This is a genomic window from Microbacterium sp. (assembly GCF_031180975.1).
GTDB lineage: Bacteria > Actinomycetota > Actinomycetes > Actinomycetales > Microbacteriaceae > Microbacterium.
Window position 1 is genome coordinate 57,672 of the sequence record NZ_JAPSLI010000007.1, and the last position, 57,671, is coordinate 115,342.

General features: G+C 70.9%; 47 protein-coding genes (1 of these 47 only partly in view). 20 read left to right on the forward strand and 27 right to left on the reverse strand.

Translation table 11 applies throughout. The features are described 5' to 3' along the window. From RIF65_RS10900 to RIF65_RS10940, 9 genes are all read right to left on the reverse strand, one after another. On the reverse strand, window positions 1-422 hold the 5' portion of the coding sequence (locus RIF65_RS10900) for an ABC transporter ATP-binding protein (RefSeq protein WP_309065564.1). The gene continues 364 nt to the left of window position 1, outside the view; the window shows 422 of its 786 coding nt (coding positions 1-422); the start codon lies at window positions 420-422; the stop codon falls past the left edge of the window. Window positions 423-468: 46 nt separating this feature from the next. After that, complete coding sequence (locus tag RIF65_RS10905) at window positions 469-1,509, reverse strand: ABC transporter substrate-binding protein (protein WP_309065565.1); 1,041 nt, start codon at window positions 1,507-1,509, stop codon at window positions 469-471. Between the two features lie 27 nt (window positions 1,510-1,536). Next, window positions 1,537-2,388, reverse strand: coding sequence for an ABC transporter permease (locus RIF65_RS10910; protein WP_309065566.1), 852 nt, complete (start codon window positions 2,386-2,388; stop codon window positions 1,537-1,539). Between the two features lie 155 nt (window positions 2,389-2,543). Continuing rightward, window positions 2,544-3,647: a glycerate kinase gene (locus RIF65_RS10915; RefSeq protein ID WP_309065567.1), complete on the reverse strand. Its 1,104-nt coding sequence runs from the start codon at window positions 3,645-3,647 to the stop codon at window positions 2,544-2,546. Then, window positions 3,644-4,675, reverse strand: a complete 1,032-nt coding sequence (locus RIF65_RS10920) for a LacI family DNA-binding transcriptional regulator (protein WP_309065568.1) — start codon at window positions 4,673-4,675, stop codon at window positions 3,644-3,646. The genes RIF65_RS10915 and RIF65_RS10920 overlap by 4 nt, the downstream gene beginning before the upstream one ends. Before the next feature lie 108 nt (window positions 4,676-4,783). Next, on the reverse strand, window positions 4,784-5,548 hold the full coding sequence (locus RIF65_RS10925; RefSeq protein ID WP_309065569.1) for a sugar phosphate isomerase/epimerase family protein: 765 nt from the start codon (window positions 5,546-5,548) through the stop codon (window positions 4,784-4,786). A gap of 132 nt (window positions 5,549-5,680) precedes the next feature. After that, a complete protein-coding gene (locus RIF65_RS10930; protein WP_309065570.1) occupies window positions 5,681-6,547 on the reverse strand; it encodes a sugar phosphate isomerase/epimerase family protein in 867 nt (288 codons plus the stop codon). Beyond that, window positions 6,544-7,749: a dihydrodipicolinate synthase family protein gene (locus RIF65_RS10935; RefSeq protein ID WP_309065571.1), complete on the reverse strand. Its 1,206-nt coding sequence runs from the start codon at window positions 7,747-7,749 to the stop codon at window positions 6,544-6,546. Before RIF65_RS10935 ends, RIF65_RS10930 begins: the two co-directional genes overlap by 4 nt. Before the next feature lie 4 nt (window positions 7,750-7,753). Next, entirely contained in the window at window positions 7,754-8,917 is a 1,164-nt protein-coding gene (locus RIF65_RS10940) for a Gfo/Idh/MocA family protein (protein WP_309065572.1), read from the reverse strand. Between the two features lie 224 nt (window positions 8,918-9,141). Here RIF65_RS10940 and RIF65_RS10945 point away from each other — a divergent pair, with 224 nt between their 5' ends. After that, complete coding sequence (locus RIF65_RS10945; protein ID WP_309065573.1) at window positions 9,142-12,240, forward strand: NPCBM/NEW2 domain-containing protein; 3,099 nt, start codon at window positions 9,142-9,144, stop codon at window positions 12,238-12,240. A gap of 110 nt (window positions 12,241-12,350) precedes the next feature. Then, window positions 12,351-13,418, forward strand: a complete 1,068-nt coding sequence (locus RIF65_RS10950) for a LacI family DNA-binding transcriptional regulator (RefSeq protein WP_309065574.1) — start codon at window positions 12,351-12,353, stop codon at window positions 13,416-13,418. A 33-nt stretch (window positions 13,419-13,451) separates the two neighbouring features. On the opposite strand, the gene RIF65_RS10955 is transcribed toward RIF65_RS10950, so the two are convergent. Both RIF65_RS10955 and RIF65_RS10960 read right to left on the reverse strand, forming a co-directional pair. Beyond that, complete coding sequence (locus tag RIF65_RS10955; RefSeq protein ID WP_309065575.1) at window positions 13,452-14,561, reverse strand: substrate-binding domain-containing protein; 1,110 nt, start codon at window positions 14,559-14,561, stop codon at window positions 13,452-13,454. Further along, entirely contained in the window at window positions 14,558-16,396 is a 1,839-nt protein-coding gene (locus tag RIF65_RS10960) for a heparinase II/III family protein (protein WP_309065576.1), read from the reverse strand. The genes RIF65_RS10955 and RIF65_RS10960 overlap by 4 nt, the downstream gene beginning before the upstream one ends. Window positions 16,397-16,566: 170 nt before the next feature. Here RIF65_RS10960 and RIF65_RS10965 point away from each other — a divergent pair, with 170 nt between their 5' ends. From RIF65_RS10965 to RIF65_RS10990, 6 genes are all read left to right on the forward strand, one after another. Further along, the gene (locus RIF65_RS10965) at window positions 16,567-17,595 is read left to right on the forward strand and encodes a hydroxyacid dehydrogenase (RefSeq protein ID WP_309065577.1); all 1,029 of its coding nucleotides are present in this window, start codon (window positions 16,567-16,569) and stop codon (window positions 17,593-17,595) included. Next, a complete protein-coding gene (locus RIF65_RS10970) occupies window positions 17,592-19,604 on the forward strand; it encodes a DUF2264 domain-containing protein (protein ID WP_309065578.1) in 2,013 nt (670 codons plus the stop codon). Before RIF65_RS10965 ends, RIF65_RS10970 begins: the two co-directional genes overlap by 4 nt. A gap of 26 nt (window positions 19,605-19,630) precedes the next feature. Then, the gene (locus RIF65_RS10975) at window positions 19,631-20,905 is read left to right on the forward strand and encodes an ABC transporter substrate-binding protein (RefSeq protein ID WP_309065579.1); all 1,275 of its coding nucleotides are present in this window, start codon (window positions 19,631-19,633) and stop codon (window positions 20,903-20,905) included. Window positions 20,906-21,033: 128 nt separating this feature from the next. Beyond that, window positions 21,034-21,942: a carbohydrate ABC transporter permease gene (locus tag RIF65_RS10980; protein WP_309065580.1), complete on the forward strand. Its 909-nt coding sequence runs from the start codon at window positions 21,034-21,036 to the stop codon at window positions 21,940-21,942. Then, window positions 21,942-22,862, forward strand: coding sequence for a carbohydrate ABC transporter permease (locus tag RIF65_RS10985; protein ID WP_375142162.1), 921 nt, complete (start codon window positions 21,942-21,944; stop codon window positions 22,860-22,862). The genes RIF65_RS10980 and RIF65_RS10985 overlap by 1 nt, the downstream gene beginning before the upstream one ends. 4 nt (window positions 22,863-22,866) lie before the next feature. Then, window positions 22,867-23,568: a hypothetical protein gene (locus RIF65_RS10990; protein ID WP_309065581.1), complete on the forward strand. Its 702-nt coding sequence runs from the start codon at window positions 22,867-22,869 to the stop codon at window positions 23,566-23,568. 9 nt (window positions 23,569-23,577) lie between these two features. Here the strand turns inward: RIF65_RS10990 and RIF65_RS10995 are convergent, their stop codons facing one another. From RIF65_RS10995 to RIF65_RS11005, 3 genes are all read right to left on the reverse strand, one after another. Then, window positions 23,578-24,561, reverse strand: coding sequence for a cation diffusion facilitator family transporter (locus RIF65_RS10995; protein ID WP_309065582.1), 984 nt, complete (start codon window positions 24,559-24,561; stop codon window positions 23,578-23,580). After that, window positions 24,561-25,067 (reverse strand): transporter substrate-binding domain-containing protein, encoded by a 507-nt coding sequence (locus RIF65_RS11000; RefSeq protein ID WP_309065583.1) that lies wholly within the window; start codon window positions 25,065-25,067, stop codon window positions 24,561-24,563. The genes RIF65_RS10995 and RIF65_RS11000 overlap by 1 nt, the downstream gene beginning before the upstream one ends. A gap of 155 nt (window positions 25,068-25,222) precedes the next feature. Beyond that, a complete protein-coding gene (locus tag RIF65_RS11005) occupies window positions 25,223-26,203 on the reverse strand; it encodes a LacI family DNA-binding transcriptional regulator (protein ID WP_309065584.1) in 981 nt (326 codons plus the stop codon). A gap of 89 nt (window positions 26,204-26,292) precedes the next feature. Here RIF65_RS11005 and galT point away from each other — a divergent pair, with 89 nt between their 5' ends. From galT to RIF65_RS11025, 4 genes are all read left to right on the forward strand, one after another. Beyond that, window positions 26,293-27,483, forward strand: coding sequence for a galactose-1-phosphate uridylyltransferase (gene galT, locus RIF65_RS11010; RefSeq protein ID WP_309065663.1), 1,191 nt, complete (start codon window positions 26,293-26,295; stop codon window positions 27,481-27,483). Between the two features lie 118 nt (window positions 27,484-27,601). Continuing rightward, the gene (galK, locus tag RIF65_RS11015; protein ID WP_309065585.1) at window positions 27,602-28,780 is read left to right on the forward strand and encodes a galactokinase; all 1,179 of its coding nucleotides are present in this window, start codon (window positions 27,602-27,604) and stop codon (window positions 28,778-28,780) included. A 40-nt stretch (window positions 28,781-28,820) separates the two neighbouring features. Then, window positions 28,821-29,798 (forward strand): UDP-glucose 4-epimerase GalE, encoded by a 978-nt coding sequence (galE, locus tag RIF65_RS11020; protein ID WP_309065586.1) that lies wholly within the window; start codon window positions 28,821-28,823, stop codon window positions 29,796-29,798. A gap of 242 nt (window positions 29,799-30,040) precedes the next feature. Continuing rightward, complete coding sequence (locus RIF65_RS11025) at window positions 30,041-30,580, forward strand: GNAT family N-acetyltransferase (protein ID WP_309065587.1); 540 nt, start codon at window positions 30,041-30,043, stop codon at window positions 30,578-30,580. Here the strand turns inward: RIF65_RS11025 and RIF65_RS11030 are convergent, their stop codons facing one another. Further along, window positions 30,581-32,014, reverse strand: coding sequence for a gamma-aminobutyraldehyde dehydrogenase (locus RIF65_RS11030; RefSeq protein WP_309065588.1), 1,434 nt, complete (start codon window positions 32,012-32,014; stop codon window positions 30,581-30,583). 100 nt (window positions 32,015-32,114) lie between these two features. On the opposite strand from RIF65_RS11030, the gene RIF65_RS11035 reads away from it, so the two are divergent. Genes RIF65_RS11035 through RIF65_RS11055 form a run of 5 tightly spaced genes read left to right on the forward strand, consistent with a single transcriptional unit; the run spans window position 32,115 to window position 38,339 of the window. After that, window positions 32,115-32,579, forward strand: coding sequence for an Lrp/AsnC family transcriptional regulator (locus tag RIF65_RS11035; protein WP_309065589.1), 465 nt, complete (start codon window positions 32,115-32,117; stop codon window positions 32,577-32,579). A gap of 36 nt (window positions 32,580-32,615) precedes the next feature. Further along, the gene (locus tag RIF65_RS11040) at window positions 32,616-34,016 is read left to right on the forward strand and encodes an NAD(P)/FAD-dependent oxidoreductase (RefSeq protein ID WP_309065590.1); all 1,401 of its coding nucleotides are present in this window, start codon (window positions 32,616-32,618) and stop codon (window positions 34,014-34,016) included. Window positions 34,017-34,038: 22 nt separating this feature from the next. Further along, on the forward strand, window positions 34,039-35,526 hold the full coding sequence (locus RIF65_RS11045) for a CoA-acylating methylmalonate-semialdehyde dehydrogenase (RefSeq protein WP_309065591.1): 1,488 nt from the start codon (window positions 34,039-34,041) through the stop codon (window positions 35,524-35,526). Between the two features lie 21 nt (window positions 35,527-35,547). After that, entirely contained in the window at window positions 35,548-36,957 is a 1,410-nt protein-coding gene (locus RIF65_RS11050; RefSeq protein ID WP_309065592.1) for an aspartate aminotransferase family protein, read from the forward strand. Further along, window positions 36,954-38,339: an aspartate aminotransferase family protein gene (locus RIF65_RS11055; protein WP_309065593.1), complete on the forward strand. Its 1,386-nt coding sequence runs from the start codon at window positions 36,954-36,956 to the stop codon at window positions 38,337-38,339. The genes RIF65_RS11050 and RIF65_RS11055 overlap by 4 nt, the downstream gene beginning before the upstream one ends. Before the next feature lie 366 nt (window positions 38,340-38,705). Here RIF65_RS11055 and RIF65_RS11060 read toward each other — a convergent pair whose 3' ends face one another. The 5 genes from RIF65_RS11060 to RIF65_RS11080 all read right to left on the reverse strand — a co-directional run bounded on the left by RIF65_RS11060 (window position 38,706) and on the right by RIF65_RS11080 (window position 44,580). Next, on the reverse strand, window positions 38,706-40,373 hold the full coding sequence (locus RIF65_RS11060; RefSeq protein ID WP_309065594.1) for an amidohydrolase: 1,668 nt from the start codon (window positions 40,371-40,373) through the stop codon (window positions 38,706-38,708). A gap of 1 nt (window position 40,374) precedes the next feature. After that, on the reverse strand, window positions 40,375-41,235 hold the full coding sequence (locus tag RIF65_RS11065) for an ABC transporter permease (RefSeq protein WP_309065595.1): 861 nt from the start codon (window positions 41,233-41,235) through the stop codon (window positions 40,375-40,377). Continuing rightward, window positions 41,232-42,155: an ABC transporter permease gene (locus RIF65_RS11070; RefSeq protein WP_309065596.1), complete on the reverse strand. Its 924-nt coding sequence runs from the start codon at window positions 42,153-42,155 to the stop codon at window positions 41,232-41,234. Before RIF65_RS11070 ends, RIF65_RS11065 begins: the two co-directional genes overlap by 4 nt. Beyond that, the gene (locus tag RIF65_RS11075; RefSeq protein WP_309065597.1) at window positions 42,148-43,329 is read right to left on the reverse strand and encodes a polyamine ABC transporter substrate-binding protein; all 1,182 of its coding nucleotides are present in this window, start codon (window positions 43,327-43,329) and stop codon (window positions 42,148-42,150) included. Before RIF65_RS11075 ends, RIF65_RS11070 begins: the two co-directional genes overlap by 8 nt. A gap of 99 nt (window positions 43,330-43,428) precedes the next feature. Beyond that, window positions 43,429-44,580, reverse strand: a complete 1,152-nt coding sequence (locus RIF65_RS11080; protein WP_309065598.1) for an ABC transporter ATP-binding protein — start codon at window positions 44,578-44,580, stop codon at window positions 43,429-43,431. Window positions 44,581-44,789: 209 nt separating this feature from the next. On the opposite strand from RIF65_RS11080, the gene RIF65_RS11085 reads away from it, so the two are divergent. Together RIF65_RS11085 and RIF65_RS11090 are read left to right on the forward strand one after the other, a co-directional pair. Further along, window positions 44,790-46,235: a carboxylesterase/lipase family protein gene (locus RIF65_RS11085; RefSeq protein ID WP_309065599.1), complete on the forward strand. Its 1,446-nt coding sequence runs from the start codon at window positions 44,790-44,792 to the stop codon at window positions 46,233-46,235. A gap of 143 nt (window positions 46,236-46,378) precedes the next feature. Next, window positions 46,379-46,744, forward strand: coding sequence for a DoxX family protein (locus RIF65_RS11090; protein ID WP_309065600.1), 366 nt, complete (start codon window positions 46,379-46,381; stop codon window positions 46,742-46,744). Window positions 46,745-46,785: 41 nt separating this feature from the next. Here the strand turns inward: RIF65_RS11090 and RIF65_RS11095 are convergent, their stop codons facing one another. Continuing rightward, window positions 46,786-50,268 (reverse strand): bifunctional proline dehydrogenase/L-glutamate gamma-semialdehyde dehydrogenase, encoded by a 3,483-nt coding sequence (locus RIF65_RS11095; protein ID WP_309065601.1) that lies wholly within the window; start codon window positions 50,266-50,268, stop codon window positions 46,786-46,788. A 255-nt stretch (window positions 50,269-50,523) separates the two neighbouring features. On the opposite strand from RIF65_RS11095, the gene RIF65_RS11100 reads away from it, so the two are divergent. Beyond that, window positions 50,524-51,417 carry a LysR family transcriptional regulator gene (locus RIF65_RS11100; protein WP_309065602.1) on the forward strand — a complete coding sequence of 298 codons (894 nt, stop codon included), beginning with the start codon at window positions 50,524-50,526 and terminating at the stop codon, window positions 51,415-51,417. A 58-nt stretch (window positions 51,418-51,475) separates the two neighbouring features. On the opposite strand, the gene aztD is transcribed toward RIF65_RS11100, so the two are convergent. The 6 genes from aztD to RIF65_RS11130 all read right to left on the reverse strand — a co-directional run bounded on the left by aztD (window position 51,476) and on the right by RIF65_RS11130 (window position 57,501). Further along, complete coding sequence (aztD, locus tag RIF65_RS11105) at window positions 51,476-52,669, reverse strand: zinc metallochaperone AztD (protein WP_309065603.1); 1,194 nt, start codon at window positions 52,667-52,669, stop codon at window positions 51,476-51,478. 53 nt (window positions 52,670-52,722) lie between these two features. Continuing rightward, window positions 52,723-53,922 (reverse strand): hypothetical protein, encoded by a 1,200-nt coding sequence (locus RIF65_RS11110; protein WP_309065604.1) that lies wholly within the window; start codon window positions 53,920-53,922, stop codon window positions 52,723-52,725. Between the two features lie 128 nt (window positions 53,923-54,050). Continuing rightward, window positions 54,051-55,025, reverse strand: a complete 975-nt coding sequence (locus tag RIF65_RS11115) for a DNA-methyltransferase (protein ID WP_309065605.1) — start codon at window positions 55,023-55,025, stop codon at window positions 54,051-54,053. Next, window positions 55,022-56,071: a lipoate--protein ligase family protein gene (locus RIF65_RS11120; RefSeq protein ID WP_309065606.1), complete on the reverse strand. Its 1,050-nt coding sequence runs from the start codon at window positions 56,069-56,071 to the stop codon at window positions 55,022-55,024. Before RIF65_RS11120 ends, RIF65_RS11115 begins: the two co-directional genes overlap by 4 nt. A gap of 20 nt (window positions 56,072-56,091) precedes the next feature. Next, window positions 56,092-56,949: an alpha/beta hydrolase gene (locus RIF65_RS11125; RefSeq protein ID WP_309065607.1), complete on the reverse strand. Its 858-nt coding sequence runs from the start codon at window positions 56,947-56,949 to the stop codon at window positions 56,092-56,094. 138 nt (window positions 56,950-57,087) lie between these two features. Beyond that, window positions 57,088-57,501 (reverse strand): PRC-barrel domain-containing protein, encoded by a 414-nt coding sequence (locus RIF65_RS11130; protein WP_309065608.1) that lies wholly within the window; start codon window positions 57,499-57,501, stop codon window positions 57,088-57,090. Window positions 57,502-57,671 lie beyond the last annotated feature (170 nt).

Below are 57,671 nucleotides of genomic sequence, written 5' to 3' on the forward strand. Positions count from 1 at the left end.
AGCTCGTGCGGCAGGGCCTTCTCGAAGCCGGTCAGGCCGGTCATCTCGATGAGTTCGTCCGCCCTGCGCTGCGCCTGCTTCATGTCCAGACCGCGCATCTCGGCCTGCAGCAGGATGTTCCCGCGCACACTGCGCCACTCCAGCAGCGCCGCACGCTGGAACACGTAGCCGATGTCCTGCCGGGGGCCGGTGACGTCCTCGCCGTTCAGGCGGATCCGTCCCCCGCTGGGAAGGGTGAGCCCGGCGACCGCCTTCAGCAGCGTCGACTTGCCGCAGCCCGACGGACCGGCGATCGTGATGAACTCGCCCTGCTGCACGTCGAGGTCGACGCCCTCGAGCGCGGTCACACGGCCGCGCTTGGAAGCGAAGGTGATCGAGACGTCGGCGATCTCGAGGGCCGCCGTCGTGGTCTGCGTCGTCATGTGCGTGGCCTCCTGTTGCTGCTGCACCGGCATCCGCTCTTTCCCGTCACTCGCCGGGTGCGAACGAGGCGTCGAAGTACGTGTCGATGTCGCCGTCACCGGAGATCAGGCCCGCTTCGGCGAGCACCTCGAGCGTGGCCTGCCAGTCCTCCTCGGCGTTGGTGCCCGGCGCCTCCCCCTCTGTGGCGGGGGTGCTGAGGAGCTTGACCGTCTCCTGCCACTGGTTCAGCAGCACGTCCTTGGCCGGCATCTGCGGGTCCTTGCCCTCCATCGACGCGACCGCGGCCTCGGGGTCCTCCTGGGCGGCGGCGAACGCCTCCGACGTGGCGGCGACGAGTTCCTTCACCAGCTCGGCGTCGTCCTTGATGGTGTCGTTGTGTGCGATCAGCCCGTTGCTGAAGAAGTTCAGACCGGCATCCGAATAGCGCAGGTAGCTGACGTCCTTGCCGCTCTTCGCGGCGATGTTCGGGCCCTGGTCGTGGGCGAAGCCGATCAGGCCGTCCACCTGGTCCGACAGCATGGCGGCGACCTTGCCCGCGGCGTCGAGGTTCTGCTGCTTGACGTCGGACTCCTCCAGTCCGACCGCCTCAAGGTACATCGGGAACGTGGTGGTCGGCGCGTCACCGGCGGACACCGCGATGGTCTTGCCCTTGAGGTCCTTGGGGTCCTCGATGCCGGAGTCCGAGAACACCTGCACCGCCGACGGCGTGGTCTGCAGGAAGACGCCGACGCTCTTGATGGCGACGCCCTTGTCGATGTTCGCCAGCACGGCGGGGGTGTCGGCCCAGCCGAAGTCGACCTGCTTCTGCCCCACGGCCTGCGCGGTCTTGGTCGAGCCCTGACCGGCCTTGATCGTCAGGTTGATGCCGTGCTCCTCGAAGATCCCCTGCTCGACGCCGTAGTAGAACGGGGCGTGCTCGCCGTACGGGTACCAGTTGAGCATGAGCGTCACGTCGGTGAGCTCACCGGAACCTCCACCTGAGCCGCCCGCCTCTCCGCCCGGGGACGAGCCGCCACAGCCGACGAGGGCGAGGGCGGAGGCGGTGACGACGGCGATGGTGCCGAGGACGGATGCTGACTTCTTCATCAGTTCTCCCAGTGTGTTCGGTACGCGTCAGAGACGCACTGTGGCGGCGGCGACGTCGCGCTTGGACGCGTGCCAGGGGATCAGAAATCGTTCCGCGATCTGGATGATCGCGAACAGGAGCACACCCATCAGCGACATGATGATGAGCGCCGCGAAGAGCATGGCGGTGTCGAGGTTGCCGTTGGCCTGCAGGATCACGTAGCCCAGGCCCTCGTTCGCGCCGACGAACTCGCCGACGACGGCGCCGGTGACCGCGAGGGTGGCGGCGACCTTCAGGCCGGAGAGCAGCTCCGGCAGCGCCGCGGGCAGGCGCACCTTCAGGAACGTCTTGAAGCGGCCGGCGCCCATCGTGGAGGTGAGCTGCAGGATCTCCGGGTCGACCGACCGCAAGCCCGCGAGGCCTGAGATCACGACCGGGAAGAAGGCCATCAGCACCGCGACCAGGATCTTCGGCGAGGTGCCGAAGCCGAGCCAGACGATGAACAGCGGGGCGATCGCAATCTTCGGGATCACCTGCGCGAAAAGGATGACCGGATACAGCGTCTGCTCCAGGCCGCGCGAGTACACCATGATCACCGCGACGAAGAGGCCGACGACCACGGCGATGACGAATCCGACGATCGTCTCGTAGGTGGTCACCCAGGTGTGCTGGGCGAGGTACGCCGCGTTGTTCGCGAACGCCGCCCAGGTGTCGCCCGGCGACGGGATGATGTACGGCTGCACCCACTTGAGGGCGGTCACCACCCACCACACGATCACGAGGGCGATCACGAAGACGACCGGATGCCAGTTGCGCGCCCACCAGCGACCCAGGGCGTTCTGCTCCGCGCCGCGGTTCTGCGCGACCGCGAGCGTCATGGTGGCGTTCGGTGCGGACATCAGGCTCCTTGACATCTTCGTCGTGGCATCGATTTCGGGAAAGCGTATTCCCGTCGGTACAGCGAGTGTATGTCGCGCGTCGCGAGGTGTCAATTCGCGGACACGGCGACGGGCGGCCGAGCCACCGGAGGCGGCTTCACGCGTCGCGCGGGTGTTCAGCGGCCGCGGGCGAGCAGCTCGCCGGCGGCGCGCAGCCACCGACCCGGGTCCGTGAGGGACGCCTCGGCCGAACCAGCCAAGTCGGTGAGCGAGGCGGATGCCGCGAACAGCGACGTGTCCGCATCGGGCGCGATGCGCCCCGCGACGAGCAGCGCACGCGCCCCGGCGTTCCCGGCAAGGCCTGCGACGAACGAGGGGACCTTGCCGTCGCCGGACTGCCCGTCGTACGACCCCTCCCCGGTGATGACGATGTCCGCCTCCGCGACGGCGCCCGGCAGGTGGATGAGCCGGGCGACCTCGCCCGCGCCGGGGAGCAGCCGTGCTCCCCATGCGAGCAGCGCTCCCCCGACGCCCCCGGCGGCACCGGCGCCCGGCGTCGCCGCGTCGAGGCCGAGCAGGGCGGCGAGGCGTTCGAGGGCGGCGTCCACCGTGGCCCGGTCCTGGCCGTCGACGAGCCCCTTCTGCGGACCGAACACCGCGGCGGCGCCGCGGGGGCCGGTGAGGGGGTTGGTCACGTCGGTGAGCACGAGGGTCTCCGGCGCGCGGCGCACCGCCGACAGGTCGATCGAGTGGATCCGGCCGAGCCCCCGCGCTCCGCGCGGCACCTGCTCGCCGTTCTCGTCCAGGAACCGTGCGCCCAGCGCGCGCAGCATCCCGGTGCCGCCGTCCGTCGAGGCGCTGGAGCCGATCCCCAGCACCAGCCGCGACACGCCATGATCCATGGCCGCCGCGATGGCCTGGCCGAACCCGGTGGAGTCCGCGTCGAACGGACGCAGATCGTGCAGCAGCTCGATCCCCGAGGTGGAGGCGAGGTCGACCACCGCGGTGCCGTACGGCGCCTCATCGGATGCCGGAAGCAGCAGCCAGTCGGCATCCACGGCGTTGCCCGCCGGGCCCTCGACGCGCACCGGCATCCGCCTCGCACCTGGTACCGCCGCCTCGAACGCGGCGACCGTCCCCTCGCCGCCGTCCGCCATCGGGCGCAGCACGAGGTCGGCGGCGAGGTCGACCGCGGCCCAGCCGTCGGCGATGGCCTGCGCTGCGGCGGCAGCGCCGATCGAGCCCTTGAAGCTGTCGGGGGCGATGACGACCCGGGTCATGGCGCCTCCTTCCGTGGGGGCGTGCTGGCGCGCACCAGCACTTCGAGGGGGGCCTCGGATTGCGTCCACTCCCCGTCGACGGCGGCACGGAACGCCTGGTATCCGAGGTCGCTGAGCGGCACCCGCACCGTGGTGAGCTGCGGCGTGACGTCACGACTCACCGGCACGTCGTCGAACCCGCACACCGCGATGTCCTCCCCGACGGTGCGCCCGCCGTCACGGATCGCGGTCATGGCGCCGATCGCGACGACATCCGACAGCGCGAACACGAGAGTGCCGGGCTCAACTCCTTCGGCGAGCGCGGCGGCCATCATCTCGGCGCCGGACTCGTGCTCGAAGCCGCCGCGGTGGATGCGCAGGATCTCGCCCCCACCGGCCTGGAACCCGGCGGAGAAGCCGCCGAGGCGGTCGTCGGAGGTCCGCACGCCCTCGGCGGCGCCCAGCCCGATCGCGCGGCGGTAGCCGAGGGAGGCCATCTCGCGGCCGAGCTGCTCGGCGCCGTCGCGGTTCCCGATCGTGACGCTCCGTTCGCCGCCGGGGCCGAACGTGACCGTCCGGGCGCCGAGCGCGCGGAAACCGGCCAGCTCGGAGACGGTCGCGGCCTCACTGTCGCCGGTGCGCGACGCCGCCAGGATCACGCCGCGCGGACGCTGTCCGCGCAGGGCGCGCAGGATCCGCGCCTCGCGCGTGAGATCGCGTTCGGTGATCGCGATGGTGACGATCAGCCCGTGCTCGTCAGCGCCGCGTGCCACGCCGGAGGCGATCAGCCCGAAGTACGGGTCGGCGATGTCGGCGACGAGCAGAGCGATCACGGCCGAGGTGCCGCGCGCGGTGGCCTGGGCGGACAGGTTGGCGGTGTACCCCAGCTCGGACGCGGCGCGCTCGACGCGTTCGCGGAACGACTCGGCGACCTTGCGCTCCGAGCCGTTCAGCACCCGCGAGGCGGTGGCCAGCGAGACTCCGGCGGTGCGCGCGACGTCGTGCAGCGTCGGCGACGACGGGCGTAGGCGGCGCGGGTCAGCAGTCATGACCCGAGCATATCCAGCGGGGGGGCGGGTGGAAGTGAGGCGTTCAGGTCGCGAAGAACGCCGCTCCGCGGCATCCGAAGCGGCGTTCTCCGCGACCCGGGCACCCGTTCACGCATCGGTCGCGAGCCAGCCCCGCAGCGTCGCCGCCTCGGCGGCGAGCAGCGCGGGATCGTCTTCTGGCACGAACTCCAGCAGCGCGTCGCGCGGCGGATGCGGAGCGGATGCCGCCGCGGCGAGCGCACGGCGCCACAGCGCGGCCCGCTCATGCAGACGCAGCCGCTCGCCGCGCGGCCACCACGAGAACACGTGCACCGCGCTGACGTGCGCGGCGATCGCGTCGTACTCGGCGAGGGCGACGTCGTCCGCGGCGCCCACTGTCGGCTGCCAATACGCCGACAGGGCGGGCGAGCCGACCTCGTCGAGCAGCCGCAGCGTGCTGGGCGGTGTGTCGGCCAGCGTGCCGCCGTGGTATTCGAGAGCGAGCCCGATCCCCCGCGCGGATGCCGCGGCGCAGGCGTCCCGGAGCCGCGCGGCCGTGTCCGCCCAGTCCGCGTCCGACGCCTCGGTGGAGCCGACCGTCCCCGCCCACACCCGCACCCGGTCCGCGCCGAGCGCCTCGGCACTGTCGAGCACGGGGGTGATGTCCTCCCCCGTGCTCGCCCGGAAGTACGAGCCGTACGAGCACACCGCGAGTCCGGCATCCGTCGTCGCCGCGGCGACCACCGCGGCGCGCTCGGGGTCACCGGGCGGCACGTGCAGGTCGCCGCCCCACTCGATCACCTCGAGTCCCGCCTCGGCGGCCACTGCGACGACCTCCTCGGCCGCGAGTTGCCGGAACGTCACCGAGCACAGTCCGGGCCGGATCTTGGTCATGATTTCATCCTGTCTCAAGTCGCGTTCAGGAAGGGGCGTTTCGTCTCGGTCGCAGGCTCCCTCGCTCAACGACCGAGAGTCGAGCGCCCGCGGGCGTCCTCCCTCAACGGACCGGGAGGTGGGCGACCGGGGTCAGCGATCGAGGTGCGGGGTGATCGTCTCGGCGAAGGATGCCGCGGTGCGGGCCACCACGGTCGCCGGATCGTCGGACCAGATGTCGGCGTTGAAGATCTCCACCTCGATGTCGCGGTCGTAGCCGGTCGCGATCACGGCACGCGTCAGCGACCCGAAGTCGATGACGCCGTCGCCCATGTAGTGCCGCGACAGCAGCACGTCGGCCGGGAACGGCGTCTTCCAGTCGCACACCTGGTAGGTGGCGATGCGCCCTTCGCGACCGGCGCGCTCGATCTGCTCGAACACCTGCGGGTCCCACCAGATGTGGAAGGTGTCCACGGCGGCACCCACGACGGCCGCGTCGAAGTCGGCGGCGATGTCCAGTGCCTGGCCGAGCGTCGACACGACGGCGCGGTCCGAGGCGTACATCGGGTGCAGCGGCTCGATCGCCAGCGTCACCCCGGCCGCTTTCGCGTCGTCGGCGAGCGCGCCGATGGCGTCGCGCACGCGCTCGCGGGCGCCGATGAGGTCGCGGGACCCGTCCGGCAGACCACCCGCCACCAGGACGAGCACCGCGGTCGACCCCTCCGCGCCGGCGGCCGCCAGGGTGGCGGTCTCCTCGATCGCGCGGCGGTTGTCGTCCAGCGCGGCGGTGCGCTCCGGACCCTCCGGAAGGGTGAAGAAGCCGCCCCGGCAGTGCGTGCTGAAGCGCAGACCGGAGTCGGCGAGCATCTTCGCGGCGGTGTCGAGCCCCACCTCGTTGACCGGCTCGCGCCACAGGCCGATGGCCTGCACCCCGGCATCCTTCGTCACGCGCAGGGCGGTGGCGAGGTCGGCGTACTTGATGGTGGCCTGATTGATGGACAGGCGGGGGTCGGCGGTCATGCGTCCACTCCGTTCAGGCGCAGCGTCCCGTGCCAGCGCTCGCGTGCCAGGTCGGGGTTCTCGAGGGCGAGCGACGCGTTCGCGAGCTCGACGATGCGGCTCAGGTGCGGCAGGCTGCGCGCGGAGTGCAGACCGCCCACCATCTGGAACGCGGCCTGATGGCCGTTCAGCCACGCGAGGAACGCGACGCCGGTCTTGTAGTAGAACGTGGGCGCGGCGAACACCTGACGGCTGAGCTCCTCGGTGGGTCCAAGGATCCGCTCGTAGGCGGCGGGGTCCCCGGCGTCGAGCGCCTGGATCGCGGCCGAGGCGACCGGGGTGATGGCGGCGAATGCACCGAGGAGAGCGTCGGAGTAGGTGCGTTTTGCGGGCGTTCCGTCTCGCTCGCCTTCGGCGGGCTCACTCAACGACCGGGGACCGATCAGCGAGACGTAGTTGAAGTCGTCGCCGGTGAACATCCGCACCCCCTCGGGGAGGCGCTCCCGCACCGAGATCTCGCTCTCGGCGTTCAACAGACTCATCTTCACGCCGGCGACCTTCGACGGGTCCTCCGCGATGATCTCCAGCAGTACCTCGGATGCCGTCTGCCAGTCCGACGCGCCGAAGTAGCCCTCCAGCTCGGGGTCGAACGCCGTGCCGAGCCAGTGCAGCACGACGGGCGCCGAGGCCGACGACAGTACCGCGCGGTACACCCGGCGGTAGTCGTCTGCGCTCGTCGCCACGCGTGCGAGATGACGGGATGCCATCAGCACCGGCCCCGCACCCTGCTCCTCGGTGAAGTGCAGCTGCTCCTTGTAGGCGTCGATCACCCGGTCGAGCGTGATGTGCGTCTCGTCGACGTGGTCGGTGTTGACCCCGACCACGACCGAGCCGCCCTCCTCACGGGCGACCTCGGCGCTGCGGGCGATGAGCTCGCGGGTGGCGGCGGCGTCCAGACCCATGTTGCGCTGCGCGGTATCCATGGCGTCCGCGACGCCGAGGCCCCAGGAGTACACGTTGCGGCGGAACGCCAGCGTGGCGTCCCAGTCCACGTCGGCGGGCCGGCCGGGGGTGTTGTCGGCGTGCGCCTTCGGCACGACGTGCGCCGCCGCGTACGCGACGCGGCTGGCGAGCGGGGAGGACGGGCGGGTGTAGCCGCCGGAGTCGTTCAGTGCGGCGTCCGACGTCGTCCCGTCGGCGGCGAGCAGGCGAATGGTGCTCATCGGTTCAGCCCAGGCTCAGCGAGTCGAGCACGATCTTGCGGCCCTCGGCGCTGGACGCGAGTGCCGCCTCGGCGAGCTGCACGCCGCGCGCGCCGGCGACCAGATCGAACGGATAGTCGGTGCCGAGCACGTAGGACTCCAGGAACTCCTCCCACTGCTGGCGGAAGCCGTTCTGGAACACGTCGTTGGTGGGCACCTCGGCCCAGTCGGCGTCGTAGTCGTGGCTGTCGGCCAGGTCGGGGTTCCACACCGGCTTCGGGGTGACGTTGCGGTGCTGGATCTTGGCACCGAACAGACCCACCACGGCGGAGCCGTGCGTGCCGTCGACCTGGAACTCGACCAGCTCGTCACGGTTGACGCGCACCGTCCAGGAGGAGTTGATCTCGGCGATCACGCCGCCCTCGAGCTCGAAGATGCCGTAGGCGGCGTCCTCGGCGGTGGCGGTGTACTTCTCGCCCTTCTCGTCCCAGCGCTCCGGGATGTGCGTCGCCGCCTGCGCGTACACGCTCTTGACCTCGCCGAACAGGTTCTCCAGCACATAGTTCCAGTGCGGGAACATGTCGGAGATGATGCCGCCGCCGTCCTCGGTGCGGTAGTTCCAGCTGGGGCGCTGCGCGGGCTGCCAGTCGCCCTCGAACACCCAGTAGCCGAACTCGCCGCGCACGGACAGCACACGCCCGAAGAATCCGGAGTCGACGAGCCGCTTCAGCTTCTGCAGACCTGGCAGGTAGAGCTTGTCATGCACGACGCCGGTCTTGACGCCGGCCTCCTTGGCGAGGCGGGCGAGCTCCATCGCCTCCTCGACCGACTCAGCGGTGGGCTTCTCGGTGTAGATCGCCTTGCCGGCGGCGATCGCCTTGCGGATCGCGGCAGCACGCGCCTTGGTGACGAGGAAGTCGGCGTAGATCTCCCACTGCGGGTCGGCCAGCGCCGCGTCGAGGTCGGTGGTGTAGTCCTGGATGCCGTGCTGCGCGGCGATCTCCGCCAGCTTGGCCTCGCTGCGGCCGACCAGCAGCGGTCGGACGGTGACCTTCGAGCCGTCGGGCAGCTCGATGCCGCCCTGGTCGCGGATGGCCAGGATCGAGCGCACCAGATGCTGCCGGTAGCCCATGCGTCCGGAGACGCCGTTCATGATGATGCCGATCTCACGGGTCGTCGCCTGTGACATGGTGGTCCGTTCTGTCGTCGTGTTCGGGAAAGCGCGGATGACGCCACGCGAGCGGGTAAGCGCTTTCCGATAGGGTGCCACGAGACGCCGCGCACCGCAAGCGCGAACCCGCGAGATGTTCAAGTCTGTTCACCTGTGCACATTCGTGCGACCGCGGCTGAAACCATGGCAGGCGTCCGCCTCCCCCCGGCGGAGTGTGCGATTCGAGGAGGAGTCACGTGCACGTGAAACGATCGAGGACGCTCTGCGCAGCCGCAGCCGCGGTCCTCTTCCTGACCGGCGTCCCCGCCACGGCGGCGGTCGCCGCCGACGGCCTGGCCGGCGGCATCCACTACGCGAGCGATCTGGACTGGGTCTCTGCCACGAACGGCTGGGGACCGGTGGAGCGCGATTACAACAACGGCTCTCGCGCCGTCCCCGACACGGCGCGGACCATCCAGTCCATCCGCGGCGTGCAGTACCCGAAGGGTCTCGGCACCCACGCCCCTGCCCGGATCGTGTACGACGTGGCACAGCAGTGCACCCAGCTGATCGGCTACGTCGGCATCGACGACAGCCAGAACGGACGCGGCAGGGTCGACTTCGTGGTGAAGGCGGACGGCGCCGAGAAGTTCCGCATGGAGCAGACCGGCACCAGCCCGGTCGGCCGGTTGAACCTCGACATCCGCGGCACCTCGACCATCGAGCTGATCGTCGAGGCGGGCCCCGAGGGCAATGGCAACGACCACGCCGACTGGGCCGACCTGAAGTTCAACTGCACCGACGGGTTCATCGCCCAACCGCTCACGCTCACCCCGGAGGACGCCGACCTGTCGCTGCTCGCCCCAGGCATGCCCGTGACGATCGCGGTGACCGGCGCCAACCCGAAGACCCCGGTGACCGTCGCGTTCGAGGGCACCTCCGTCGTCGCCAACGCCGACGACTCCGGCCGCGCGGTCGCCACCTTCGTGGTCCCCGCCGACACGCAGCCGGGCAGCTACGAGATCACCGCCTCCGCCGAGGCACTGTTCGGCGCGACCGCCGAGGGCAGGATCGCCGCGAACGTCGTCGCGGTGTCCGACCGCATCCACCACGTCGACTGCTCGGCCGAGGGCGTGGGCGACGGCTCGGCCGCCGACCCCTACACCTCGCTCGCGCAGCTCGACGGCATCCTGTTCCAGCCGGGCGAGAAGGTGCTGTTCAAGCGGGGCGCCGAGTGCATCGGCACGTTCGCACCGAAGGGTTCCGGGCTCGACACGGCGCCGATCGTGGTGTCGCCGTACGGCGACGGCGAAGAGCCGGCGACCATCAACGGCAACGGCGCGCTGGCCGCCATCCACCTGCTCAACGTGAGCAACTGGACCGTCGACGGCATGCACGTGATCAACCCCGGCACCCCGGACCGCCGCCGCGTCGGCATCCTCTACGAGATCAACGACGGCTCCATCCGCCGCGGCGCGGTGCTGACGAACAACCACGTCGAGCGCGTCGCCGGCTGGTCCGACAAGACCACGCTCGGCAACAGCTTCTCCCGCTCCGCCGGCATCTCGGTGCTCGGCGACGGCATCGGCGCGTTCCACGGCATCACCGTCACCGGCAACGAGGTCAACGACACCGCTGCTGGCGGCATCAAGCTCTCCGCTCCCGACACGACGCAGCGCTACAACACCAAGGTCTACGTCGCCCGCAACGACATCCACGACGTGGGCGGCGACGGTATCGTGATCCACAACTCCGACAAGCCGGTCATCGAGTACAACTCGGCGATCGACCTCGGACACGGCGAGTACCCGTTCATCAACGGCAACTTCGCCGGCATGTGGCCGTACAACTCGGTGGATCCGCTCTTCCAGTACAACGTCGTCGGCAACAGTGTGAAGTCGATCTACGACTCCACGGCGTGGGACTGCGACATGAAGATCAAGGGCAGCTGCACGTTCCAGTACAACTACTCGTACGGCAATGCCGGCGGCTTCTACCTGGACTGCATCTCGGGCTGCGGCACGGCGTCCACGACCGCGCACGCGGTGCTTCGGTACAACGTCTCGCAGGACGACTGCCGGCTCGCCGGCTCCAGCGGCGGGCCCGGCCTGCACCGCATCTACAACAACACGTTCTCATGTCTGAACCGGCCCTTCGAGGACGACATGAACGCGCCGCGTGAGGTCAAGAACAACATCTTCATCGCGCCGGGCGGTGTGCTCCGCTCCGACAAGGGTGTGTACGCGAACAACGCGTACTTCGGTGGCATCCAGCCTCCCGCGACCGAGACCGGCGCGGTCGTCGGCGACCCCGAGCTGGTCGCGGCAGGCAGCGGGCAGCTGACCCGCGAACTGCCCGGCTACCGCCTCGCGGTCGGCTCGCCGCTGCTGGGCGCGGGCACCTCGATCGCGGATGCCGGTGAGCGCGACTTCTTCGGCAACCCGATCCCCGCGACGCCGAACATCGGCGCCTACCAGGGCGAGGGCGTCGAGGAGACCGCACTGCCGCTGCGGGCGCTGGTGAACCAGACGGCGGTCGCGTCGACCGCGAACCCGCGCAACGGCGCGATCACCACCGACTACCGGGTGTACTCCGCCGAGGCGCTCGCCGACGCCGGCCTGGCCGTCGGTGAGAAGGTGACCGCGTTCGACACCCAGATCGACTGGCACCCGACCGCGGTCGGCACCCCGGATGCCGTGAAGGCGGCCGGTCAACGGCTGTCGCTGCACGGCGAGGGGAACGCGCTCGTCGTGGCCGGGTTCTCCGTCGGCACCGCGGGCGCCCGGACGGCGACCGTGCACTTCCAGGACGGCACGAGCGAGGAGGTCGAGATCGACCTGCCGCTGTGGTCGGAGACGGCGGCGACGGGCGACGACACCGTGGTGCTCGGCACCGCCGCGTCGTACCTGAAGCGCGACCGCCCGTACCTGGGCGGCACCGTCTCGACGGTGGAGGCGCCGGCCTCGGTGTTCGCCCAGCGCATCCCGCTGTCGGGCAAGCCGGTGGACAGCGTCACCCTGCCTGACGGCAGCCCGCTGACCGGTGACGGGCTCAGCCTGTTCGCGGTCGAGCTCACCGGCAGCGCCGTGCCGACCGGCATCGAGGTCCTGGGCGAGTGCCGCGGGCCGAACGGCTGGCTGCACGTCGAGGTCGGCAACGAGCACGACGCCGACGTCGACCTGGCCATCACGTCGCCCCTCGGCGAGGAGGTCGTCGAGGATCTGAAGCCGGGCAAGGACACCCGCGCGTCGTTCAAGATCGACGACGGGTTCGACGCAGGGGAGGTCACGGTGGTGGCGACGGATGCCGACGGCGCCCGCACCACCGGCGTCGCCCCGTTCCAGGCGGTCGACTGCGACTGATCCGCTCCGGCGGGTTCGCGAGGGGGTGGCGCGTATGCGCCACCCCCTCGGCGTCCGACCGGGAGTACCTCGGCGCGGGCGGCGCGCGCGGGGGAGGTAGCGTGGACCACGTGATCGCCGAAGAGCGCCGTGAGCGGATCCTGCGCGAGATCGTCCTCCGCGGCCGCATGGAGGTCGCCGATTTCGCGGCCAGAACGGGCCTGAGCGGCATGACGATCCGCCGCGATCTCGCCGTGCTCGCCGAGCGCGGGTTGGTCCGTCGGGTGCACGGCGGTGCCGTGCTGCCCGACACCGCCGACGCGCCGGCGGTCGGCGCGCGCGGCATCGGCTCTGCGCACCGCCCGCTCGCGACGATCGGGCTGATCGTGCCGGACGCCGCCTACTACTTCCCGCCGCTGATCCGCGGCGCCGGCGATGCGGCCCGCGCCGCCGGGGCCCGTCTGGTGCTGGGCACCACCAACTACGAACCGGCCGAGGAGTCGCGCCAGCTCACCCGGCTGGCGGCGACCGGGGCGGATGCCGTGATGCTGGTCACCGCCCGCCCCGACGTCGACGAGTCGGCCAACTGGGAGACCATCGCCGGCATCGGTATCCCGGTGGTGCTCGTGGAGCGCTCGGCGGACCGCGCCCCGACCAGCCTGCGGGTGGATGCCGTGCGCTCGGACCACTCGTTCGGCGCCGAGCTGGCCGTCGACCATCTCGCCGAGCGCGGCCACCGGGGCGTCGGCCTGCTGTGCCGGGAGACGGCCACATCGCCGTGGATCGTGCAGGGGCATGCGGCCGCCACCCGGCGGCGCGGGATGATCGAGGCGCCCGCCCGCACGGTGCCCTCCCCACGGTGGGGCTCGGGATCGGCGTCGGATCTGCGCGAGTTCGTCGACGCCTGCCTCGCCGCCCACGTGCACGCCGCGATCGTGCTGCCCGACGACCTCGCCATCGGGCTGCTCGGCGCGGTCGAGGAGCGCGGCCTCCGGGTTCCGGAGGACTTCGCGATCGTCGCCTACGACGACGAGATCGCGTCACTCGCGAGCGTACCGCTCACCGCGGTCGACCCGCCGCGCGCCGCGGTGGGGCGCCGCGCAGTGGAGACCTGCTTCATGCGGCTCGAGCAGCGCGACGAATCACCCGCCCACCGGATCACGCTGACGCCGACGCTGCACATCCGGGCGTCGACGTAGTCGCGACCACGGCCGCAACGGCATCCGTCCGTCTCAGTCGCCGGACAGGCGCACGGTCGACTCCCTCGGGTGCAGCGTCGGCACCACCTGCACCCGCTCCACCGGCCGCTTCGCCCCCTCGACCAGGCGGGCGAGCATGATCTCGACCGCGCGACGCCCGACGTGCTGCTTGGGCGGGCGCAGCGCGGTGATCGGCGGTTCGCCGTTCTCGGCGACCTCGTCGTCGTACGCGATGATCGCCAGGTCCTCTGGCAGCCGCCACCCGCGGTCGAGCGCGTTCTGCTGCACCAGCAGCGCCTGCGGGTCGGAGTGGATGAGCATGGCCGTGGTTCCGGTCTCCCGCACCTGCTCGAGCAGGCCGGTCACGAACTCCGCGCGCTCCGGCCCCTCCATGTAGTCCAGCGACGCGTTCACGTCGATCGTGGCCACCAGGCCGAGCTCGTCGACCGCCTGCGACCAGCCGCGGCGCAGCTGCCACGAGGTCGGCGACTGCGACGAGGTCAGGATGCCGACCCGCTGATGTCCCAGCGCGGCGAGGTGGTCGGCGGCGAGCGAGCCGCCGAAGACGTGGTCGGTGGTGACCCACTCCAGGCTGGTCAGCGCGAGCGACGCGGGGGCACGCCGCTCGACCATCACCACCGGCACCGGGAGCGACTCGAGCCAGGTGAGCAGGGCGTGCCCGTCGGCGCCCAGGTTCTCCGGCGCCACGATCAGCCCGTGCACGCTGCCCGATTCGACCAGCGACGTGATCTGCCGCCGCTGGTCCGCGGGCTCGTAGCTGGAGCCGCGCAGCACCAGCTGCACCCCCACGTCGGTTGCGGTCGCACGCGCGCCGATCACCACCTGCGGCCAGTAGTAGCTCAGCGACGGCACCACCATCCCCACCCGGTAGCGGGGACCGGCGGATGCCGCCCGCGGCGCCACTGTGGTGTCCAGCCGGCTGCGCAGCGTGGCACCGCCGTGCACCCGCGTGACGAGGCCGCGATCGGCGAGCTCGCCGATGTCGCGGCGGATGGTGAGCTCCGAGACGCCGAGCTCACGCGCGAGGTCCGTCACCCGCACGGCGCCGGCACGGCGCAGCTCGTCCATGATCCGCTCGCGCCGGGCGATCCCGAACGTCGGGCGTGCGTCGCCCTCGGTCATAGCGCGCTCCCTCGCAGTTCCCAGCGGTCGCCGGATGCCGGGCCGAACAGCATCCGCGACACCCGCTCGCCCCACGACCGGCGCAGGTACGGGTCGTCGACGTCGCGCGTCTCGATCTCGACGGATGCCGGGTCATGGGTCAGCAGCAGGCTCCGCGACCCTTCACGCCCTGGCACGAGCAGCACGCCGTCGTGGGGTTCGGGCACGCCGGCGCAGACCACGACGATGCGGGTAGTGGGATGCCGTAGCGCGGGGCTCTCGTCGGCGACGATCACGCTCCCGCCGGTGAGCCTGACGGTGCGGGTCCAGGGTGCGTCGAGCCGCGGATAGGCGTGCGCGAGGTCGATCTTCCAGCCGTCGGGGAGTTCGGCGACAGCTGCCCGCCAGTCGGCGCCGGCGTGCTGGACGACGCCGTTCGGCATCGGTGTGCTGTGCCAGTCGCTGCGCACGTACCAGAGTTCGTAGCGCCGGTCGGAGAACGTCTGGGCGGTGTAGGTCGCGCGGCCGAGGTCGGCCAGCAGCGGGATGCCGTCGACCGCGACCTGGAACGACCCGAGGTCGTTGTGGTTGTGGTTCTCGTCGTTGGTGCCGCCCTTGGCCAGGACGGTCAGTCCCCGCGTGCTGCCCGCCGTCTCGCGACGGATTCCGAGGGAGAGCGACGGCAACCAGACCCGGGCGGGAAGGATCCGGTCGGGCCCTTCGATCCCCACACCCCAGGTGGGGTCGAGGAGCTCGGGGATCATCCGGCCCAGGCCGGCCGCGACACCGGCATCCAGCCCGCCCAGCGCGCTGCGGCGCGAGACGCGGGCGAACGCGGCCGCGTCGTCGGCGCCGCACAGCTGTGCCGCGCGGAACAGCGAGTGCCACGGCAGGTCGGGCTCCTCGGCGGCGCTGGCGTCGGAGAAGCTCGCGAACCAGCCGGGGCCGAACTGCATCCGTTGGGGGAACCGCACCAGCTCGCCCAGCCCTGACAGCTCGCCGCCGCGCACGGCGTCCCGGATCGCGCCGTCGGTGAGCGCGTCCAGCAGGCCGAGCGCGTCGAACGCGCGCGCGGCCCCCTGCCACCAGTACCCGAAGCCCTCGTCGATACCGCCGTCCGCCGGCAGCTGCGCCAGGTACCGGTCCAGCCCGTCCACGCACAACGCGATGACCTCGTCACGGAGGTCGCGCTCGGCGAACACGACGGCGGCGGGCAGCAGGTTGCCGTGGATCCACGGCGCCCAGTTGTGCACGTGCGACTCGGTGCCCTCCCACGTCCAGTCGCGGCGCCGTACGAACGGCAGCAGCACGCGCTCTCTCGCCTCGGCGCCCAGCCGCTCGACCAGCCCGGGAGAGAACTCCCGCAGCGCACCACCGATCACCTGCACCGACCAGGCGGCGAGCGCGACGTCTTCCCCCGCGCCCAGATCGACGAACGGCCGGTCCGCATCGGGCACCATCAGCCCGCGACCGAAGGCGTCGTCGTGCGCGGGCCAGCACCAGGTGCTCTGCTCGCACTTCAGCCAGAGCCCGTCCGCCGCCTCGGCCAGCCGCGCGGGAGACGGGTCGAGCGCCGCAGCGAGCGCGGCGAGGCGGATGCGCCGGTTGCGCGTGAACACCGCCGCCTCGTACGCGGTGCGGTCACCGGAGCGGCCGTAGTCGGCCCACTGCGACAGCAGCGGCTGCGGCCACGGCCGGCCGCGTGCGGCATCCGCCTCGGCGAGGACGAGCGCCCGCTGCTCCTCCCCGACCCTGTTCCACGCCTCCCGATCGGATGCCGTGGGCGCGGGCAACGCCCTGCCGGCGTCACCCGAGCGCAGCCAGAGATCGCGGAGGGCACCACGGCGAACCAGCATCCAGCACCTCCTTGAGCGGCGTGCGACCACCCGGGGATGATCGGTTATGTTCGAGTGTGTTCACTTACTGTCGAAGAGGTTGCACCTGTTCGAACGTTCAGTCTTCACTGTGAGAACAGCACCACGCAAGCGGCAGTTCAGACGCCGCCCACCTCGACGGAGAGAAGCACATGGCGACAGCACGACAGGCGACGAACCGACCGCGCGCCCACGCGGTGATGGCCGATGACGCCTTCGCGCTGCTGTTCGACGAGACCCGCCGCGAGCGCTTCGCCGCCCTGGCCGACGTGCCAGCACCGATGCACATCTCCGACGTCGACGATCCCGCGGTCGCCGACACCCTCGCCGAGACCGAGGTACTCATCACCTCGTGGGGCGCCCCGCACTTCGACGCGGCACGGCTCGCGCGGATGCCGCGCCTGCGCGCGGTCTTCCACGCCGCCGGCAGCGTTCGCGAGCACGTGTCGGACGAGTTCTGGAAGCGCGGCATCATGATCACGTCCGCCGCGGACGCCAACGCGGTGCCCGTGGTCGAGTACACGCTCGCGGCGATCATCTTCGCCGGCAAGCGGGCACTCGTGCACCTGCGCACCGAGTTCGACGACGCCCGCCCCTGGAACGGCTGGGCGGAGCGCTCGATCGGCAACGTCGACCGCACCATCGGCATCGTCGGCTTCTCGCGCATCGGCCGCCGGCTGGTCGAGATGCTGCGCGGCTTCGACGAGATGGACGTGCTGGTCGCCGACCCGTTCGCCTCCCCCGACGCCGTGCGCGCCGCCGGCGCCACGCTCGTGTCCCTGCACGAGATGCTGCCGCGTGTGGACGTGCTCTCGCTGCACGCCCCCGCACTGCCCTCCACCCGCCACATGATCGCCGGCCCGCAGCTGGCGGCGCTCCGCGACGGCGCGACGGTCATCAACACCGCCCGCGGCGCGCTCATCGACCACGACGCGCTGCTCGCGGAGTGCCGCACCGGGCGCCTGGATGCCGTGCTGGACGTCACCGAACCCGAGCCGCTTCCCGCGTCGGCGGAACTGCGTCGACTGCCGAACGTGGCGATCACCCCGCATCTGGCCGGCTCGCTCGGCACCGAGACGCGCCGCCTGACCGACTCCGCGCTGCGCGAGCTCGAGGCGTACATCGCCGGAGAGGCGCTGCACTACCCCGTGGAGCCAGAGGACCTCGGGAGGAGCGCATGACGATCGCCCTGCCGCCCGCCGACCGCGCTCTGTCGCCCTACACCGGGTGGACCCGCGCGCACTGGGTCACCGTGGCCGACACGATCCTCGACGGCGCGGCCCGCCACGCCAGCGCCGCGCAATCACTCATCCGCTACCCGGGTGCTCCCGGTGGCTACGGCGCCGACGTGGACGCGCTCGAGGGCTTCACGCGCACCTTCATGCTCGCCGCGTTCCGGATCGCGGGCGACCCCGCCGGCACCGAGGCCCTGGCAGAACGGTACGCACGCGGCTTCGCCGCCGGCGTCGACCCGGCGCACCCCGAGCGGTGGCTGCGCCCCGACGAGGTCGACCAGGCCAAAGTGGAGGCCGCTGCCCTCGCCCTCGGTCTGCACCTGACCCGCGACACCGTCTGGGCGCGGTTCAGCGACACCACCAAGGCGCAGACGATCGACTACCTCGCCTGCTTCGTCGGCGCGAGCTACCCGCCGAACAACTGGGCCTGGTTCCGCATCATCGTCGAGCAGTTCCTGGAGAGCGTCGGCGGCCCGTTCTCGGAGACCGACCGCGAGCAGGACCTGGCGCTGCTCGACTCGTTCGACCGCGAGGGCGGCTGGATCTCCGACGGCGCCGGACGCTCCTACGACCACTATTCGGGATGGGCGCTGCCGTTCTACCCCGTCTTCTGGGCCGACATGGTGGGCGACGACCCGCGGCACGCTGCGCGCATCGCGCGCTACAGGGCGCGTCTGGACGACTACCTCGACGACGCCCTGCACCTGATCGGCCGCGACGGCGCCCCGCTGTTCCAGGGCCGCAGCCTCACCTATCGCTTCGCCACGGCCGGGGCCGCCTGGGCGGCCGCCTTCCACGGCGGCTCCCGACACGACGCCGGGATGCTGCGACGTGCCGCCAGCGGTCAGGTCGCGCACTTCGTCGAGCACGGAGCGCCGGAGGCCGACGGCATCCTGCCCCTGGGCTGGCACCGCCCCTGGCGGGCGATGGCGCAGAACTACTCCGGAGAGGGCTCGCCGTACTGGGCCGCGAAGGGCATGGTCGGTCTGGCCCTGCCGGCCGACCACCCGGCGTGGACCGCTCAGGAGCAACCGCTCCCGATCGATCGGGGACCGTTCGCACGACCGATGCGGGTGCCGGGCTGGCTGGCGGTGGGCACCGCCGAGGACGGCGTCGTCCGCGTCATCAACCACGGAACCGACCACCGCGCCGAGGGAGACCAGCAGCCCGACGCGCCGCTGTACGCGAAGCTCGGCTACTCCACTGCGACGGCGCCCGTGCTCGCCGGCCCAGGCGTCGCCGATCCGGTCGACGGCACCGTCGCCCTCATCCGCGACGGCCGGCCCAGCCACCGTTCCGGCTTCCTGGCGGGCCCGGCCCGCGAACTCGGCGACGGCACGCTCATCGGCTCGTCGCTCGCCCGCGCGCACTGGCCGCTCGAGCTCGTCGCCGGCGAACCCGACCATGGCGTCGGCACGTACGCCGCCCGCACGGAGTTCGGCCCCCTCGTGGACACCGTGTCGGTGGTTCGCGGGGCGTGGGAAGTGCGGTTCGTGAGAGTGCGCGAAGACGATGACGGGTCTCTGCTGGGGCCCTTCGACAAGCTCAGGGACCCAGCAGAGCTGAGCGACGGGGGCGAGCACGTTCTCCGGGTCGGAGGGTGGGCGCTCACCGCCGAGGACCTCGCCGTGCTCGACGGCGCCTGGGCCGCCGGCATCCGTCTGGCCTCTCGCGTCGTGCCGCTCGCCGGACTCGACGACGCGACCGCAGGCGTCCTCGTCGAGGACGACGTCACCCCGCTCGACGGGCGCACCGGCACCCCGTGGATCGAGGCGCGCGTGCGCCCCGGGCACTGGAACGTCGCCGGCATCCATCTCGGCGCGCCGCACCGCGCCGCGACGCACCCGACCGCGACCGCCCAGGCCGACAACGCGTTCCTGATCACGTGGCCCGACGGCCGCACCACCGCTCTGCACCCCGAGACGGCGAGCGCGCCCGCGCTCGCCACCACCTGACCCACCCACAGAAAGAGGCATTCGCAATGAAGCGTTCGTTCATCGGCGGCGCGGCCCTGGCGGCCACCGCAGCCCTCGTCCTCACCGGCTGCTCCAGCAGTTCGGCCCCCGCCGCGCAGGAGACCGTCGACCCGGACGAAGAGGTCACCCTCACCGTCTCGGTGTGGAACTACGACCAGACGCCCGAGTTCAAGGCGCTGTTCGACGCCTTCCAGGCGGAGCACCCGAACATCACCATCGAGCCGGTCGACATCCTCGCCGACGACTACCCCGAGAAGGTCACCACCATGCTCTCCGGCGGTGACACCACCGACGTCATCACCATGAAGAACGCGATCGACTACGCCCGATACGCCACCCGTGGGCAGCTCCAGGACGTCTCCGATCTCGCCGAGGAGTACGGCGACGAGCTGGCAGGTCTGGAGACGTTCGACACCGAGGGCAAGTACTACGCCCTGCCGTACCGCCAGGACTTCTGGGTGCTGTACTACAACAAGGATCTGTTCGACAAGGCCGGCCTGGACTACCCCGACAACATCAGCTGGGAGGAGTACGCCGACCTGGCCGCGAAGCTCACCGACGACAGCGGCTCCCAGAAGGTGTACGGCACCTACCACCACTACTGGCGCTCGGTGATCCAGGCCGTGTCGGCCGCGCAGACCGACGGCGACCTGCTCTCCGGCGACTACGACTTCATGAAGGACCAGTACGACCTCGCCCTGAAGCTGCAGAAGGACGGCAACGCCCTCGACTACGCCACCGCGAAGACGCAGCAGATCAGCTACCGCACCATGTTCGAGACCGGCCAGACCGCCATGATGCCGATGGGCACCTGGTACATCGCCGGCATCAAGCAGGCCATCGAGGACGGCAAATCAAGCGTGAACTGGGGCGTCGCGCAGATGCCGCAGCTCGAGTCCGGCGACGACGTCACCACCTTCGGCTCACCGACCGCGTTCGCGGTCAACAAGAACGCCAAGAACGCCGCCGCCGCGAAGATGTTCCTCGACTTCGCCGCCGGCGAGGAGGGCGCGAAGGCGATCGCCTCGATCGGCGTCGTCCCCGCCTTCACCTCGGATGCCGTCACCGAGGCGTTCACAGCGCTGCCGACCGACGAGCTGTCGGTTGAGGCCTTCGCGGGCGACAAGAAGGTCGTCATCGAGATGCCGATCAGCGACCACACCGCCGACATCTCCACCATCCTCGACGAGGAGCACGACCTGATCATGGTCGGTGAGAAGTCCGTCGAGGACGGGCTGAAGGAAGCCGGCGACCGTGTGAAGAACGAGGTCCTGCAGTAACACCCGTCCGTCCGTCCCGGTCGTTGAGCGAGCCGCAGGCGAGACGAAGCGCAGCGCTCAGGCGTTTCGTCTCGGTCGCGCTCCGCGCGTCCTCGCTCAACGACCGGGTGACACGAAGGAGAACTCCGATGGCACTGGCATCCGCTCCCGTGCGTCCAGGCGCACGGCGCCGTGCGCGGCGCAACGCCCTGATCGGGTGGAGCTTCATCCTCCCCAACTTCATCGGGTTCGCCCTGCTCACCCTCGTCCCGCTCGTCGGCGCGCTGGCGCTGGCATTCATGGAGTGGGACGGGTTCAGCGACCCGGAGTTCGTCGGCATCGCGAACTTCACCAGGCTGTTCCGCGACTCCTCGTTCGGGATCGCGCTGCTGAACACGATGTACTACGCCGCAGGGCACATCCCGCTCACGATCGCGGCATCCCTCGCCCTCGCCCTGCTGCTGAACCGCAAACTGGCCGGCGTCGGGTTCTTCCGCACTGCGATGTTCTTCCCGTACGTGACCTCGCTCGTCGCGATCGCCGTGGTGTGGAACATGCTGTTCAACCCCCAGTACGGCCCGATCAACCAGTTCCTGTCGTTCATCGGCATCCAGGACCCGCCCGGCTGGACCTCCAGCTCGGCGTGGGCGATGCCGGCGGTCATCATCACCAGCGTGTGGCGCGACATGGGCTACTACATGGTGCTGTTCCTCGCCGGACTCCAGGCGATCCCGCAGGAGTACTACGAGGCCGCCAAGGTCGACGGCGCGAACGCCTGGCAGCGGTTCTGGAACATCACCATCCCGACGCTGCGCCCCACGACGTTCTTCGTGCTGGTCATGGTCACCATCGCCAGCTTCAAGGTGTTCGACCTGATCGTCGTGATGACCGACGGCGGGCCCGGCCGCGCCACGCTGGTGCTCTCCCAGCTCATCTACCGCGAGGGCATCCGCGAGAACCGCTTCGGCTACTCGTCGGCGATCTCGCTCGTGCTCTTCCTCATCGTCTTGATCTTCACGGTCGTGCAGTTCAAGCTGCAGCAGCGGAAGGAACGCTGATGGCTCTCAACACGCTTCCGAACACCGCGGCCGTCGACACCAGGGCCGTCGTCACGCCGCCGCGGCCCAATCGTCCGCTCCGCGCAGACCGGCGCGACGCCGTGCAGGGGGTGCGGGCCGTGCTGATGTACGTCGGGCTCGCCGTGCTCACCGCGCTGATCTTCGTACCGTTCGTGTGGATGGTGTCGTCGTCGCTCAAGCAGGACAACCAGGTCTTCTCGATCCCGATCCAGTGGATCCCCACCGAGTTCGTCTGGTCGAACTACGTCGACATCTGGACCCGCGTGCCGATGCTGATGTACCTGAAGAACTCGGCGTTCCTGTCGATCGTCATCACGTTCCTGCAGGTACTGACCGGCAGCTTCGCGGCGTACGGCTTCGCGAAGATGCACTTCAAGGGCCGTGACGTTCTGTTCGTCGCGTACATCGCCACCATCGCGGTGCCGTGGCAGGCGTACATGGTGCCGCAGTACATCATGATGCAGAAGGCCGGCCTGGTGAACACGCACCTGTCGATCATCCTGCTGCAGGCGTTCGGCGCCTTCGGCGTGTTCCTGATGCGGCAGTACTACATGACGATCCCCGACGAGCTCAGCGAGGCGGCCCGCATCGACGGGCTCAGCGAGTACAGCATCTGGTACCGGATCATCCTGCCGCTGACGAAGCCGGCGATCGCCAGCCTGGCGCTGCTGACCTTCGTGAACACCTGGAACGACTACATGGGGCCGTTCATCTACTTCACCTCGAACGACCTGTGGACCGTGCAGCTCGGGCTGCGGCAGTTCGTCGGGCAGTTCGACGCCGAGTACGCCATGATCATGACCGGGTCGGTGATCTCGGTCATCCCGATCGTGATCGTGTTCCTGTTCGGTCAGCGCTTCTTCATTCAGGGGATCGCGACCAGCGGCATGAAGGGGTGACGGCATGACGGCACGCGCGTCGCAGCGCCCGTGGGGTCCCGGCTTCGACACGTGGCAGTCGCTGTTCGCGTTCGCCTACCGAGGGCTCGCCACCGGCGCGTGCCTGGCCCTGTTCGCGCTGCCGCTGGCCGTCGTGCTGATCGGCGTTCCCCGGCCCGCCGAGACCGCGCCGTTCCTGATCCTGTGCGCCCTTCCGCTCGGCCCGGCCCTGAGCGCGGCGTTCTGGGCGTTCGACGCCGCCAGCGATACCGGATCCAGCGCCCCGTTCGCGCTGTTCGCCCGCGGGCTGGCCGCCACCTGGTGGCGGGGCCTCGGCGTGTGGGCGATCACCTCCGCGCTCGCGGTGTTCCTCTTCGTCGACGCCGTCGCCGTGGCAGGCACGCCGTTCGCGCTGCTGCTCGGGCCGCTGCTGGGCGTCATCGGCGTGGTGGTGCTGGCCGCGACACCCGTCGCCCTCGCCGCGGTCGGAATGCCGCAGCGGCCCGGCATCCTCGCCGCCGCCAAGGCGGGGCTGTACGCGGCAGTGCGCCGTCCGCTGCCGTCGCTGATGACGCTGCTGATCCTCGGCGCATGGGTCGTGATCGTCCTGGCGCAGCCGGTGGTCGGCGTGCTGGGCCTCGGCGGCTTCGCGCTGATGCTGGTCTGGATGAACGCCGCCGCGCAGCTGACCGCCGTGGGCGCTCGGCCGGACTCGCCGACCGCCTGACATCCGAACTCACCGGCGGTCGCCGGGATCGGTCCCCTCGGGGAGCCGCTCGGCGGGGACGACCACGACGTCCTGCACCTTCCAGTCCAGCCGTTTCACGCCGTCCGACAGTTCGGTCAGCTCGCTGACCGCGACGCGATCGCGCTTCGGGACGATGAACGCCTCGACGTGGAACACCTGCCCCTGGTCGCGGACGCGCACCCCGGCATCCCGCACGCCGGGCCGGCTGCGCAAGTAGCTGACGATCTCCGCGGCGAGCGGATGCGGGTGCTTGTCGTCGTAGGTGCGGGCGCGCTGGTCCATCAGGTCGACGACGGCACCCCGGGTGTTGCGGATGCCGTCCCACACGATTCCGAGGGAGATGAACAGCGCCGCGGCGCCGTCCAGCCACCAGATGCCGGCGCCCACGCCGAGCACGCCGATGATCGATGCGGCGTTGGTGTGCCAGTCGGCTTTGGCCATGTCGGCGTCGGCGAACAGCAGCTTGTTGTGCAGCCCGGGTGCGAGCCGGGCCTTCGCCGGTCCGTACAGGAAGACCGGGCCGGGGACGATGAGCAGCATCACCCCGACCATCAGCCAGCCCAGCCAGACGGTGTGCCCGAACAGCTGCACCGTGCCGATCGATGGGTGCTCTGCGCGGATCAGCCCGGTGACGGCCTCGACGGCGAGGTTCGTGCCCACCGCGAGGAGGGCGACGCCGGCCACGAGGTGCCCGACTCCCATCGCGCGGTGCCGACCGTACGGGTACCGACGGCTCGGCGGCTTGCTGACCAGCGGCAGGGCGCACAGGAACGCGATCTGCGGGATGAGGGAGAGCATGTCCTCGATCCACGCGGTGCGCATCGCCTGCGACTGCCCGACCACGAACGCCAGCAGCACGATGGTGCAGGTCGTGTAGCCGATCGTGAAGAACTCCCAGCGCACGGCCTTCTTCAGCGCCTGCCGCTGCTCGTCGGGCAGGTCGGTCCGTCCGAAACGACGCTCCTCGCCCATCAGCCGGTCTCCTCGTCCAGGAAGCGCTCCAGTTCGGACAGGAAGGCGTTCTCGCCCATCGGCACGAGCATCACGATGCTCCGCCCGTCCGCCCCGTCGATGCCGGGATAACCGCGGCTGACGCCGACCCGGTCGAGCCACGGGCTCTGATCGGTCAGGCCGCCGATCACGAGGTCGAGGTCGCCTCGCTCCAGCATCCCGACCAGCGTCTCCTCGCTGCCGAACGTCCACTCCGGCTCGGCGTCGATGCTCTCGGCGAACTGTTCGGTCAGGTCGGCCAGCGGACCGGTCGGCTCTCCGCCCTCATCGCGGACCAGGCCCGGATCAGGCGAGACCCCGACGCGCAGCTCCCCGCCGCGGACCGACTCGAGCGTGCCATCGGGGTCGGCGGGGATCGTGATCCCGCACCCGGCGAGCAGGGCACAGGCGGCCAGCAGCGCGGCGGCGACGCGTCCGCGACGGCGCGCGGCGCGAGCAGGGCTGAGTGACGAGTGCCGGCTGCTCATGCTCCATGCCTATCGGATCGGCGGCCGTCTGCCAACCTGCGCGCCCGCGCGTCGGTCGGGTGAGCACCACGTGTGCTGCAGTTTCCGGCATCCGCTGCATCGATCAATGGCGCGGATGCCGGAAACTGGCGCGCACATGGGACGACCACCCGCCGTCACCCACTCGCGCGCAACACCAGCGCCGGGGCGAGCCGGATGTCATCGACCGGCGCCGCCGCCTCGACCATCGCCACCATCGCCTCGACAGCCCGCTCGCCGAGGGCGTCGAAGTCCTGACGCACGGTGCTGAGCGGCGGGCGGAACTCCGCGGCGTCGGCGACGTCGTCGAAGCCGATCACGGCGACGTCCTCCGGCACGCGGCGCCCGGCGTCGGCCAGCGCCCGCAGCAGCCCGAGCGCCATCTGATCGTTCGCGCACACCACCGCACTCAGCGATGGATCATCGCGCAGCAGCAGGCCCTGCTCGTGCCCTGAGCGGGACGACCAGTCCCCGCGGAACGGCTCCGGCGGGCGGATGCCGGCTGCGGCGAGCGCCTCCTGCCACCCGCGCTCGCGCTCGGAGGCGGCGAACGACCCGGCGGGTCCTGCCAGATGGTGAACGACCGGGTGCCCCTGCGCGAGGAGGTGCTCGGTCGCGGCACGGCATCCGGCTGCGTGGTCGGTCGCGATGACGGTGAACCGCTCGTCCGGCGGGGAGTCCACCACGACGAGTCGCAGGTCGCCGGGGGCGGCGTCCCGCGCCAGCGCGGTGGCCTCGTTGAGGACGATGGCGCCGTCGGCGCCCTGCTCGCGCAGCCAGTCGAACGCCTCGGCGATGTCGGCCGAGGCACCGAGTGTGACGACGGTCAGCGCGTATCCGCGCGCCGCGGCCGCGTCCGCGACGGCCTGCAGCATCCGGGAGTTCCCCACCGTGGCGAGGGTCTGCGCGACCAGGCCGATGGTCTGCGTGCGTCCGGTGCGCAGCGCGCGAGCTGCGCGATGCGGGCGGTAACCGAGCTCGGCCATGGCCTGCTCGACCCGGGCCCTGGTCGCGGGGTCGACCCGCGGGCTGTCGTTGGCGACGCGCGACACGGTCTGGCTGGACACGCCCGCTCTGGCGGCGACCGTGGCCATCGAGACGCGCTTCGGCTGCGGCATCCGTGCCCTCCTCCTCATCCACTCCGCCCGTTCACAACTCAGGCGTGTTGACGTTATCACGCGGTGCGCGGTACCGTGTTGACGTGAACATGCCCGAATCTCCTGAGTTGCGAACGCCGGCCGCGCACGACGAACTCGGTGCCGGCGTCGTCAAGCGCAGCACCCGGCTGGCCGACGGCCGCGAGCTGTTCTACTACGACGATCCGGGCACGACGCTCGGCCCCGACCGTCGCGTCGACGCCCGCACGCTGGACCCGCGTCCGGAGACGGCCACCATGCGGCAGGACGCGCTCACCGGCGACTGGATCACGTTCGCGACCAAGCGGCAGAACCGGGTCATGCTGCCCAGCGCGGATGCCGACCCGTTGGCGCCGCAGACCGCGGACAACCCGTCCGAGATCCCGTCCGCGTACGACGTCGCGGTGTTCGAGAACCGCTCCCCCGCGTTCGGGCCGGCCCTGGCCGAGGCCGTCGGCACCGCCCCCGCCGCCGACGACGCGCCCCGCGGCCTGGACGACCTCGCCGAGCTCGGGCTCGGCCGCACGCGTACGAGCGTGGGCCGTTGCGAGGTGGTCTGCTTCAGCCCCGCGCACGAGGGCTCGTTCGGCACCCAGTCGGTGACCAGAGCCCGCACGGTGATCGAGGCGTGGGCCGACCGCACCGCCGCGCTGTCGGCGCTGCCCGGCATCCAACAGGTGTTCCCGTTCGAGAACCGCGGCGAGGCCATCGGGGTGACACTGCCGCACCCGCACGGGCAGATCTACGCGTACCCCTACATCACCCCGCGCACCGGTCGCCTGCTGGACGCCATCGACCGCGCCGGATCCGACCTGCTCGCACGGGTGCTCGACTTCGAGCGGGCCTCCGAGCGGGTCGTGCTGCAGGGCGAGCACTGGACGGCGTACGTGCCGTTCGCCGCGCGCTGGCCGCTGGAGGTGCATCTCGTGCCGCACCGCCACGTGCCGGACTTCGCCGCCCTCAGCGATGCTGAGCGCGACGAGCTGGCCCCGCTGTATCTACGGCTGCTGCGCGGCGTCGATGCCCTCTACGGCACACCCACCCCGTACATCGCCGCCTGGCATCAGGCTCCGGTGCACGCAGGCCGCGACAGTGTGCGGATGCGGCTGGAGCTGACCAGTCCGCGCCGCGCCGCCGACAAGCTGAAGTTCCTCGCCGGGTCCGAGTCGGCGATGGCCGCATGGACCGCCGAGATCCTGCCCGAGCAGTCCGCCGAACGCCTCCGAGAGGCCGTGGCCTCGATCTCGCCGGACCTGACCTGACCCGCCCCGTGCACAACGTCGCAGATCTGCACTGTTTCGCAGCGCATCCGGCATCCGGCTGCGAAGTACCGCAGATCTGCGAGACAGCACCCCTCCGACCCGCCCCAGGAGCCAATCCATGACAGCCTCCGAAGCCGCCCGCGACCTGTTCACCGTGCTCACCGGCCGCTCCCCCGACGGCATCTGGTCGGCGCCCGGCCGGGTGAACCTCATCGGGGAGCACACCGACTACAACGAGGGTTTCGTGCTGCCGTTCGCGATCCCGCACCGCACGTACGCCGCGGCGGCGTGGCGCGACGACCGCCGCATCCGGGTGACGTCGACCTTCGCCGACGAACCGGTCGAGGTGTCGCTCGACGATCTGACGCAGCTGTTCCCCACCGGCCCGGACACCTCGGTTCCGGAGTGGTCGGCCTACGTGCTCGGCGTCGCCTGGGCGCTCAGCGAGACGACCGGAGCACGCGACGGGCTGTGCGGCGTGGACATCGCGATCGCCTCCGACGTGCCGGTCGGCGCCGGCCTGTCGTCATCCGCAGCGATCGAAGGCGCCACCGCCACCGCGCTCGACGAGCTGTGGTCGCTCGGCCTCGACCCTGTGACGCTGGCGAAGGCCGGCCGCCGCGCCGAGAACGAGGCGGTCGGCGCCCCGACCGGCATCATGGACCAGATGGCGAGCATGCTGGGCCGCCCGGACGCCGCCACGTTCCTGGACTGCCGCACGCTGGAGACGCGCTCGATCCCCACCGGGTTCACCGCGGAGGGCCTGGAGCTCCTCGTGATCGACACCGGAGTGAAGCACTCGCATTCCACCGGCGGCTACCGCGAGCGCCGCGACGCCTGCGAGCGCGGCGCCGAGATCATGGGCGTGTCGTCGTTGCGCGACGTCACGGTGGGCGACCTGCCCCGCGCCGCCGAGCTCATGGACGACGTCACCTTCCGCCGCGTCCGCCACGTGGTCACCGAGAACCAGCGCGTGCTGGACACCGTCGACGCGCTCACCGACAGCGGGCCGCGTGCCATCGGCGGGCTGCTCACGGCATCCCATGCGTCGATGCGGGACGACTTCGAGATCTCGGTCCCCGAGCTCGACACCGCGGTCGACACCGCCCTCGCGCACGGTGCGATCGGCGCGCGGATGACCGGCGGCGGCTTCGGCGGCGCCGCCATCGCGCTCGTCGACGGGGACGAGGTCGAGGCGGTGACGGATGCAGTCGCGCAGGCCTTCGCGACTGCCGGCTTCGCCGCCCCGCACACCTTCACGGTCATGCCGTCACAGGGTCCGCGGCGCGACGCCTGACAGAATCGTGTGTGCGCACGTGCGCGACGGAAGGAGACCCATGTCCTGGCTTGTCACCGGCGGCGCCGGTTACATCGGAGCGCATGTCGTGCGCGCCCTCGCAGCGGCGGGCATCGCCCCGGTCGTGCTCGACGACCTGTCGAGCGGCCAGGCGTCGTTCGTGCCGGCCGACGTGCCGCTGGTGGAGGGCAGCATCCTGGACCGCGAGCTCGTCGAGCGCACCCTGCGCGAGCACAACGTCGAGGGCGTCATCCACGTCGCGGGATTCAAGTACGCCGGGGTTTCGGTGCAGCGCCCGCTGCATACGTACGCGCAGAACGTCGAGGGCACCCGCATCATCCTCGAGGCCATGGAGGCGGCCGACGTCTACCGGATCGTGTTCTCGTCCAGCGCCGCGGTGTACGGCACCCCGGACGTCGAGCAGGTCACCGAGCACACCCCGAAGCGCCCGGCCAGCCCGTACGGCGAATCGAAGCTGATCGGCGAGTGGCTGCTGCGCGACCAGGGCGTCGCGACCGCCGACACCGACCGGCCGCTGCGGCACACGTCGCTGCGCTACTTCAACGTGGTCGGCTCCGCCGACCCGTCGGTGTACGACGTCAGCCCGCACAACCTGTTCCCGATCGTGTTCGAGGCCCTGCTGGCCGGACGCACCCCGCAGATCAACGGCGACGACTACGACACCCCGGACGGCACCAACGTGCGCGACTACGTGCACGTGGGCGACATCGCCGCCGCGCACGTCGCGGCCGCCCAGCGGCTCACCGCCGGCGAGCCGATCGAGCCGGCGTACAACCTCGGCTCCGGCGACGGGCTGAGCGTGCGCCAGATCATGGATGCCATGGCGCGCGTCACCGGTGTGGAGTTCACCCCGGTGATCGGGCCGCGCCGACCGGGCGACCCGGATCGGATCGTGGCGTCGGGGGAGCTCGCGGCGCGCGACCTGGGATGGACGATGCGGTACACGGTGGATGAGATGGTGCGGACGGGCTGGGAGGCGCGTCGGAGCGCCGGCTAGGTTTCCGTTGTGTGGCGGGGCGGGGATGCCGCCGCCGTTCTGGCGGGGCGCGGATGCCGCCGCCGTTCTGGCGGGGCGGGGATGCCGCCGCCGTTCTGGCGGGGCGGGGATGCCGCCTTCGCTCGCAGAGCGGGGGCCCCGCCCGCTTCGCGGGCACCCCGATGCTCGCTTACGGCGGCACCCCGCCCCTCGCGTTTCCATGTCTGGGGATCCGACGCGCCTGCGGATGGTAGTAGTGGGGGATGGGCGTTCATGTTGAGGTGCGGGCGGCGGTGGCGGGGGATGCGGACGGGATCGCGGCGGTGCACGTGCGGGCGTGGCAGGAGGCGTACCGCGGGCTCATGCCGCAGGAGGTGCTGGACGGGCTGTCGATCGAGCAGCGCGCGGAGGGATGGCGGCGGATCATCGCGCAGCCGCAACCCGGCGGGCACACGATCGTGGCGGACCGCGACGGTGCGGTCGTCGGCTGGGCGACCTACGGCACCGCACGGGACGCAGACCCGCCGTCGACCGGTGAGCTGTGGGGCATCTACGCCCACCCGGACGCCTGGTCCACCGGGGTCGGCCATGCGCTGCTGATCGCGGCCGAGGAATCCCTGCAGGCCGCCGGACACACCGCGGCCTACCTCTGGGTGCTGGACGGCAACGCCAGGGCGGCCCGCTTCTACGAGCGTCACGGATGGATCGAGGACGGGGGCACCCGGGTCGAGGAGCGCCCAGGCCTCGTGCTGCACGAGCGCCGGCACGTGAAGCGCTTCCCCGGAGCGCAGGACCCCGCCTGATCAATCCAGGGCGGTCATCACGTGCTTCAGACGCGTGTAGTCGTCGAAGCCGTACTGCGAGAGGTCCTTGCCGTAGCCGGAGTGCTTGAAGCCGCCATGCGGCATATCCGACACGAACGGCAGGTGCGTGTTCACCCAGACGCAGCCGAAGTCCAGTTCGCGCGTGAAACGCATGGCACGCGAATGGTCGCGAGTCCACACCGACGCGGCGAGCGCGTAGCGTACGCCGTTGGCGAGGGCGAGCGCCTCGTCATCGGTCTGGAACGACTGCACCGTGAGCACCGGGCCGAACACCTCGTCCTGCACGATGTCGTCGTCCTGCCGAACGCCGGACACTATCGTGGGCTCGAAGAAGTAACCGACCTCGCCATGCCGGCGCCCGCCGGTCTCGACGCGTGCATGCCCGGGCAGCGCGTCGATGAACCCCTGCACGCGCGAGAGCTGCGCGGCGCTGTTCAGCGGGCCGAAGAACACGCCGTCCTCGTGCGGGCCGCCGGTGCGGGCGTGCGTACGGGTGCGCGAGATCAGCGCGCGCACCAGCTCGTCGTGCACCGAGGCGTGCACGATGACTCGCGTCGCGGCGGTGCAGTCCTGCCCGGCGTTGAAGAACGCGGCGGCGACGATCCCCTCCGCCGCCTTCTCCAGCGACGCGTCGGCGAAGACGACGGCGGGCGCTTTGCCGCCGAGCTCGAGGTGGACACGTTTGACGTCGGATGCCGCCGAGCGGGCGACCTCCATGCCGGCGCGCACCGATCCGGTGATCGCCACCATCTGCGGCGTCGGATGCTCGACGAGCATCCCGCCGGTCTCCCGGTCGCCGAGCACGACGTTCAGGGTGCCGCCCGGTGTGTGCTCCGCGACGATCTCGGCCAGCAGCAGCGTGGACGACGGGGTGGTCTCGGCGGGCTTGAGCACGACGGTGTTCCCCGCTGCCAGAGCCGGGGCGATCTTCCACACCGCCATGTTCAGCGGGTAGTTCCACGGGGTCACCTGTCCGATGACGCCGACGGGCTCGCGGCGCACGTACGATGTGTGCCCTGCGAGGTACTCCGCCGCCGCGCGGCCCTCGAGGCTGCGTGCCGCTCCCGCGAAGAAGCGCAGCTGGTCTATGGACTGCTCGATCTCGTCCGCCACCAGCGTCCGGCGAGGCTTCCCGGTGTCCTGCGACTCGAGATCGGCGAACTCCTCCGCACGCTCCGCCATCGCGTCGGCGATGCGGAACAGGGCCAGCTGGCGCTCGGCCGGGGTGGTGTCGCGCCACACCGGGAACGCGGCGGCAGCCGCACGGTAGGCGGCGTCCACGTCATCCCGGTCGGAGATCGGGATACTGCCGTATGTCCGTTCGGTGGTCGGGTCCACGAGGTCGATCCGTCCGGCGCCGTGCGCGGGTCGACGCGCGCCCGCGATGTGGTTGTGAGACGTCGTCGTCGGCATGATGGGAACTGTAGCCGCGAACCTACGAAATCTAAAGGTTCGGTACGAAAAGTCTTCGGATTCGGTTGCATGTGCATCATTCGAGTGTCAGGATCATCACATGACCAAGCAGAAGACGCCGGCGCTCGATGACGTGTCGAAGCGCATCATCGAACTGCTTCAGCAGGACGGCCGGCGGCCCTACGCCGACATCGGACGCGCGGTCGGACTCAGCGAGGCGGCCGTGCGGCAGCGCGTGCAGCGGCTGACGGATGCCGGGGTCATGCAGATCGTCGCGGTCACCGACCCCCGGCAGCTCGGCTTCTCGCGAATGGCGATGATCGGCATCCAGGTCGATGGAGACCCGCGCGACGCCGCCGACGCGCTGAAGGCCCTCGACGAGATCGCGTACGTGGTGGTGACGCTGGGATCGTTCGACGTGCTGGCGGAGGCGATCTGCGAGACCGACGAGGACCTCCTGGATCTCATCGCCACCCGGATCCGGACCATCCCGGGCGTGACGCACACGGAGAGCTTCCTGTACGCGGGCCTGCACAAGGACTTCTACAACTGGGGCACCCGCTGACGCGAGTGCCCACGACACCACGATGGAGTGGGATCAATGGGAACAACCGTGTTCGAGCGACACCGCACGACCGACGCGGTCATCCGGCACGCCCTGCAGGACACCCGGCAGGGATCGTTCTGGCTGGACGACGTCGAACGACCGGCGTGGGAACCGCTCCGCGCTGACGTGGCGTGCGATCTGGTGATCGTCGGCGGCGGCTACGCCGGCCTGTGGACGGCGGTGCGGGCGAAAGAGCGCGACCCGCAGCGCACGGTGGTGCTGCTCGAGGCCGCCCGCATCGGCTGGGCGGCGTCCGGCCGCAACGGCGGATTCTGCGAGGCGAGCCTGACCCACGGGTACGAGAACGGCAAGCGCCGATGGCCCGACGAACTGGACCTTCTCGAACGGCTCGGCCTCGAGAACCTCGACGGCATCCAGGACACCGTCGCCCGGTACGGCATGGACGTCGACTGGGAGCGCAGCGGTCAGCTGCACGTCGCGACCGAGCCGCACCAGGTGGACTGGCTGAAGGAGCGCGGCGAGTTCCTCGACACGGATGCCGTGCGCGCGGCGGTCCACTCCCCCACCTACCTCGCCGGCTCGCTGGAGCGCGACACCTGCGCGGTCGTGCACCCCGCCAAACTCGCGTTCGAGCTGGCGCGGGTCGCCGGCGAGCTGGGCGTGCAGATCCACGAGCACAGCCGGGTCACCGCCGTCACCGGCTCCGGCGCGCAGCAGGTCCACGTCGACGGCGGAGCCACAGTGCACGCCGCGCAGGTGGTCCTGGCCACCAACGTCTTCCCGTCGCTGCTCAAACGCAACCGGCTGATGACGGTGCCGGTCTACGACTACGCGCTCATGACCGAGCCGCTCACCACCGAGCAGTACGACGCGATCGGGTGGAAGGGCCGATACGGCATCAGCGACAGCGCCAATCAGTTCCACTACTACCGGCTGAGCGCCGACAATCGGATCCTGTTCGGCGGCTACGACGCCATCTACCACTATGGCGGAAAGGTGCGCGCCGAGTACGAGGAACGCCCCGAGTCGTTCCAGCGGCTCGCGTCGCACTTCTTCACCACTTTCCCGCAGCTGGAGGGGCTGCGCTTCACGCACCGGTGGTCAGGGGCGATCGACTCGTGCAGCCGGTTCTGCGCCTTCATGGGCACCGCCCGCGGCGGGCGCGTCGCGTACGCAGCCGGATTCACCGGCCTCGGCGTCGGGGCGACCCGCTTCGCGGCCGACGTGATGCTCGACCGGCTGGCGGGCATCTCGACCGAGCGCACCCGGTCGAAGATGGCCCGCACCCGACCGATCCCGTTCCCCCCTGAGCCCGCGGCGGCGATCGGAGTGAACCTGGTGCGCGCGTCGATGGACCGCGCCGATCACAACGAGGGCCGCCGCAACCTGCTGCTGAAGACCCTGGATGCCGTCGGCATGGGTTTCGACTCGTGACCGCACTCGAAGAGGAGCTCGCATGACCACCACCATCCGCCATATCATCGACGGCGCGGAGACCGGCGACGCCACCCGCACCCTGCCCGTGTACGACCCCGCCACCGGCGCACAGCACCGCGAGGTCGTGGCCGCGTCGACGGCGGACGTGGAGCGCGCCATCGCCGCAGCGAAGGCCGCACAGCCGGCATGGCGGGCGTCGAGCCTCATCAAGCGGGCCGACGTGTTCTTCCGATTGCGGCAGCTCCTCGCGGATCGCACCGACGAGCTCGCCGCGATCGTCACCAGCGAGCACGGCAAGGTGCTCTCGGATGCCGCCGGCGAGGTGTCCCGCGGCATCGAGAACGTCGAGTTCGCTGCGGGGCTGCTGCACCACCTGAAGGGCGAACGCGCCGAGCAGGTCTCCCGCGGGATCGACGTGCACTCCGTCAAGCAGCCGGTCGGCGTCGTCGCGGCGATCACCCCGTTCAACTTCCCCGTCATGGTGCCGCTGTGGATGGTCGCCAGCGCCATCGCCTGCGGCAACACGGTGGTGCTCAAGCCCAGCGAGAAGGATCCGTCGGCGGCGATCTGGCTGGCGAAGGCCTTCCAGGAGGCTGGCCTGCCCGACGGCGTGCTCAACGTGATCAACGGCGACCGGGAGGCCGTCGACGCGCTGGTGGATTCGAAGGACGTGGCCGCGATCAGCTTCGTCGGTTCGACACCGATCGCCGAGGCGATCTACCGCCGCGCCTCGGCCAACGGCAAGCGCGTCCAGGCGCTCGGCGGGGCCAAGAACCACATGGTCGTCATGCCCGACGCCGACATCGACGGGGCGGCGGCCGCCGCGGTGTCCGCCGCCTACGGCTCGGCCGGCGAGCGCTGCATGGCGGTGTCGGTGCTCGTCGCGGTCGGCGACATCGCCGACGACCTCGTGGACGGCATCCGCTCACGCATCGAGCAGCTGCGCATCGGGCCTGGCACCGACCCGGCGAGCGAGATGGGGCCGCTCATCACCCGGGAGCACCGCGACCGGGTCGCCTCGTACGTCGCCGGTGCGGCCGCCGAGGGTGCGACCGTGGTCGTCGACGGCACGCGGAAGGCCTTCGACGGCAACGGCTTCTTCATCGGCGTCTCGCTGCTCGACGACGTGCGCCCCGGCATGAAGGTGTACGAAGACGAGATCTTCGGCCCTGTGCTGGCGGTGGTACGGGTCGCCTCGTATCAGGAGGCCGTCGACCTGATCAACGCGAACGCATTCGGCAACGGCACCGCGATCTTCACCCGCGACGGCGGCACGGCCCGCCAGTTCGAGTTCGACATCGAGGTGGGCATGGTGGGCGTGAACGTGCCGATCCCGGTGCCGGTGGGCGCCTTCTCGTTCGGCGGCTGGAAGAACTCGCTGTTCGGCGATTCGCACATCTACGGCCCCGAGTCGATCCACTTCTACACGCGCTCGAAGGTCGTCACGACCCACTGGCCCGACCACACGCCCGCCCAGGTCGACCTGGGCTTTCCGAGCAACCACTGACGCACGAGACGGGGCACCGACATGGCACAGTTCACCGACCGTCACGGCGTGACCCACCCGCTGCCCGCGCCGGACGCCGAGGCGCGGGTCCGCGCGGACGATCGCGGTCACGTCTTCCACTCCTGGAGCGCGCAGGGCCGGATCGGTCCGATGCCGGTCGCCGCGGGCGAGGGATCCACCTTCTGGGACTACCAGGGGCGCGCGTACCTCGACTTCTCGAGCCAGCTGGTCAATCTGAACCTCGGCCACCAGCATCCCGATCTCGTCTCCGCCCTCCAGCGGCAGGCGGGGCGCCTCGCCACGATCCAACCCGCCGTGGCGAACGACGTCCGCGGGGAGCTGGCCCGGCTGATCTGCGAGGTCGCGCCGGAGGGGTTCCAGAAGGTGTTCTTCACGAACGGCGGAGCGGAGGCCAACGAGTACGCGGTGCGCATGGCCAGGCAGGTCACCGGCCGCCGCAAGGTGCTGTCGATGTACCGCAGCTACCACGGCTCCACCGCGACGGCCATCTCACTGACCGGCGACCCGCGGCGCTGGGCGAACGACCCGAGCGACATCGCCACGGTGCGCTTCTTCGGCCCGTACCCGTACCGTTCGCCGTTCCATTCCGAGACCGTCGAGCAGGAGTGCGAGCGCGCCGTCGCCCACCTTGAGCAGACGATCCTGCTGGAGGGTCCGTCCACCATCGCGGCGATCATCATCGAGACCGTGGTGGGCACCAACGGGGTGCTGATCCCGCCGCCCGGCTACCTGCAGGCGGTGCGCGAGCTGTGCGACCGGCACGGCATCCTGTACATCGCCGACGAGGTGATGGTCGGCTTCGGCCGGCTGGGCGAATGGTTCGCGATCGACGCCTTCGACGCGCGACCCGACCTGATCACGTTCGCGAAGGGCGTCAACTCCGGTTACGTGCCGCTCGGCGGTGTGGTGATCACCGAGCGCGTCGCCTCGTACTTCGACGACGTCGCGTTCCCGGGCGGACTCACCTACTCCGGGCATCCGCTCGCCTGCGCGGTCGGGGTGGCGACGTTCGAGGTGTTCCGCCGCGACGGCATCCTCGAGCGCGTGCGCGACCTCGGCGAGCGCGTCGTCGCGCCGATGCTGCGGTCGTGGGTCGACACGCACCCGAGCGTCGGCGAGGTGCGCGGCCGCGGCCTGTTCTGGGCGGTGGAGCTGGTCCGCGACAAGGACACCCGCGAGCCGCTGGTGCCGTTCAACGCGAGCGGGGCGGATGCCGCACCGATGAACGACTTCGCCGCGGCGGCCAAGCAGGCCGGCGTGTGGCCGTTCACGCACTTCAACCGCACGCACATCGCGCCGCCGCTGGTGATCTCGGAGGAGGAGCTCGTCCGGGGCCTCGCCGCGATCGATGAGGCTCTCACCGTGGCCGACCGGCACGCGGAAGCGGCGAAGGTGAGGATCACAGCATGAGCGAGCAGAGCCGGAACGCGGCGTGGCAGCAGCAGGCGTCGGATCATCTCTGGATGCACTTCACCCGGCAGTCCACGATGCACGACGGGCACGTCCCGATCATCACGCGCGGGGAGGGGCATCACATCTGGGACGCCGACGGACGCCGCTACATCGACGGGCTGGCTGGGCTGTTCGTGGTCAACGCCGGTCACGGCCGCAAGCGCCTCGCGCAGGCGGCCGCGCGGCAGGCCGAGGAGCTGGCGTTCTTCCCGCTGTGGTCGTATGCGCATCCGTCGGCGATCGAGCTGGCCGACCGTCTCGCCGAGTACGCGCCCGGCGACCTGGATCGGGTGTTCTTCAGCACCGGCGGCGGTGAGGCCGTCGAGACGGCGTTCAAGCTCGCCAAGCAGTACTGGCGCCTCGTCGGCAAGCCGGGCAAGCACAAGGTGATCTCCCGCGCGGTCGCGTACCACGGCACTCCGCACGGGGCACTGGCGATCACCGGCATCCCGGCGATGAAGGAGATGTTCGAGCCGGTCGCCCCTGGCGGCTTCCGGGTGCCCAACACCAACTTCTACCGCGCCGCCGAGATGGGCGCGCCGGCCGACGACCCCGAGGCGTTCGGCCGGTGGGCCGCCGACCGCATCGAGGAGATGATCCTGTTCGAGGGGCCGGACACCGTCGCCGCGGTGTTCCTGGAGCCGGTGCAGAACTCGGGCGGATGCTTCCCCGCCCCGCCCGGGTACTTCCAGCGTGTGCGGGAGATCTGCGACCGGCACGACGTGCTGCTGGTGTCGGACGAGGTGATCTGCGCGTTCGGGCGGCTCGGGCACATGTTCGCCTGCGATGGGTACGGCTACGTGCCCGACATGATCACGTGTGCGAAGGCGATGACGAGCGGGTACGCCCCGATCGGCGCGACCATCGTCTCGAACCGCATCTACGCGCCGTTCGCCGAGGGGCAGACGTACTTCCCGCACGGCTACACGTTCGGCGGGCACCCGGTGTCGGCCGCCGTCGCGCTGGAGAACCTCGACATCTTCGAGGAGGAGGATCTGAACGCCCGGGTGCGGGAGAACTCGCCCGCGTTCCGCGCCGAGCTGGAGACCCTCCTAGACCTGCCCATCGTGGGCGACGTGCGCGGAGACGGGTACTTCTTCGGGATCGAGTTGGTGAAGGATCAGGCCAACAGGGAGACCTTCGACGCCGACGAGTCCGAGCGGCTGCTGCGCGGGTTCCTGTCGAAGGCGCTGTTCGACGCCGGCCTGTACTGCCGGGCGGACGACCGCGGAGACCCCGTGATCCAGCTCGCCCCGCCGCTCACGATCGGCCCCGCCGAGTTCCGCGAGATCACCGGCATCCTCGGCGACGTCCTCACCCGGGCGGCCCGCCTCCTCTGACAGTTCCCGGTCGTCGAGCGAGCACCGCCGCAGTTCCCGGTCGTTGAGCGAGCAGCGCCGCCGCTCCCGGTCGTCGAGCGAGCACCGCCGCAGGCGGAGCGAGACGAAACGCCCCCACACCCACGAACCGTTTCGTCTCCGTCGCCCTCCGGGCTCCCTCGCTCAACGACCAGGGGAAAACTCCCGCCACCCCCATCCGGTCGTTGAGCGAGCACCGCCGCAGGTGGAGCGAGACGAAACGCGCCCACCACCAACGAACCGTTTCGTCTCAGTCGCCCTCCGGGCACCCTCGCTCAACGACCGGGGAATTCGTCTCTGTCGCCCTCCGGGCACCCTCGCTCAAACGACCGGGGGAGCCAGGGTCCCTCACCGATCGGGAGAGTCGGCGTCGTAGACCTGCTCACCCTCCACCCAGGTGGCCAGCACCCTGGTCTCGCCGATCTCGTCGGACGGCCCGTCGAACGGGTCGCGGTCGAGCAGCGCCAGATCGGCCAGCATGCCGGGGCGGATGCTGCCGGTCTCGGGCAGACTGTTCACCCGGGCCGACCCGGCCGTGTACGCCTGCAACGCGGTGCCGAGATCGATGGCCTGCTCGGGCAGGAACGCCGGGTAGTCACCCTCCCGCTCCGACGGCGCGGAGCGCCGGTTCACCGCCGTGTGGATCGCGGCGAGCGGATCGGGGGTCGACACCGACCAGTCGCTGCCGGCCGCCAGAGCGGCGCCGGCGCGGAGCAGGTCGCCGAACGGGTACTGCCAGCTCGAGCGCTCTTCACCCAGGAACGGCAGCGTGAGCTCGACCATCTGTGGCTCCAGGGTCGCCCACAGCATCTGCATGTTCGCCGTCACCCCGAGCCGGCGGAACCGGGGCACGTCGTCGGGGTGCACCACCTGGAGGTGTGCGAGGTGATGCGGGTTGCCGCGCGGGCCGTTGCGGCGCAGCGCCTCCTCCACCGCGTCCAGGCACTCGCGCACGGCGCGGTCGCCGATCGCGTGGAAGTGCAGGGTGAAGCCCAGCGCGTCGAGCCGCGCGGCGGCCTCCTTCAGCAGCTCGGCCTCGACGAACGAGATGCCGGTGTTGCCGGTGCGGTGGCCGTGCCCGTCGCAGTACGACTCCAGCATCGACGCGGTGAAGTTCTCGGCGACGCCGTCCTGCATGATCTTGATGCTCGTGGCGGCGAATCGGCCCACCCGGCCGGCCTCGCGCATGGCGACGAGGTCGTCGATCTGCTCGAGGCCGCGGTTGCGGTCCCACCACAGCGACCCGACGACGCGGGCGGACAGCTCCCCCGCCTCGGCGGCGGCGAGGTAGACCGGCAGCGGGTCGCCGGCGTCGCCGTACTGCGTGCCGACGATGGCATCCTGCCAGGCGGTGATGCCGAACGAGTGCAGGTGCCGCTGCCCCACCGCGAGAGCCTCCCGCAGCCGCTCCGGCGGCTCCGCCGGGAGCAGCCGGTTCACCAGCCCCATCGCGCCCTCGTGCAGGGTGCCGGTCGGGTTCCCGTCGGCGTCGCGCTCGATGCGGCCGTCGGCCGGGTCAGGGGTGTCGCGGGTGATGCCGGCGAGCTGCAGGGCCCGCGTGTTCACCCACGCCCCGTGCCCGTCGCGGTTCGGCAGGAACGCGGGCCGGTCGGCGACCGCCGTGTCGAGCACGGCCGCGGTGGGCGTGCCGCCGGGGAACGCCGACATCTGCCAGCCGCCGCCGAGGATCCACTCGTCTTCCGGCCGGGCGGCCGCATAGGAGCGGATGCGATCGAGGTACGCCTCCTGCGTGCCGACGTCGGCCAGGTCGCAGCGCAGGATGTCCAGTCCGCCCCAGAGCGGATGCACGTGGGCGTCCTGGAACCCGGGCACGAGCAGCCGGCCGTCCAGGTCCACGACCTGGGTGGACGGTCCGGCCAGCTCGACGGCATCCCGTCCCACCGCGACGATCCGGCCGTCGCGGACCGCCACCGCATCGCCACGGCCGCGCGACGCATCCGAGAGGAAGACGCGGCCGCCGTAGGCGCCGCCGGTGAAGACGAGATCGGCGTGCATGTCAGCCTCCAGCCATGGTGCGGGCGATCTGCGCGGCGGAGTCGCCGGCGCGCTTGAGCACCAGCGCCACCAGGCCCAGTGCGATCAGGGTGAGCACGAGCATCACCGTCGATACGGCGGCGATCTCTGGGCGCAGGCCGCTGCGCAGCGAGCTGAGCACGTACACCGGCCACGGGGTGGTGCCGGACACCTGCACGAACGCCGACACGATGGTGTTGTCCAGGCTGAGCGTGAACGACAGCAGGAAGCCTGCGAGGACGGCTGGCATGGCCAGCGGCAGGGTCACCTTCCAGAAGGTGCGCAGCGGCGTCGCGTACAGGTCGCCCGATGCCTCCTCCAGCCGCGCGTCCTGGCCCACGAGACGGGCCCGCACGATGTACGACACGATCGCGATCGAGAACAGCGAGTGCCCCACCACGAGCCGCACGGTGCCGTCGTTGAACAGCGGCATGCCCAGGTCGTGGCCGAGGAACACCAGCCACGGCAGCAGCGCGATCGCGTCCACGATCTCGGGGGTGACGGACACGAGCAGCAGCAGCCCCAGGAACCACCACGCCCAGCGGCCGGGCCGCCTGGCCATCGCGATACCGGCGAGGGTGCCGAGCAGCGAGGCGAGCAATGCGGCGATCAGGCCGGTGCGCAGAGACACCATCACCGCCTCGCGGATCACCGGCCGCTCGACGAGCGCCGCGAACGGCGCCAGGCTGAACCCGTCCCAGGCGACCAGCAGGCGGCCGGAGTTGAACGACGAGATCACGATCACGACGATCGGCAGGAACAGGAAGGCGAACACGAGCACGGCCCAGGCGGTCAGGATCCGGTCGCCGGCGCTGCTCCGCGGCCGTCGGGTGCGGGCGTTCATACGGCCTCCTTCAGCACGGGGCGCGGGGCCGCCTCTGCCGGCTCGGGGCCGAGCACCAGCCGGCCGCGCAGCCGGAACGGCAGCGACACCAGCCACAGCACGGCGCCCGCGATCCCGACGGTCAGCGCGATCACGACGATCAGCAGCACCGCCATCGCCGAGCCGAGCGCCCAGTTCTGCGCGGTGCCGAACTGGCTCGCCACCAGCTGGCCGATCATGTTCCCCTGTGCGCCGCCGAGCACGGTCGCGGTGATGTAGTCGCCCATCAGCGGGATGAAGACCAGCAGCACGCCGGCGATGATCCCGGGGCGCGCGAGGGGCACGGTGACGCGCAGGAACGTCGCCGCCGCACCGGCGCCGAGGTCCTTGCTCGCCTCGCGCAGCGGGGCGCCGACGCGGTCGAACGTGACGAACAGCGGCAGGATCATCAGCGGCAGGTAGTTGTAGACGACGCCGATGAGCACCGCCGAGCGGGTGTACAGGATCTCGAGGGGGCCGTCGGTGAGCCCGGCTCCCTGCAGCAGCGACGACAGCCACCCCTCCGGGGCGAGCACGACCTGCCAGCCGAGGGTGCGCACCAGGAAATTGGTCCAGAACGGCACCATGACCAGGGCGAGCAGCAGTCCGCGGCGCTCGGCGGGAACCTTCACCGCCATCCAGTACGCGACCGGAAGACCGATCAGCAGGCACAGCACGGTGCCGGCGATGCCGACCCACAGCGTGTTCTGAAAGGTGGCGAAGAACGTCGGGGAGAGCGCCTCGACGTACCGGTCGAACGAGAGGCGGTCGTTCGCGTGGGTGCCGAAGATGCCCGGTTTGTAGCCGAAGCTGAACCAGACCACCATCGCGATCGGCGCGACGAAGAAGACGACGAGCCACGCCCACGCGGGCAGCGCCAGCGTGAAGCGCGGGCTACGCACCGGCCGCGGCCTTCGTCTTGTTCCAGATGTCGACGATGCGCTCCTGCGCCTCGGTGACGGCGCCCTCGTGCATGGTGGCGATCTGCTCCTCGGTGAAGAAGATCATGTCGAGCCGCTCGACGCCTGCTTCCTCCGCCGCCTGCTTGATGCCCTTGGCGCCGGTGTGGTAGCCGATGTAGTCCACCTGCGTGAGCTGATTCTCGGGCGTCAGGATGTAGTTCAGGAACGCGTGCGCCGCCTCGGGATGCGGCGCACCGGCGGCGAGCGCCCAGTTGTCCATCCAGATCTCGGTGTCCGGGGCGCCGAGAACCCACTGCCAGCGGTCGGGGTCGGGGGACTCGAGCATGCCGATGCGGGCGTCGCCGTTCCACGCCTGCAGCAGCACGTGCGAGGCCTGCGGGATGGCGCTGCCGCCCGGATACGAGTCGAACGCCGAGACGTGCGGGGCCAGCTCCTCGACGAGGAACTTCTCGCAGGCGTCCAAGTGCTCGGCGTCGGTGGTGGTCCAGTCGATGCCGTTCGCCCAGAAGTAGAGCCCGGTGAGTTCCGCCGGGTCGTCCAGCAGCGAGGTCTTGCCCGACGCCTCGTTCTGGGCTGCGTCGATGAAGTCGGACCAGGTCTTCAACTCGCGGGTGATGACCGTCTTGTCGTAGACGAAGCCGGTGGTGCCCCACGCCTTGCAGATCGAGTACTCGTTCTCCGGGTCCCATTCGCGGCCCAGGAAGGCCGGGTCCATGTGCTCGATGTTGGGGATGAGGTCCGTGTTGAGCTTGGCGAGCAGGCCGTTCTCGATCATCTGCGGGATGAACGTGCCGGTCGGCACCACGAGGTCGTAGCCGCTGGTTCCCTTCGCGGCGACGAGCTTGGCGATCATCTCCTCGTTCGAGGCGAACGTGTCCATGACGACCTTCGCCCCGTGCTCGTTCGTGAACGCCTCAACGACCTCCGGGGCGTCGTACTCGCCCCAGCTGTACACCGACAGGGTCTTCTCGATGTCGCCGCCGGTGGCCTGCGGTGCCGGGGCGCCCTTCCCGCCGGGAGAGCAGGCGGTGAGCACGCCGGCCGCGCCGAGCGCGGCGAGCGTGCCGATGAACCCGCGCCGGGTGAGCTGATGCCGCAGGACCGGTGCGAGGCTGCTGTCGGCGAGGATGCGGAGACCGTGTGCGTCGTTCATGGGAGCACTCCTTCGTGCGTTCGGTCGGGCGTTCGGGCTGTGGTGGCTGTGGCGTGGCGTTCGGGCTGTGGTGGCGGTCTGGAGCCTGCTGGTTCCGGATCAGGCGCGGGCGGTGTCGGGGAGGGCGATGACGTGCGTCGCCGTGGTCGGGACGCCTTCGGCGGCGAACAGGCGCACGTCGCTGGGCGACCACGTGCAGCGCACAGAGTCGTCCTCGCGGACTCTCGGCGCGGTGGGAGCGGGCGTGCGTACGAGCAGGGTCTGCCCGTCGCCGATGCCGACCACGACCTGCAGGATCTCACCCAGGTGGGAGACACCGAGCACACGCCCGTCCACGCCAGGGCCCGCCGTCGATTCGGTCTCCAGCCGGATGAACTCCGGCCGGATCGCGGCGAGCGCCTGCTCGCCCGGCGCCACCCGCTCGCCGCCCCAGCGCCCCTCGAACGTTCCGTGGTCGGTCTCGACGGCATCCCCGTTCCGCGCGGTGCCGCGGAGGAAGTTCTGCTGGCCGATGAAGGAGGCGACGTACGCGGATGCCGGTTCGGCGTAGATGTTGGATGGCGCGTCGAGCTGCTCGATGCGGCCGTTGCGCATGACCGCGATCCGGTCGCTCATCGAGAGCGCCTCGCCCTGATCGTGGGTGACGAACACGAAGGTGGTGCCGAGGCGCGCCTGCAGGAGCTTCAACTCCACCTGCATCTCCTCGCGCAGCTGGCGGTCGAGAGCAGCCAGGGGCTCGTCGAGCAGTAGCACGCTCGGCCGGTTGATGAGCGCCCTCGACAGCGCGATGCGCTGCTGCTGTCCCCCGGACAGCTGGGTCGGCTTGCGGTCGGCGAACCGGCGCAGCTGCACCATGTCGAGCGCAGCGGCCACCCTCTCGCGCTGCTCAGCCTTGGGCACGCGGCGCTGCTGCAGACCGTAGGCGACGTTCTCGGCGACGGTCATGTGCGGGAACAGGGCATAGGCCTGGAAGACCGTGTTCACCTCGCGGCGATGCGGGGGCAGGCCGAGCACGCTGCGGCCGGAGATGCGGATATCGCCGTCGTCCGGGTGCTCGAAACCGGCGATCATGCGGAGGGTCGTGGTCTTGCCGCATCCGGACGGCCCCAGCAGCGAGAGGAACTCGCCGGACTCGATCGACAGCGACAGATTGTCGACGGCGACGGCATCGCCGTAAGACTTCGTGACGGAGGCGATCTCGACTGCGCCCGTTCGTGTGTCGCCGCCCTGGCGCGTCACCTTTTCACCCATGAACCCTCCACGTCGAGGAATGCCGTGCAGACAGTCAACCACATGCAGAACGCCGACGAAACCGAAAAACGAAGAAGTATCCGCAAAACGCGACGAGATCCGTTGCTTGACCTGAGATATGCAACGGATACATCCGAATCACGGTCCCGCCGCCAGCAGCGTGCGCGATCCGGCCCGCCGCCCGCAATACTGGACGCAGGGGTGATGCTATGAGCGAGGCACTGGTCGTGCGGACCGTGGAAGGACCGGTGCGCGGCACGCGCCGGGAGGACGGGAGCATCGCCTTCCTGGGCATCCCGTTCGCGGCTCCGCCGACCGGCGCCCGCCGCTTCCAGCCTCCGCAGCCGGTGAAGCCGTGGACCGACGTGCGCGACGCGACCGAGTACGGCGCGACGCCGCAGCGCCGCCCGGAACCGAACGCGCTGATCCCGGAGCCCAGCGTGCCGGGATCGAGCACGCTGAACGTGAATGTGTTCACCCCCGCCGCGGACGCAGCTGCCCGCCCCGTGCTGGTGTGGATCCACGGCGGCGGCTATTCGGCAGGCTCCCCGGCGAGCCCCTGGTACGACGGCCGCGCTTACAACCGCGACGGGGTCGTGACCGTCACCGTGTCGTACCGGCTCGGGTTCGACGGCTTCGGCATCGTGCCCGGCGCCCCCGCCAACCGCGGGGTGCGGGATTGGATGGCTGCGCTGGAGTGGGTGCAGCGCAACATCGCCGCGTTCGGCGGCGACCCCGGCCGCGTCACGATCGCCGGTCAGTCCGCCGGCGGCGGCGCGGTCCTCACCCTGCTCGGGATGCCGAAGGCGCAGCACCTGTTCCACGCCGCGATCGCCAACTCCGCGGCACTCGGCGACATCCCCCACGATCTGGCCGAGCGCCGCAGCATCCGCCTGGCAGCTCTGGCCGGCGTCGAGCCGACAGCGGAGGGCTACCGTTCGGCATCCGAACGCGACTTCACCCGCCGCCAGTACGAGGCGTCCCTGCTGGGCAAGAGGCGCCTCGCCGCCACCACCGCGGCCCTGCACGACGGGCTGCCCTGGGGTCCGGTGGTGGACGGCGAGCTCATCGAGCAGCCCACGGTGCGGTCGATCGCGGCCGGGATCGGTGCGGACAAGCCGCTGCTGCTGGGCGCCACCGACGACGAGTTCACCATGATGCTGGACGCCGAGGCGCCGCGCGCGCTGCGCTTCGTCCCCGCGATGGTGGCCCTGCGCCTGATCGCCACCGACCGCCGACGGGCGCGAGCGTGGTTCACCGCGAACCGGCGGCGCAGCACGGCCGCGTTGCTGGGGCGATACGTGTCGGACCGCGTGTTCCGTTCGCTCGTCGTGCGGGTCGCCGAGGCGAGGGGCCCTGCGCCGACCTGGGTGTACCGATTCGCCTGGGTGTCGCCGGTGATGGGCTGGTCGTGCCACTGCCTCGACGTGCCGTTCTGGTTCGACTGCCTCGACGAGCCGCACGTCGCCTCGATCGCCGGGGACGACCCTCCCCAGGGACTGGCCGACGAGATGCACGGCGCGGCGGTCGCGTTCGTGACCGAGCACGAACCCGGTTGGCCGACGTGGCGGTCGGATCCGGGCACGACGCGGGTGTTCGGCGACTCTCCCGCCATCTCCAACGCTGCGTACGACGACGCGCTGCCGCTGGCCTGACCGGCGCGGCGGCGACGCCTCGACCGGGGTCGTCGTCGCGCGACGCCGGATGTCGCCCGCGGGCGGCGGCGCGCGGATGTGCGCCACCGTACGTTGCCTCCTCAGGAAGCGCCTCGACGAGGTGCTTGAGAGGAGACATCACCATGTGGTTCGCCTACTGGGTCGTGGCCGGCGCGCTCGCCGCACTGTTCCTGGCGGCAGGTGCGACGAAACTGGTCCGTTCCCGACCGGCGCTCGCGGCCTCGGGGATGAGGTACGTCGACGATTTCACGGATGGCCAGGTGAAGCTGATCGGCGTGGCCGAGATCATGGGGGCTGTCGGGCTGATCGTGCCGATGCTGACCGGAATCGCCGCCGTGCTCAGCCCGGTCGCCGCAGCCGCCCTCACCGTGCTCATGGCGGGCGCGGTCGCCACGCACACCCGCCGTGACGAGACGTTCATGGTTCCGCTGGTGCTGGCCGTCGCGTCCGCCGGGGTGGCGGTACTCGGGATCCTGCTCCTCGGCTGACGACCGCCGCCTCCGCGGGGGCGAGCGTCGCGGCGGGCGGGTCAGCGCACCGGATCGAGCATCGGGATGTCGTAGCGGTGCGGCGTGCCGAAGCGGTGAGCGGTGACCGATACGGCCTGCTCGCGCAGGAACGCGAGCATCTCGACGCGGCCGGCCGACACGACCGGGTTGGCGTAGATCGCCAGACCGGGTGCACCGTTCACTGCGGATGCCGTCTCCCCGGCATCCGCTCCGATGAGCCGCACCCGTCCGCCGGCGGCGGCGAGGCGGCGGGCATGCGCGGCCCACGCCGCGGCATCCTCGGTCGCCACGGCGACGTCGTGGACGCCGAGCCAGGTGGTGACGGCCGACGGCAGCGCCTCGGCGGTGCTCACGGTGACGAGGGAGCGGGTGCGCAGGCCGGCGGCGACCACGCGGATCAGGTCGGCGATCCGGTCGCCCTCGAACCGCACGGTGACGGGCAGCGCCTGGTAGCGCAGCGCGTTGTGCTCGGTGACGAGCCCGGTGGCGTCGCGGACGACACCGAACTCCTCCGCCCACGCGTCGATGTCGGTGGCCAGCGCGCCACGCAGCCAGCCGGCGTCCGTCTTCGCGACCGACTCGGCGAGGCGCACGGCACTGAGACCGAGCTCGTCGAGCGGACGCGTGGTCGAGACCGCGGCATCCGCCCAGTCGGCGAGGCCGACGAGGTAGTTCGGGCCACCCGCCTTGGCGCCGGCACCGACGACGGACTTCTTCCAGCCGCCGAACGGCTGACGCTGCACGATCGCGCCGGTGGTGCCGCGGTTGACGTACACGTTTCCGGCCTCGATGCGCGCGAGCCACTGCTGGATCTCGTCCTCGTCGAGTGAGTGCAGGCCCGAGGTCAGCCCGTACTCGATGTCGTTGACGATGTCGATCGCCTCGTTGAGCGTCTCGGCGGTCATGATGCCGAGCACCGGACCGAAGTACTCGACGCGGTGGAACTCGCTGCCGCGCTGCACGCCGTCGCGGATGCCGGGACGCCAGAGCTGCCCCGCGTCGTCGAGCTTCTCCGGCTCGAGCAGCCACGACTGCCCCGGGTGCAGGGTGGTGAGTGCGCCGAGGAGCTTGCCCTCGGCGGGCCCGATCAGCGGGCCGATGCGGTTCGAGCCGTCGCTCGGGTCGCCGACCTCGTACGCCCGGACGGCGTCGACCAGCTGGCGGCGGAACCGCTCGGATCTCGCGACCGACCCGACGAGCACGACCAGCGACGCCGCCGAGCACTTCTGCCCGGCGTGACCGAACGCGGAGTAGGCGACGTCCTTGGCTGCCAGGTCCAGGTCGGCCGACGGGGTCACGATGATGGCGTTCTTGCCGCTCGTCTCGGCGAGCAACGGCAGATCGGGGCGGAAGCTGCGGAACAGCTCGGCGGTCTCGAAACCACCGGTGAGGATCACGCGCCCGACGGCGGGGTCGCTGACCAGCTTGGTGCCGAGCTCACGACCCTCGAGCTGCACGTACTGCAGCACCTCGCGGGGAACACCCGCCTCCCACAGCGCCTCGACCATGACGGCTCCGGAGCGGCGCGCCTGGCGGGCGGGCTTGATGATCACCGGGGATCCGGTGGCGAGCGCCGACAGCACCGAGCCGGCCGGGATCGCGACGGGGAAGTTCCACGGCGGGGTGACGACGGTAAGGCCGACCGGCCGCATGGTCGCACCGTCGACGTGGACCAGGGTGCGGGCGGACTCTGCGTAGTAGTGCGCGAAGTCGATGGCCTCGGACACTTCCGGGTCACCCTGCTCGATGACCTTGCCCGCCTCGGAGCCCATCACCTCGAGCAGTTCGGCGCGACGCGCCTCGAGCACGTCGCCGGCGCGGTGCAGGATCTCGGCACGACCGTCGGCGCCGAGCGCGCGCCACGCCTCGCCGGCCGCCACCGCGGTCGCGATGCGCTCGTCGAGTTGCTCGGCGCTGCGCAGGGTGTTGGCTGCGACGGTGTCGTCGCCCAGCGTGGAGCCCTTCATGCGGGCACGGATGCCGTCGGCCCACTCCCGGTTCGGCGCCAGGCTCGGGTCGGTGTCGGGAGTGTTCGCGAACCCGTCACGAGGGCCGGCCTGAGGGGGCAGCTGCCGATTCTGGGTGCGGTTCGGCTGCGGCACCTCGGTCGGGATGGTGCGGACGGATGCCAGGAAGCGCTCCTTCTCACGCTCGAACAGCGCGGGGTCGGAGTCGAGGTCGAACACCGCCGACATGAAGTTCTCGTGCGACGCGCCCTCTTCGAGGCGGCGGATCAGGTACGCGATCGCGACGTCGAACTCCCCGGGGTGCACGACCGGCGTGTACAGCAGCAGCGAGCCGACAGTGCGCTTGACCACCTCGGCCTGGGCGGACGCCATGCCGAGCAGCATCTCGAAGTCGACCGGCTGGGTCGCCGAGCCTGTCGACGTGAGTCCGCGCCGCTCGGCGAGCAGCCACGCCAGGGCGATGTCGAACAGGTTGTGGCCGGCGACGCCGATGCGGACGTTGCTCACGTGCTCGGGGCGCAGCGCGTAGTCGAGCACGGCCTTGTAGGAGGAGTCGGACTCCTGCTTGGTCGACCAGGTGGCGAGCGGCCAGCCGTGGGATTCGGCGTCGACCTTCTCCATCGGCAGGTTGGCGCCCTTCACGACGCGCACCTTGATGGGGGCGCCGCCGTCGGCGACGCGGGCCGCCGCCCACTCCTGCAGCCGCATCATGGCGCCGAGCGCGTCGGGCAGGTACGCCTGCAGCACGATGCCGGCCTCGAGGTTCTTGAACTCCGGACGGTCGAGGATGCTGGTGAAGACCGCGATCGTGAGGTCGAGGTCCTTGTACTCCTCCATGTCGAGGTTGATGAACTTCTGCGCGCCTGAGCCTGCCGCCGGGCGGGCGGCGATGCGGTACAGCGGCAGCAGTGCCTCGGCCGCGTGCGCGACCGCGTCGTCGAACGCCCACGGGCTGTGCGGGGCGACGGTGGAGGAGACCTTGATGGACACGTAGTCCACGTCGTCGCGCTGCAGCAGGCGGCGGGTGCCGTCGAGGCGTCGCTTGGCCTCCTCGCGGCCGAGGATGGCCTCGCCGAGCAGGTTGATGTTGAGCTTCACGCCCTGGGTCTCACGGATGTGCTTGATGGCGGCGCCGAGCTTCTCGTCGCGCGCGTCGACGATGAGGTGGCGCACCATCTGCCGCAGCACGCGGCGGCTGATCGGCACCACGACGCCGGGCAGGATCGGGGCGACGGCGCCGCCCAGGCCGATCGCGGCCCGCAGCGGCAGGGGCAGGAACTTCGGGGTGAGCGGAACGATCTCACGCAGCTTGCGCGCCGCCACCCGCTTGTCCTCGGGGCGGACGACGCCGTCCACGAAGCCGACGGTGAAGTCCAGGCCGTTCGGGTCGCGCAGCACGCCGGCGAGGCGCTGCGCGGCGGCATCCACCGGCACGTCGCGGCTTTCGGCGAGCCAGCGGCGGACGAGCGCGACGGCGTCGTCGGCCAGGTCGGCCAGCTCGGCGGACGGGGTGCTGAGGGGGGCGATGTCGGTCATGGGGGCTCCACTCGGGTGCGCGGCGGTCGCCGCAGGGGATGTCTCCAGCATCCTCTTCGCAACCCTCCAATAAAAGCGATGATTTTCGACGGATAATGTTCGGGTATCGCGAATGTTTCGGGTCACGTTCCCCACCCTCCTCGGGTTTGGGGCGGATTTTCGCGTTTGGGGCGGGTGCGCACCGCCCCAAACGCGATAATCCGCCCCAAACGCCCCAGAGAGACGGGGAAGACGAGACGAGAGAGGGGAAGACGGGTGTTCGATCTGCGGAGACTGCGGATGCTGCACGAGCTGGCGCTTCGGGGGACGATCGCCGAGGTCGCGGCGAACCTGTCGTACAGCCCGTCGACGGTGTCGCAGCAGCTGTCGCTCCTGGAGCGCGACGCGGGAGTGGCGCTGCTCGAGCCGGACGGGCGCCGCGTGCGGCTCACCCCGCACGGCCGGCAGCTCGCCGAGCATGCCGCCAGGGCGCTGGAACTCGACGAGGCCGCCCGCGCCGCACTCTCCGCGCACGGCGGCCTCGAGCCGGTGCGGATGGCCGCCATGCCCACCGCCGCCCAGACGATCGTCCCGGCGGCACTCACCCTGCTGGCCGAGCGGATGCCGCAGCTTCGCGTCGAGGTTTCCGAGATCGCACCGGAGGAGGGTCTGTTCGAGCTGGCGGCGCGACGCTTCGACCTCGTGATCGCGGAGCAGTACCCCGGGCACACCCGCGAACTGCGGGACGGGGTGAAGCACGAGCTGCTCGGCCGCGACCCGATCCGGATCGTCCTGCCCCCGCACGAAGAGCCCGTGGAGCTCGCCGCGCTGCGCGACCGCGCCTGGGTCATGGAGCCGCCCGGCACCGCCGCCCGACAGTGGGCGGTGCAGCAGTGCCGGGCCGCCGGCTTCGAACCGGACGTGCGGTTCGAAGCGACCGACCTCACGGCGCATGTGCGCCTGGTCGCGGCCGGTCACGCCGTCGGCATGCTGCCCGACCTGATCTGGGGCGACCGTCCCCCGGAGGTCGCTCTCGCGCCGCTCCCCGGCGACCCGGTGCGCGAGGTGTTCACCGCGGTGCGCAGCGTGGCGCGTGAAGCCGACGGCATCCGCGCGCTGCGCGCCGCACTGTCCGAGGCGCTCGCCTCGCATCGCAACGCGACGGGGTGAGCGCGGCATCCGCCGGCCGGCCGCGCGGTGGCATCCGGGCGGCCGGCGGCGGGCGGCGTCATCCGACGACGGCGATCTCGTTCGGGATCTCAGGCAGGTCGGCACGAGCGATCTCGGCCCCGCTGGCCGCGTCGAGCGCGACGATCTCGCTGTTCATGGAGTCGGTCACGTACACCCGATCTCCAGCAACGGCGATCGCGGGGTGCGGGTCCTGCCACTCCTCGGGCCCCTCCCAGGCCTCGATCGCCTCGTGCGACGCGGACACCTCGCCGGTCGCGGGGTCGATGACGTGCAGCCGTCCGTCCGAACCGATCATCAACGCGTCACCCGACGGACCGCGCACGATGCCGCGCCAGGTGTAGCTGACACCGTCCGGCAGGACGACCGTGTCAAGCGTCTTCGCCTCGGTGTCGATGAGAGCGATGTCGGTGAGCAGGTACCCCTCGGCGTCGGGATCGTCCTTGTAGTCCATCACGACCAGCGGGCTGTCCTCGCTGACGTAGGCGTTGCCGATGCGCCCGAACTCGTCGGGCGACACCAGCTTGGTGATCTCCCCGTCGGCGTAGAGCAGCGCGCCGTCCTCGCAACCGAACACGAGCGCCTCATCCTGGGCGGTGCCCTCTCCGTGCACGGCCGGGCACTCGGCGCTGGCGGCGATCTCCGCACCCTGCGGGTCGGTGACGCGGATGCCGGTGCGCGCGGTCTCATCACCGACGGTGGTGACCAGGCTGCCGTGCTCGAGCACGACTGAGACACCGTGATGCGCCTCGACGCCGGGGATGACCTCGGCCTCGGGCAGCGCGTCGTCCATCTCCGCCAGGTCGGCGGTCTCGAACACGGTCGTGTCGCTGGTGGCGTCGTCGTACAGCACGGTGCGCCCGGCGTGGCGCACGACGTGGCCCGCGGCATCCGCCTTCACGACGTGGTCAGTGAGTTCGGGCTCGCGCATGTCGAGGAACCGGAAGCCCTCCGAGGTGATGACCACGACGTGACGGTCGTCACCGGCCGGACTCAAGCGCACGAAGTCTTCGGAGGCGAAGTCGTCGACCACCTCGAGCGTCTCGCCGTCCACTACCAGCACGCCACCCGCGTACGCCACCGCGATGCGCGGTGCGGCGGGGTCCGTTCCCTCGTCGTCCGCCGCGGCCTTCGCGCCGGGCGTCGGCTGCCCCGCGCATCCGGCCAGCAGCAGCACGGCCAGGCCTGCCCCGGCGGTGGCGACAGCGCGCCTCCTGATCGTCGATCGCTTCATCGTTTTCCTCTCTTGTCGTGGCGGACGCAGTCCGCCCTGGGTGTGGGATGCCGTCAGCGGCCGGTCTCGGCCAGGTGCACAGGTGGGGTGTCGGTGGCGAAGGTCCGCGTGACCCGGGCGTCATCCGCGGGGTCGATCTCCCACAGCATCCGCTCGCTCGGTCCGTTGAGATACACGTGGTCCTGGTCGACGACGAGCTCGATCGTCGCCGCGGCGTCGGGGTCGCGCAGCGACTCGGCGACCAGCGGCGCGGTGCGCGCCGCGACACGCCCCTGGCTGAGGACGAGCACGGACCCGTCGGCGCCGAGCACGGCGACGCGCTGCTGTACGTCGTCGATCGCCGTGGCGCGGACGATCGGCTCCCCCACGTCCTGGAGGGCCCAGGAGCGGGCACGGGTGTCCAGGATCCAGACGCCGCGCTCACCCGCGAGAGCGGCGACTCGCGGCCGGGACTCCCGCGCGGCGAAGACGCCGGCGGCGGAGGCGACATCGGCGGGGGCCGCTCCGGCCGGGTACGGAATCCGTTCGGCGCGCGCGGCATCGCCGCCCGGCGCCAGCACCGCGCCGTCCGCGCATCCGACGACGACACCCACCGCGGTGGCGATGGTGCCCGCGGCGCCGACGCACGGGATGCGGCTGCGCTCGCTTCCGTCGGCGGTGACGACCCGCAGCCGGGCGGGTGCGCCCGCGGCATCCGGCTCGGTGACGAGCGCGCCCTCGGTGAGCGGCACCGTCAGTCCGTCGTGCGCGGCGACCCGGATGCGGAAGGTCTCGGCGATGCGGCCGTCGGCGAGCGCGTCTGCCGCGAGCAGAACCGCCTCGCCGCGGAACATGACGCCGGTGCCGGTGACGCCGGGCACGACGGTGGGCACGCCGTCACCCTCGACCTCGCCGAGCACACGCACGGGACCGACGTGGTAGTGGAAGTGGTCGCCGTGACTGCGGGTCCACACCCCGCTGTCGATGACCGTCACGGATCCCTCGCGGATGCCGAACAGATACCGCCCGTCGCTCACCAGCCGCTCGACCGGCTTGATCTCAGCGATGACGTCGCGGCCGCCGTCGGCGAGGTCGAGGTGGTGCACGCGTCCGCCTGGGTCGATGGTGGTCAGGTGGTGTGGCGGCTCGGCCACCTCCCTCGGTGCCCTCGTGTCCGCTGTCGCGGCGGTCGGGTCGGCAGCCGGCGTGGCGGAGGCGGCGCATCCGGTGAGCACCGTGAGCGCGAGCAGGAGCGGGACGGCGGACAGGCGCATCGTGACCTCTCGATGGGGACGGGGACGTCAGCGACTGTAGCAGTTATTGAGAACGATTTTCATTCTCAGCGGATCCATGAGCGAGAGTGTCGCGGGCCGAGAGGCTTCGAACGAGGGGGAGGTGCGCGTCAGAGCGCGCGGACGTCGGCGTGCGGCATCCGCTCGCGCATCACGCGGATCGCCTCAGGGTTGTGGTCGACGAGCACGGCATCCCGGCCGAGCGCCGAGGCGACGGCACCGGTCGTGCCGCTGCCGGCGAAGAGGTCGAGCACACGATCGCCGGGTCGGCTGGACGCCTGCACGATGCGGCGCAGCACGCCCTCGGGCTTCTGGGTGGGGTATCCGGTCTTCTCGCGCCCGGTGGTGGGCACGATGGTGTGCCACCAGACATCGGTGGGCAGCTTGCCGCGGGCCGCCTTCTCGGCGGTGACCAGCCCCGGGGCCATGTACGGCTCGCGGTCGACGTCGTCCGAGTTGAAGACGTGTCCGCCGGGGGTCTTCACGTAGACCAGGATCGTGTCGTGCTTGGTCGGCCAGCGCCTGCGTGACTTCGCCCCGTAGTCGTACGCCCAGATCAGCTCGTTCAGGAAGGCGTCGCGCCCGAAGACGGCATCCAGCATCACCTTGGCGTAGTGCGCCTCACGGTAGTCCAGGTGCAAATACAGGGTGCCGTCGTCAGCCAGCAGACGCCACGCCTCTTCGAGCCGGGGCATCAGGAAGTCGCCGTAGTCGTCGAACCGGTCGTCGTACTGGCGCAGCATGCCGCGGACCCGCTCGTACGCGTGGCCGTGGAACCCGTGCCGCACCTCCGTCCGGCGGAGCGCGCGTTCAGTTCTCAGGAGATCCGGGCCGGTTTCGGCCGGAACGGGGTGTTCCGGGCCGGATCCGGCCGATTCTTCCTGAGTTGTGAACGCCCGGCGGGCGGTGATCACCTGCCGCTCCTGTGCCCGGCCGGTGTTGAACGGCGGGTCGAGGTACACCAGGGTGAAGGAAGCCGACGGCAGCGTGGCCGCGACGGCGAGATTCTCGCCCTGGATGATCTCGACCGCGCCGGGCGCCGGGTCGCGCTGCGCCGGCTCCGCGACCGCGGGCGTGGCGGTCATGGGACGCGGTGCAGCCACGCGTCGGTCGCGAACTTCGACTCCACGAGCGCCTCCGCGTCGCGATACTCGTCGTCGGAGATCGTGCCGTCCTCGGCACCGGTGAGCGCGCGGAAGGTGTCCTTGAACCGCTCGATGATGTCGGCGCGCGCCATGCCGGTCTGCGTGCGCAGCGGGTCGACGCGCTTGGCCGCCGATACGGTGCCCTTGTCGCTGAGCTTCTCGCGTCCGATCCGCAGCACTTCGGTCATGACCTGGCCGTCGATGTCGTACGAGATCGTGGCGTGGTGCAGCACGCCACCGTTGGCGAGCCGCTTCTGCGCGGCGCCGCCGATCTTGCCGCTCGGGCTCGCGATGTCGTTGAGCGGCTGGTAGGTGGCGTTCACGCCGACCGAGCGCAGCGCCTGCAGCACCCAGTCGTCGAGGAACGCGTACGAGTCGGCGAACGTCATGCCCTGCACGAGAGCGGCCGGCACGTAGAGGGAGTACGTGATGATCTGGCCGGCGGCCATCAGCATCGCCCCGCCGCCGGAGATGCGGCGCACGACGTCGAAGCCGTGCCGGGCGGCGCCCTCGGGGTCGACCTCGTTGCGGTACGACTGGAACGACCCGATCACGACGGCGGACTGGTCCCATTCCCAGATCCGCAACGTGGGCCGGCGACGCCCGTCGCCCACCCGCGCGGTGAGCACCTCGTCGAGCGCGAGGTTCATCCGCGGCGACACGGCCTTCTCGTGCACGATCTCCCAGTCGAAGTCGCGCCAGCCCGGCGCGGTGACGAGGGCGCGGCGCACCGCCGTGCCCACCGCCTCCGGCGAGAATCCGAGCAGCTGGGCGCCGTCGGGCAGGGCGGCCCGCACTGCGGCGGCGATCGTGGAGGCGTCGGATTCGACCGGCATGCCCTCGACGGCGGCGTCGATGTCGGCGAGCGCCGTGTCCGGCTCGAGGAAGAAGTCGCCGGCGAGGTGGAACCGGCGGATCAGGCCGTCCTCGAAGTCCAGGTCGACGACGACGAGCTTTCCGCCTGGAACCTTGTACTCTCCGTGCACCTCACCAGCTTAAGCGGCGCTCAACGCGGCGGGATGTGCGTGTCGAGCCAGGCGAGCACATCCGCTCGCACCTCGGCCTGGTTGGTCTCGTTGAACAGCTCGTGCCTGGCATCCGGGTAGACGAGCGTGGTGACGTCGCTGAGCCCGGAGCGGGTGCGGTAGGCGGCGGCGAGCTTGTGCACGCTGCGCGGTCCGCCCACCGGGTCGTCTCGGCCGACGAGCAGCAGCACGGGGATGTCGCGCCCGAGGTCGCGGCGGGGCACGCCGTACAGCTTCGCCGCCTCGACCGGCCCGAACAGCTTCAGCAGCGGCACGTCCGTGGTGAGCGGGTCGTCGGCGAACGCCTGCCACACCTCCGGATCGCGCGACAGCCACTCGAACCCGGTTGCCTCGGGCGCCTTCCAGCGGGCGTTCAGCGGACGCGGGTTGAGATCGCGGGGCGTGAGCAGCGCCGACCCCGACAGGATCACCGCGTCGTACGCCTCGGGATGCCGGTTCAGCAGCTTCTGCGCCAGGAACGACCCCCACGAGTGCCCGAGCAGCACCAGCGGCAGGTCGGGGTGCTCGCCCCGGATGAGCTCGGTGAACTGCCAGAGCGCGTCGACAGCGGCGCGCAGCCCGCCCCTGCCCAGCCGACCCAGTCGCTCCGGTCCGCCGTGTTGACGGATGCCGGTGCGCCCGTGCCCACGGTGGTCGTCGGCGTACACGTGGAATCCGGCACCGGTGAGCGCCTGGATGAGCTTGGGGTACCGGCCGGCGTGCTCCCCGACTCCGTGCAACAGCTGCACGACGCCGCGCGGCTCCCCCTCCGCCTCGTGCACGTCGTACACGATCGCGACGCCGTACGCGTCGGTGAACTCGGCAGTTCTCACGGGCATGAGCCGAGTCTAGGCGGCGGGCGGCGGCGCACGCCCAGCTCACCCGGACCGCGGCCAGCATGGGAGCCGAACGCCGGTCCAGAGCCCGTCGCACCTGACTTCCGCTCCCACCTCGGCTCACGCCGCGCCACCCCCCGGTCAGGGCAGGAACGGGAACGCGGGATACGCGTACCCCGGCGCCCAGAACGGCACGTAGCCGTAGTAGCCGAACACGCCCTCGTTGTACTGCCGGTCGTTGATCAGCTCCGGGTCGTACCCGGGCGCACCCGCGAGGTGCTCCCGGCGCTGGTCGATGTGCACCTCCTCGTCGCGCACCGCGGTGACGGCATCCACGGGGATGTACGACTTGTGCTCGCCCAGGCCGAGGAATCCGCCAGACGCGACCACGAGGAACCGCACCCGGTCCTCGACGGTGTCCACCAGCAGCTCATCGACCTTCCCGATCTCCTCGCCGTCGGCGTCCCTGACCGTCATCCCGCGGATGTCGTCGTCGCGGGCCACGGTCTGGTCCGTGTCCTTGAGCGGGATCAACTCGCCGTGCTCGTCGTCCATGACCGCACTCCTTCCGATATCGGTCGCCGAGTCCTCACGAGGGGGTCGGCATGCACCGATGCTGCGCCGGCGCGCGGCGATGCGCCATGCCCTGGCGCGAATGCCCGCCGCAGGCGCATACTTCCCCATCCCGACTTCCCCTCCGCCGCCGATTTAGTTAGACTCTCTAA

Excerpts from the sequence above, each read along its gene's own strand:
- RIF65_RS11085 (WP_309065599.1), top strand. The coding sequence starts at position 44,790 with ATGAGCGAGGCACTGGTCGTGCGGACCGTGGAAGGACCGGTGCGCGGC.
- RIF65_RS11095 (WP_309065601.1), bottom strand. The coding sequence starts at position 50,268 with ATGACCGACATCGCCCCCCTCAGCACCCCGTCCGCCGAGCTGGCCGAC.
- RIF65_RS10970 (WP_309065578.1), top strand. The coding sequence starts at position 17,592 with ATGACGATCGCCCTGCCGCCCGCCGACCGCGCTCTGTCGCCCTACACC.
- RIF65_RS10985 (WP_375142162.1), top strand. The coding sequence starts at position 21,942 with ATGGCTCTCAACACGCTTCCGAACACCGCGGCCGTCGACACCAGGGCC.
- RIF65_RS11030 (WP_309065588.1), bottom strand. The coding sequence starts at position 32,014 with ATGCCGACGACGACGTCTCACAACCACATCGCGGGCGCGCGTCGACCC.
- RIF65_RS11000 (WP_309065583.1), bottom strand. The coding sequence starts at position 25,067 with ATGAGCAGCCGGCACTCGTCACTCAGCCCTGCTCGCGCCGCGCGCCGT.
- RIF65_RS10940 (WP_309065572.1), bottom strand. The coding sequence starts at position 8,917 with ATGTCACAGGCGACGACCCGTGAGATCGGCATCATCATGAACGGCGTC.
- RIF65_RS10915 (WP_309065567.1), bottom strand. The coding sequence starts at position 3,647 with ATGACCCGGGTCGTCATCGCCCCCGACAGCTTCAAGGGCTCGATCGGC.
- galE (WP_309065586.1), top strand. The coding sequence starts at position 28,821 with ATGTCCTGGCTTGTCACCGGCGGCGCCGGTTACATCGGAGCGCATGTC.
- RIF65_RS11065 (WP_309065595.1), bottom strand. The coding sequence starts at position 41,235 with ATGAACGCCCGCACCCGACGGCCGCGGAGCAGCGCCGGCGACCGGATC.
- RIF65_RS10930 (WP_309065570.1), bottom strand. The coding sequence starts at position 6,547 with ATGACCGCCGACCCCCGCCTGTCCATCAATCAGGCCACCATCAAGTAC.
- RIF65_RS10935 (WP_309065571.1), bottom strand. The coding sequence starts at position 7,749 with ATGAGCACCATTCGCCTGCTCGCCGCCGACGGGACGACGTCGGACGCC.
- RIF65_RS10975 (WP_309065579.1), top strand. The coding sequence starts at position 19,631 with ATGAAGCGTTCGTTCATCGGCGGCGCGGCCCTGGCGGCCACCGCAGCC.
- RIF65_RS11080 (WP_309065598.1), bottom strand. The coding sequence starts at position 44,580 with ATGGGTGAAAAGGTGACGCGCCAGGGCGGCGACACACGAACGGGCGCA.
- RIF65_RS10995 (WP_309065582.1), bottom strand. The coding sequence starts at position 24,561 with ATGGGCGAGGAGCGTCGTTTCGGACGGACCGACCTGCCCGACGAGCAG.
- RIF65_RS11130 (WP_309065608.1), bottom strand. The coding sequence starts at position 57,501 with ATGGACGACGAGCACGGCGAGTTGATCCCGCTCAAGGACACGGACCAG.
- RIF65_RS10990 (WP_309065581.1), top strand. The coding sequence starts at position 22,867 with ATGACGGCACGCGCGTCGCAGCGCCCGTGGGGTCCCGGCTTCGACACG.
- RIF65_RS11090 (WP_309065600.1), top strand. The coding sequence starts at position 46,379 with ATGTGGTTCGCCTACTGGGTCGTGGCCGGCGCGCTCGCCGCACTGTTC.
- RIF65_RS11125 (WP_309065607.1), bottom strand. The coding sequence starts at position 56,949 with ATGCCCGTGAGAACTGCCGAGTTCACCGACGCGTACGGCGTCGCGATC.
- RIF65_RS10965 (WP_309065577.1), top strand. The coding sequence starts at position 16,567 with ATGGCGACAGCACGACAGGCGACGAACCGACCGCGCGCCCACGCGGTG.
- RIF65_RS11110 (WP_309065604.1), bottom strand. The coding sequence starts at position 53,922 with ATGCGCCTGTCCGCCGTCCCGCTCCTGCTCGCGCTCACGGTGCTCACC.
- RIF65_RS11050 (WP_309065592.1), top strand. The coding sequence starts at position 35,548 with ATGGCACAGTTCACCGACCGTCACGGCGTGACCCACCCGCTGCCCGCG.
- RIF65_RS11040 (WP_309065590.1), top strand. The coding sequence starts at position 32,616 with ATGGGAACAACCGTGTTCGAGCGACACCGCACGACCGACGCGGTCATC.
- aztD (WP_309065603.1), bottom strand. The coding sequence starts at position 52,669 with ATGAAGCGATCGACGATCAGGAGGCGCGCTGTCGCCACCGCCGGGGCA.
- RIF65_RS10960 (WP_309065576.1), bottom strand. The coding sequence starts at position 16,396 with ATGCTGGTTCGCCGTGGTGCCCTCCGCGATCTCTGGCTGCGCTCGGGT.
- RIF65_RS11115 (WP_309065605.1), bottom strand. The coding sequence starts at position 55,025 with ATGACCGCCACGCCCGCGGTCGCGGAGCCGGCGCAGCGCGACCCGGCG.
- RIF65_RS10905 (WP_309065565.1), bottom strand. The coding sequence starts at position 1,509 with ATGAAGAAGTCAGCATCCGTCCTCGGCACCATCGCCGTCGTCACCGCC.
- RIF65_RS11005 (WP_309065584.1), bottom strand. The coding sequence starts at position 26,203 with ATGCCGCAGCCGAAGCGCGTCTCGATGGCCACGGTCGCCGCCAGAGCG.
- RIF65_RS10920 (WP_309065568.1), bottom strand. The coding sequence starts at position 4,675 with ATGACTGCTGACCCGCGCCGCCTACGCCCGTCGTCGCCGACGCTGCAC.
- RIF65_RS10980 (WP_309065580.1), top strand. The coding sequence starts at position 21,034 with ATGGCACTGGCATCCGCTCCCGTGCGTCCAGGCGCACGGCGCCGTGCG.
- galK (WP_309065585.1), top strand. The coding sequence starts at position 27,602 with ATGACAGCCTCCGAAGCCGCCCGCGACCTGTTCACCGTGCTCACCGGC.
- RIF65_RS10910 (WP_309065566.1), bottom strand. The coding sequence starts at position 2,388 with ATGTCCGCACCGAACGCCACCATGACGCTCGCGGTCGCGCAGAACCGC.
- RIF65_RS11060 (WP_309065594.1), bottom strand. The coding sequence starts at position 40,373 with ATGCACGCCGATCTCGTCTTCACCGGCGGCGCCTACGGCGGCCGCGTC.
- RIF65_RS10925 (WP_309065569.1), bottom strand. The coding sequence starts at position 5,548 with ATGACCAAGATCCGGCCCGGACTGTGCTCGGTGACGTTCCGGCAACTC.
- RIF65_RS11075 (WP_309065597.1), bottom strand. The coding sequence starts at position 43,329 with ATGAACGACGCACACGGTCTCCGCATCCTCGCCGACAGCAGCCTCGCA.
- RIF65_RS11035 (WP_309065589.1), top strand. The coding sequence starts at position 32,115 with ATGACCAAGCAGAAGACGCCGGCGCTCGATGACGTGTCGAAGCGCATC.
- RIF65_RS10955 (WP_309065575.1), bottom strand. The coding sequence starts at position 14,561 with ATGACCGAGGGCGACGCACGCCCGACGTTCGGGATCGCCCGGCGCGAG.
- RIF65_RS11025 (WP_309065587.1), top strand. The coding sequence starts at position 30,041 with ATGGGCGTTCATGTTGAGGTGCGGGCGGCGGTGGCGGGGGATGCGGAC.
- RIF65_RS11045 (WP_309065591.1), top strand. The coding sequence starts at position 34,039 with ATGACCACCACCATCCGCCATATCATCGACGGCGCGGAGACCGGCGAC.
- galT (WP_309065663.1), top strand. The coding sequence starts at position 26,293 with ATGCCCGAATCTCCTGAGTTGCGAACGCCGGCCGCGCACGACGAACTC.
- RIF65_RS11055 (WP_309065593.1), top strand. The coding sequence starts at position 36,954 with ATGAGCGAGCAGAGCCGGAACGCGGCGTGGCAGCAGCAGGCGTCGGAT.